The sequence below is a fragment of the Commensalibacter intestini A911 genome (genome assembly GCF_000231445.1).
GTDB classification, from domain to species: domain Bacteria; phylum Pseudomonadota; class Alphaproteobacteria; order Acetobacterales; family Acetobacteraceae; genus Commensalibacter; species Commensalibacter intestini.
Map to the genome: position 1 here is coordinate 749,730 of NZ_AGFR01000003.1, position 57,671 is coordinate 807,400.

General features: G+C 37.0%; 52 protein-coding genes and 1 tRNA gene (2 of these 53 cut by a window edge). 18 read left to right on the forward strand and 35 right to left on the reverse strand.

The window, feature by feature from the left end; translation table 11 throughout:
* From CIN_RS03780 to CIN_RS03800, 5 genes are all read left to right on the forward strand, one after another.
* Nucleotides 1–52: the final stretch of a hemin-degrading factor gene (locus CIN_RS03780; protein ID WP_008853733.1), read on the forward strand. 980 nt of this gene lie to the left of the window's left edge; only the last 52 of its 1,032 coding nucleotides appear in the window; its start codon lies off the left edge, out of view; its stop codon occupies nt 50–52.
* Entirely contained in the window at nt 49–885 is an 837-nt protein-coding gene (locus tag CIN_RS03785; protein WP_008853734.1) for a heme/hemin ABC transporter substrate-binding protein, read from the forward strand. Before CIN_RS03780 ends, CIN_RS03785 begins: the two co-directional genes overlap by 4 nt.
* Complete coding sequence (locus CIN_RS03790; RefSeq protein ID WP_040363758.1) at nt 878–1,876, forward strand: FecCD family ABC transporter permease; 999 nt, start codon at nt 878–880, stop codon at nt 1,874–1,876. Before CIN_RS03785 ends, CIN_RS03790 begins: the two co-directional genes overlap by 8 nt.
* Nucleotides 1,873–2,664 (forward strand): heme ABC transporter ATP-binding protein, encoded by a 792-nt coding sequence (locus CIN_RS03795; RefSeq protein ID WP_008853736.1) that lies wholly within the window; start codon nt 1,873–1,875, stop codon nt 2,662–2,664. The genes CIN_RS03790 and CIN_RS03795 overlap by 4 nt, the downstream gene beginning before the upstream one ends.
* A gap of 149 nt (nt 2,665–2,813) precedes the next feature.
* Nucleotides 2,814–4,091, forward strand: a complete 1,278-nt coding sequence (locus tag CIN_RS03800) for an aromatic amino acid transport family protein (protein WP_139016924.1) — start codon at nt 2,814–2,816, stop codon at nt 4,089–4,091.
* A gap of 79 nt (nt 4,092–4,170) precedes the next feature.
* On the opposite strand, the gene CIN_RS03805 is transcribed toward CIN_RS03800, so the two are convergent.
* A complete protein-coding gene (locus tag CIN_RS03805) occupies nt 4,171–5,568 on the reverse strand; it encodes a sugar porter family MFS transporter (protein WP_040363759.1) in 1,398 nt (465 codons plus the stop codon).
* 148 nt (nt 5,569–5,716) lie between these two features.
* Nucleotides 5,717–6,559, reverse strand: a complete 843-nt coding sequence (locus CIN_RS03810) for an undecaprenyl-diphosphate phosphatase (protein ID WP_008853739.1) — start codon at nt 6,557–6,559, stop codon at nt 5,717–5,719.
* Between the two features lie 157 nt (nt 6,560–6,716).
* On the opposite strand from CIN_RS03810, the gene CIN_RS03815 reads away from it, so the two are divergent.
* Nucleotides 6,717–7,175, forward strand: coding sequence for an MlaD family protein (locus tag CIN_RS03815; RefSeq protein WP_040363760.1), 459 nt, complete (start codon nt 6,717–6,719; stop codon nt 7,173–7,175).
* Between the two features lie 46 nt (nt 7,176–7,221).
* On the opposite strand, the gene surE is transcribed toward CIN_RS03815, so the two are convergent.
* The 10 genes from surE to mutM all read right to left on the reverse strand — a co-directional run bounded on the left by surE (nt 7,222) and on the right by mutM (nt 18,140).
* Nucleotides 7,222–7,983, reverse strand: a complete 762-nt coding sequence (gene surE, locus CIN_RS03820; RefSeq protein ID WP_008853741.1) for a 5'/3'-nucleotidase SurE — start codon at nt 7,981–7,983, stop codon at nt 7,222–7,224.
* A gap of 164 nt (nt 7,984–8,147) precedes the next feature.
* Nucleotides 8,148–9,107 (reverse strand): thiamine-phosphate kinase, encoded by a 960-nt coding sequence (gene thiL / locus CIN_RS03825; RefSeq protein WP_008853742.1) that lies wholly within the window; start codon nt 9,105–9,107, stop codon nt 8,148–8,150.
* A gap of 8 nt (nt 9,108–9,115) precedes the next feature.
* Nucleotides 9,116–9,634, reverse strand: a complete 519-nt coding sequence (gene nusB / locus CIN_RS03830) for a transcription antitermination factor NusB (protein WP_008853743.1) — start codon at nt 9,632–9,634, stop codon at nt 9,116–9,118.
* A 41-nt stretch (nt 9,635–9,675) separates the two neighbouring features.
* Nucleotides 9,676–10,134 (reverse strand): transcriptional regulator NrdR, encoded by a 459-nt coding sequence (gene nrdR / locus CIN_RS03835; RefSeq protein ID WP_040363761.1) that lies wholly within the window; start codon nt 10,132–10,134, stop codon nt 9,676–9,678.
* A gap of 113 nt (nt 10,135–10,247) precedes the next feature.
* A complete protein-coding gene (gene gyrB / locus CIN_RS03840) occupies nt 10,248–12,701 on the reverse strand; it encodes a DNA topoisomerase (ATP-hydrolyzing) subunit B (RefSeq protein WP_008853745.1) in 2,454 nt (817 codons plus the stop codon).
* 107 nt (nt 12,702–12,808) lie between these two features.
* Nucleotides 12,809–13,915, reverse strand: coding sequence for a DNA replication/repair protein RecF (gene recF / locus CIN_RS03845; RefSeq protein WP_008853746.1), 1,107 nt, complete (start codon nt 13,913–13,915; stop codon nt 12,809–12,811).
* Nucleotides 13,916–13,946: 31 nt separating this feature from the next.
* Nucleotides 13,947–15,074: a DNA polymerase III subunit beta gene (dnaN, locus tag CIN_RS03850; RefSeq protein ID WP_008853747.1), complete on the reverse strand. Its 1,128-nt coding sequence runs from the start codon at nt 15,072–15,074 to the stop codon at nt 13,947–13,949.
* A gap of 95 nt (nt 15,075–15,169) precedes the next feature.
* On the reverse strand, nt 15,170–16,678 hold the full coding sequence (gene dnaA, locus CIN_RS03855) for a chromosomal replication initiator protein DnaA (RefSeq protein WP_008853748.1): 1,509 nt from the start codon (nt 16,676–16,678) through the stop codon (nt 15,170–15,172).
* A gap of 228 nt (nt 16,679–16,906) precedes the next feature.
* A complete protein-coding gene (gene rpsT / locus CIN_RS03860; RefSeq protein ID WP_008853749.1) occupies nt 16,907–17,176 on the reverse strand; it encodes a 30S ribosomal protein S20 in 270 nt (89 codons plus the stop codon).
* A gap of 115 nt (nt 17,177–17,291) precedes the next feature.
* A complete protein-coding gene (mutM, locus tag CIN_RS03865) occupies nt 17,292–18,140 on the reverse strand; it encodes a bifunctional DNA-formamidopyrimidine glycosylase/DNA-(apurinic or apyrimidinic site) lyase (RefSeq protein ID WP_008853750.1) in 849 nt (282 codons plus the stop codon).
* A 29-nt stretch (nt 18,141–18,169) separates the two neighbouring features.
* Here mutM and CIN_RS03870 point away from each other — a divergent pair, with 29 nt between their 5' ends.
* The 5 genes from CIN_RS03870 to CIN_RS03890 all read left to right on the forward strand — a co-directional run bounded on the left by CIN_RS03870 (nt 18,170) and on the right by CIN_RS03890 (nt 23,835).
* Nucleotides 18,170–18,940, forward strand: a complete 771-nt coding sequence (locus CIN_RS03870) for a class I SAM-dependent methyltransferase (protein WP_008853751.1) — start codon at nt 18,170–18,172, stop codon at nt 18,938–18,940.
* Nucleotides 18,941–18,972: 32 nt separating this feature from the next.
* Entirely contained in the window at nt 18,973–20,175 is a 1,203-nt protein-coding gene (gene coaBC, locus CIN_RS03875; RefSeq protein ID WP_008853752.1) for a bifunctional phosphopantothenoylcysteine decarboxylase/phosphopantothenate--cysteine ligase CoaBC, read from the forward strand.
* Nucleotides 20,176–20,193: 18 nt separating this feature from the next.
* Entirely contained in the window at nt 20,194–20,652 is a 459-nt protein-coding gene (gene dut / locus CIN_RS03880) for a dUTP diphosphatase (RefSeq protein ID WP_040363762.1), read from the forward strand.
* 105 nt (nt 20,653–20,757) lie between these two features.
* A complete protein-coding gene (locus tag CIN_RS03885; RefSeq protein ID WP_008853754.1) occupies nt 20,758–22,488 on the forward strand; it encodes an ABC transporter permease in 1,731 nt (576 codons plus the stop codon).
* Between the two features lie 12 nt (nt 22,489–22,500).
* The gene (locus CIN_RS03890) at nt 22,501–23,835 is read left to right on the forward strand and encodes an ABC transporter ATP-binding protein (protein WP_008853755.1); all 1,335 of its coding nucleotides are present in this window, start codon (nt 22,501–22,503) and stop codon (nt 23,833–23,835) included.
* A 2-nt stretch (nt 23,836–23,837) separates the two neighbouring features.
* Here CIN_RS03890 and msrA read toward each other — a convergent pair whose 3' ends face one another.
* The 4 genes from msrA to CIN_RS03910 form a co-directional block, all read right to left on the reverse strand.
* Complete coding sequence (msrA, locus tag CIN_RS03895) at nt 23,838–24,392, reverse strand: peptide-methionine (S)-S-oxide reductase MsrA (RefSeq protein ID WP_008853756.1); 555 nt, start codon at nt 24,390–24,392, stop codon at nt 23,838–23,840.
* Nucleotides 24,393–24,490: 98 nt separating this feature from the next.
* Entirely contained in the window at nt 24,491–27,169 is a 2,679-nt protein-coding gene (locus CIN_RS03900) for a valine--tRNA ligase (RefSeq protein WP_008853757.1), read from the reverse strand.
* 48 nt (nt 27,170–27,217) lie between these two features.
* Nucleotides 27,218–28,660, reverse strand: a complete 1,443-nt coding sequence (locus CIN_RS03905) for a TolC family outer membrane protein (protein WP_040363763.1) — start codon at nt 28,658–28,660, stop codon at nt 27,218–27,220.
* Nucleotides 28,661–28,691: 31 nt separating this feature from the next.
* Nucleotides 28,692–29,339 carry a protein-L-isoaspartate O-methyltransferase family protein gene (locus CIN_RS03910; RefSeq protein WP_040363764.1) on the reverse strand — a complete coding sequence of 216 codons (648 nt, stop codon included), beginning with the start codon at nt 29,337–29,339 and terminating at the stop codon, nt 28,692–28,694.
* Nucleotides 29,340–29,477: 138 nt separating this feature from the next.
* On the opposite strand from CIN_RS03910, the gene CIN_RS03915 reads away from it, so the two are divergent.
* Nucleotides 29,478–29,552, forward strand: a tRNA-Cys gene (locus CIN_RS03915).
* Nucleotides 29,553–29,559: 7 nt separating this feature from the next.
* Here CIN_RS03915 and CIN_RS03920 read toward each other — a convergent pair.
* A complete protein-coding gene (locus CIN_RS03920; RefSeq protein WP_008853760.1) occupies nt 29,560–30,342 on the reverse strand; it encodes an SDR family NAD(P)-dependent oxidoreductase in 783 nt (260 codons plus the stop codon).
* 165 nt (nt 30,343–30,507) lie between these two features.
* Between CIN_RS03920 and CIN_RS03925 the strand changes: the two genes are divergently transcribed.
* The gene (locus CIN_RS03925) at nt 30,508–31,686 is read left to right on the forward strand and encodes a hypothetical protein (RefSeq protein ID WP_008853761.1); all 1,179 of its coding nucleotides are present in this window, start codon (nt 30,508–30,510) and stop codon (nt 31,684–31,686) included.
* On the opposite strand, the gene hflX is transcribed toward CIN_RS03925, so the two are convergent.
* From hflX to dusB, 7 genes are read right to left on the reverse strand one after another with little or no spacing between them, the layout of a single operon-like run.
* Nucleotides 31,683–32,975 (reverse strand): GTPase HflX, encoded by a 1,293-nt coding sequence (hflX, locus tag CIN_RS03930; RefSeq protein ID WP_008853762.1) that lies wholly within the window; start codon nt 32,973–32,975, stop codon nt 31,683–31,685. The genes CIN_RS03925 and hflX overlap by 4 nt on opposite strands.
* 15 nt (nt 32,976–32,990) lie before the next feature.
* A complete protein-coding gene (gene hfq / locus CIN_RS03935; RefSeq protein WP_008853763.1) occupies nt 32,991–33,236 on the reverse strand; it encodes an RNA chaperone Hfq in 246 nt (81 codons plus the stop codon).
* 9 nt (nt 33,237–33,245) lie between these two features.
* Nucleotides 33,246–34,673 (reverse strand): nitrogen assimilation response regulator NtrX, encoded by a 1,428-nt coding sequence (gene ntrX / locus CIN_RS03940; protein ID WP_008853764.1) that lies wholly within the window; start codon nt 34,671–34,673, stop codon nt 33,246–33,248.
* 7 nt (nt 34,674–34,680) lie between these two features.
* Nucleotides 34,681–36,861: a sensor histidine kinase NtrY-like gene (locus CIN_RS03945; protein ID WP_008853765.1), complete on the reverse strand. Its 2,181-nt coding sequence runs from the start codon at nt 36,859–36,861 to the stop codon at nt 34,681–34,683.
* A gap of 45 nt (nt 36,862–36,906) precedes the next feature.
* Entirely contained in the window at nt 36,907–38,283 is a 1,377-nt protein-coding gene (locus CIN_RS03950; RefSeq protein ID WP_008853766.1) for a sigma-54-dependent Fis family transcriptional regulator, read from the reverse strand.
* A 20-nt stretch (nt 38,284–38,303) separates the two neighbouring features.
* Entirely contained in the window at nt 38,304–39,383 is a 1,080-nt protein-coding gene (locus tag CIN_RS03955; protein ID WP_008853767.1) for a two-component system sensor histidine kinase NtrB, read from the reverse strand.
* Nucleotides 39,384–39,395: 12 nt separating this feature from the next.
* The gene (gene dusB / locus CIN_RS03960) at nt 39,396–40,427 is read right to left on the reverse strand and encodes a tRNA dihydrouridine synthase DusB (RefSeq protein WP_008853768.1); all 1,032 of its coding nucleotides are present in this window, start codon (nt 40,425–40,427) and stop codon (nt 39,396–39,398) included.
* A gap of 130 nt (nt 40,428–40,557) precedes the next feature.
* Here dusB and CIN_RS03965 point away from each other — a divergent pair, with 130 nt between their 5' ends.
* Nucleotides 40,558–41,718 (forward strand): bifunctional 2-C-methyl-D-erythritol 4-phosphate cytidylyltransferase/2-C-methyl-D-erythritol 2,4-cyclodiphosphate synthase, encoded by a 1,161-nt coding sequence (locus tag CIN_RS03965; RefSeq protein ID WP_008853769.1) that lies wholly within the window; start codon nt 40,558–40,560, stop codon nt 41,716–41,718.
* Nucleotides 41,719–41,785: 67 nt separating this feature from the next.
* Here CIN_RS03965 and CIN_RS03970 read toward each other — a convergent pair whose 3' ends face one another.
* The 5 genes from CIN_RS03970 to CIN_RS03990 form a co-directional block, all read right to left on the reverse strand.
* A complete protein-coding gene (locus tag CIN_RS03970; RefSeq protein ID WP_008853770.1) occupies nt 41,786–42,514 on the reverse strand; it encodes an ATP12 family chaperone protein in 729 nt (242 codons plus the stop codon).
* 51 nt (nt 42,515–42,565) lie between these two features.
* Nucleotides 42,566–44,719 (reverse strand): AsmA family protein, encoded by a 2,154-nt coding sequence (locus CIN_RS03975; RefSeq protein WP_040363766.1) that lies wholly within the window; start codon nt 44,717–44,719, stop codon nt 42,566–42,568.
* Nucleotides 44,716–45,693, reverse strand: coding sequence for an RluA family pseudouridine synthase (locus CIN_RS03980; protein ID WP_008853772.1), 978 nt, complete (start codon nt 45,691–45,693; stop codon nt 44,716–44,718). The genes CIN_RS03975 and CIN_RS03980 overlap by 4 nt, the downstream gene beginning before the upstream one ends.
* Nucleotides 45,690–46,973 carry a replication-associated recombination protein A gene (locus tag CIN_RS03985; RefSeq protein ID WP_245527820.1) on the reverse strand — a complete coding sequence of 428 codons (1,284 nt, stop codon included), beginning with the start codon at nt 46,971–46,973 and terminating at the stop codon, nt 45,690–45,692. Before CIN_RS03985 ends, CIN_RS03980 begins: the two co-directional genes overlap by 4 nt.
* Nucleotides 46,974–47,082: 109 nt before the next feature.
* Nucleotides 47,083–47,337 carry a hypothetical protein gene (locus tag CIN_RS03990; protein WP_040363767.1) on the reverse strand — a complete coding sequence of 85 codons (255 nt, stop codon included), beginning with the start codon at nt 47,335–47,337 and terminating at the stop codon, nt 47,083–47,085.
* A gap of 337 nt (nt 47,338–47,674) precedes the next feature.
* Between CIN_RS03990 and CIN_RS03995 the strand changes: the two genes are divergently transcribed.
* A complete protein-coding gene (locus CIN_RS03995) occupies nt 47,675–48,052 on the forward strand; it encodes a BTB/POZ domain-containing protein (protein WP_040363768.1) in 378 nt (125 codons plus the stop codon).
* 49 nt (nt 48,053–48,101) lie between these two features.
* Here the strand turns inward: CIN_RS03995 and CIN_RS04000 are convergent, their stop codons facing one another.
* The 6 genes from CIN_RS04000 to CIN_RS04025 form a co-directional block, all read right to left on the reverse strand.
* Complete coding sequence (locus CIN_RS04000; RefSeq protein WP_008853776.1) at nt 48,102–50,456, reverse strand: phosphoketolase family protein; 2,355 nt, start codon at nt 50,454–50,456, stop codon at nt 48,102–48,104.
* Nucleotides 50,457–50,543: 87 nt separating this feature from the next.
* Complete coding sequence (locus CIN_RS04005) at nt 50,544–51,755, reverse strand: acetate/propionate family kinase (RefSeq protein WP_008853777.1); 1,212 nt, start codon at nt 51,753–51,755, stop codon at nt 50,544–50,546.
* A 194-nt stretch (nt 51,756–51,949) separates the two neighbouring features.
* Nucleotides 51,950–52,432, reverse strand: a complete 483-nt coding sequence (gene smpB / locus CIN_RS04010) for an SsrA-binding protein SmpB (RefSeq protein WP_008853778.1) — start codon at nt 52,430–52,432, stop codon at nt 51,950–51,952.
* A gap of 4 nt (nt 52,433–52,436) precedes the next feature.
* Nucleotides 52,437–53,327 carry a 4-hydroxy-tetrahydrodipicolinate synthase gene (gene dapA, locus CIN_RS04015; protein ID WP_008853779.1) on the reverse strand — a complete coding sequence of 297 codons (891 nt, stop codon included), beginning with the start codon at nt 53,325–53,327 and terminating at the stop codon, nt 52,437–52,439.
* A gap of 49 nt (nt 53,328–53,376) precedes the next feature.
* The gene (locus CIN_RS04020; RefSeq protein ID WP_008853780.1) at nt 53,377–54,228 is read right to left on the reverse strand and encodes a prephenate dehydratase; all 852 of its coding nucleotides are present in this window, start codon (nt 54,226–54,228) and stop codon (nt 53,377–53,379) included.
* 7 nt (nt 54,229–54,235) lie between these two features.
* Complete coding sequence (locus tag CIN_RS04025) at nt 54,236–54,967, reverse strand: 3-deoxy-manno-octulosonate cytidylyltransferase (RefSeq protein ID WP_008853781.1); 732 nt, start codon at nt 54,965–54,967, stop codon at nt 54,236–54,238.
* A 134-nt stretch (nt 54,968–55,101) separates the two neighbouring features.
* Here CIN_RS04025 and CIN_RS11330 point away from each other — a divergent pair, with 134 nt between their 5' ends.
* The 3 genes in view from CIN_RS11330 to serA are tightly spaced (at most 36 nt apart) and all read left to right on the forward strand, a layout consistent with a single transcriptional unit that may run on beyond the window.
* Nucleotides 55,102–55,971, forward strand: coding sequence for a c-type cytochrome (locus CIN_RS11330; RefSeq protein ID WP_050798327.1), 870 nt, complete (start codon nt 55,102–55,104; stop codon nt 55,969–55,971).
* A 4-nt stretch (nt 55,972–55,975) separates the two neighbouring features.
* On the forward strand, nt 55,976–56,770 hold the full coding sequence (locus tag CIN_RS04035; protein WP_008853783.1) for an inositol monophosphatase family protein: 795 nt from the start codon (nt 55,976–55,978) through the stop codon (nt 56,768–56,770).
* 36 nt (nt 56,771–56,806) lie between these two features.
* Nucleotides 56,807–57,671, forward strand: the 5' portion of a protein-coding gene (serA, locus tag CIN_RS04040; RefSeq protein WP_008853784.1) for a phosphoglycerate dehydrogenase. It continues 395 nt past the right edge of the window; the window shows 865 of its 1,260 coding nt (coding positions 1–865); it begins with the start codon at nt 56,807–56,809; its stop codon lies beyond the right edge, outside the window.

Consider the following 57,671-nt stretch of genomic DNA (forward strand, 5'->3'; position numbering starts at 1 on the left):
AACATGGCGTAATCAAATTAATGCTATTTCAATGAAAGAAAAAGTAGCATGAAATTAGCGCATCTTTGTTTTGCTATGCTCTCTTTGTTGGTGACAACGGTATCTGCTCAAGCCAAAGAAAGAATTATTTCTATTGGTGGGGATGTAACTGAAATTATCTATGCTTTAGGTGCTCAAGACGAGTTGGTTGGTCGTGATACGACCAGCAACCAACCTGCTGCGGTGAATAACGTTAAAGATATTGGTTATATGCGCCAATTAAATACAGAAGGTATTTTATCATTAAAGCCAACAATGGTGATTACTAGTGATCTTGCGCAGCCTTCTGCGGTGCTAGAGCAAATTAAGAATGTTGGTATTCCAGTTGTTTATGTTTCTGGCAAACATTCTTTGCAAGCGATCCCTCAGAAGGTTGAGACCGTTGCCAAGGCATTGCATCGTGAAAAAGAAGCAAAGCCTTTGCAAGAAAATATAGATAAGACCATTGCATCTTTACCTTCGAAGCAACAGCCTATCAAAGTAATTTATATTATGGCGCATAGTGGGATTAGTAATCTTGTTGCAGGAAAGGATACGGCTGCGGATGCTGCTATTCATGATGCGGGTTTACAAAATGGAATGGGAAATACGTTGCATTATCAACCGATGTCACAAGAGGGCATCATTGCTGCGGCACCAGATGTGATTATGACTGATAGCGATGCAATTAAAACTATAGGTGGTGCGGATAATTTATGGAAATTACCTGGTGTTGCAATGACTCCAGCAGGGAAAAACCATAATTTGATTATTATTGATCAAATGGCATTGCTTGGGTTTGGTATACGAACACCTGAAGCAATTAAAGCATTACGTTCAAAGGCTGAAGCATTATCTCATGGATAAACGGTATTTTGTTTATCTTTTTATCCTATTATTGATTTTAATTGGATCAATAATAGGATCTGCAATGATTGGCCCAGTGCATTTATCATGGTCTTCTTTGTTTAATGCAGATCCACAGGATATGGATTGGCAAATTTGGATCAATATAAGGCTGCCACGTATTTTGTTAGCCGTGATTATCGGAATTGCTTTGTCGGTATCTGGAACAGTGATGCAAGGTTTGTTTCGTAACCCGCTTGCCGATCCTGGTTTGTTAGGGATCAGTAGTGGTGCAGGACTAGCTGTTGCGATTGCCTTGGTTATTCCTTTGGGGCTACCTGCTTTTTTATCCTTGTGGGTGCCTGTGATTGCGGCTTTTATGGGTAGCTTTTTGGTAACATTTCTTATTTTTCAACTAAGTAATTTAACAAAAGGTAATCTTTCCAGTTTATTGTTAATTGGAATAGCAATTAATGCTCTGGGAGGTTCTGCTGTTGGTATTTTGTCATGGATCAGTAATGATCAGCAACTTCGTCAGCTTTCTTTGTGGGGGATGGGAAGTTTAGGGCAAACACAATGGTCATTAATTATCATTACGTTATGCCTGATTATTCCAACGGTGATTTTAATCCAATGTCATGCCAAGCAACTGAATTTACTTCAATTAGGTGAGGAAGACGCGCATTACCTTGGGATTAATGTGCATAAAACTCAAAAACAATTATTGATTTTAAGTGCTATATTGGTTGGAACTGCAGTTTCAGTCAGTGGAATTATTGGTTTTTTAGGATTGGTTATTCCCAATGCGATGCGGTTAATTTTTGGAAATAATCATAAGATTTTATTGCCATCCTCAGCATTAAGTGGTGCAATTTTATTATTAGTTGCGGATACTTTGGCGCGCACCATGGTGCAGCCTGCGGAAATGCCCGTTGGATTATTAACCAGTCTTTTGGGTGGACCTTGGTTTTTCTGGTTGATTTTAAAAGAACAATGGAAGCGTAGATTATGAGTAATCAATTGAGCTATCGTTTAGAAGGTCAAAATATTTATTTGATTAAAAATAATCATCCTATTTTATCAGATGTTTCTATTACGCTTTCTCAAGGACAGTTAGTGACGTTAATTGGCCCCAATGGTGCTGGAAAGTCTTCGTTGTTTAAAGTGCTTACAGGATATTATGCTCCAACAAAAGGAGCGTGTTATTTAAAAGGAAAAAAAATACAGGATTGGCATAAAAAGGAGTTGGCAAAAGAACGTGCCGTGATGAAGCAACAGAGTCATATGCCATTTTCTATGTCGGCGATTGATATTATTAAGCTTGGTCGTTCACCTTGGGCAGAGCCTATGAATAAAACAATGATCGATGAAGTGATAGACATGACCCAATGTCAGGGGTTAGTTCACAAAGATTATGCTTTTCTATCTGGTGGAGAGCAACAACGAATACAGTTGGCTCGTGTTTTGGTGCAACTTTGGAGAGAAAAGGGGCCATCCGGGTGGTTATTTTTGGATGAGCCAACTTCTGCGCTTGATTTATATCATCAACAGCAGATGCTGCGTTTATTAAGAGAGTTAGTGCAGCAATTTCCTCTTTGTGTATGTATGGTTCTACATGATTTAAATCTTGCTTCTTTGTGGTCGGATCAAGTTTATTTACTTAATAAAGGATCAATTGTTGCCAAAGGAGATGTGTCAGAAGTCATTACAGAGCAAGTTTTAACTACTTGGTATGGTGCAGATTTAAAGATTATGCAGCATCATGAACATCAAAAGCCTTATGTGATGCTGTCCCCATAGTGAAATAATATCTGTAATAAATATATTTCATTAATAGTTTTTTTACGATTGCATCACATAAATAGTTTTCTTTCTCGTTTTTTTGAAATAATATTAGCACGCATTTAAATAAAGCATAATTTTATTACAACGAACAAAGTGATTATTTCATGATGGAAAAAGATAGTTCTGATGCCATGCCCAAATGGGGATCGACTGATACAATTTGGATGTTAAGCCTCTACGGAACTGCTATTGGTGCAGGGGTTTTATTTTTACCGATTAATGCGGCATCGGGTGGACTGATTCCTTTGTTAGTCATGGCTGTATTAGCTTTTCCAATGACTTTTTTAGCCCACAGAGCTTTATGTCGATTTGTTTTAAGTGGGAATGCAGATGATATTACAGTTGTTGTAGAACAACAATTTGGAAAACAATTAGGGTATATCATCACTGTTTTATATTGTTTTTCTATTTATCCTATTTTGTTGATGTATAGCGTGAGTTTAACCAATACGATTGAAAGTTTTATTCAATATCAATTACATTTTCCGCCACCTTCCAGAGCTGTTATTTCATTTATACTGATTGCAGGATTAATGTTGATCGTGCAGTTTGGGGAAATGTTAATTGTTAACGTAATGTCAGCTTTAGTTTATCCGTTTATTGCGATCTTAATGATTATTGCATTATGTTTAATTCCGCAATGGACTGGTGAAATCTTTAGGAATATCAGTCTATCAGGTGCTGTTCATCAAGGTGGGAATGGATTAATTTTGACTTTGTGGCTTTTAATTCCTGTGACTGTGTTTTCATTTAATCACTCACCGATTATTTCACCATTAGCTGTAGCTAAGACTAAAGAATATGGGAAATTCGCAGAACAAAAATGTTCTCAAATTATTAAATATAGTAATATTTTGATGGTGGTTACTGTTCTGTTTTTTGTATTTAGTTGTGCGTTATGTTTAACACCAGAAAACTTACAAGAAGCAAAAGTTCAAAATATTTCAATCCTATCTTATTTAGCCAATCATTTTCATACACCATTTCTTACGTGGGTTGCCCCATTAGTGGCTTTTATCGCAATGTGTAAATCTTTCCTTGGGCATTATTTAGGTGCAAAAGAGGGGATTTATGGCGTTGTGATTAAAACATTTAAATTTGCTGATGTGAAAGTGCATGAAACAAGTAAGGCACTACATGTATGTACGATTGTTTTTATTTTTATTACCGCTTGGATTGTTTCAATTTATAACCCGAATGTTCTAAATTTAATTGAATCAATTAGTGGACCATTATTTGCATTACTTTTATTTTTAATGCCAATGTATGCAATTCATACAGTGCCAGCATTATCTAAATATAAAGGTAAGAAAAGTAATATTTTTGTCACGATTATTGGTGCGATTGCTGTTTCAGCAGCAGTTTATCAGTTCTTTATTTAAGTTTGGATTAAAATACAGAATTAAAAAAGCCAACCTAAAAAATCTAGGTTGGCTTTTTTTGTAACTAACGTTTTATAAATTAACGTCCAATTTTACGAAGTGGTTTGCCACTCATAAGATTTTCTTCGATTTTTTCTAGGCTTACATTAGAGGTTTCTGGTATGAGCCAGAAGGTTACACCAATAAAGATTACATTCAAGATCGTATAAAGAAGGAATGTATGAGAAGAACCTAAATTATTAATTAATGTTAAGAAGGTGAAACCAACAACGAAGTTAGCAAGCCAGTTGGTAACTGTAGAAGCTGCAACGCCGAAATCTCTGCCTTGTAGAGGTTGAATTTCAGAGCATAAAGTCCAAACCAAAGGTCCAGCAGACATTGCAAAACCAACGATAAAGATAAGCAACATTGCAACACAGAAAAGCTGCATGGTAGGATCAGCAATATTTCCATTTCTCATTAAGAAGCTAATAACACCAAGACCGATAGCCATGACAGCAAAACCAGCATATAATGTAGGTTTACGTCCATATTTATCACAAGTTGCAATTGCGATAAAAGTTGCACCCACGTTTACAAGTCCAACGAGTGCGGTGAACCACAATGTTGCGCTTCCATGATATCCCATATCGCTGAAAATACGAGGTGCATAATACATCACAACATTCATCCCTGTGAATTGTTGCACAACCTGTAAGGTAACACCTAATCCTACGGAACGTCTAAAATTTTTGTTAGATAAAAATAAGCTAAATCCCTTTTTAGGACTTGTTACTTGGTGTTCAATATCTGAGATTTCTTGTTGAACAACGTCTTCATTTCCGCCGCGCAAGCTAAGCAAAATATCATATGCTTCCTGTTTGCGATTGCGCATTACCAACCATCTTGGGCTGTCAGGTAAAGAGAAAAGGCCTAATAAGAAAAGAATGGCAGGGAAGGCAATAATTCCTAACATCCATCTCCAAGCATCGTAATATCCTAAAATAGTATCTGAAATAAAAGCTAATAAAATACCGACAGTTACCATTAATTGATATGTAGAAATCATTGAGCCGCGTTTTTCTTCTGGGGCAATTTCAGCAATGTAGAGGGGAGCTGTTGTACTTGCAATACCGATAGCAAGCCCAAGAATAAAGCGCCAAATGGCTAAATCAACAATGCCGCCAGCTAGAGCACAGCCAACAGCAGAAATAATAAAGATCAATGCACTGAGGATTAAACAGCGATTACGTCCAAATTTAGCGGATGCCCATCCGCAAGATAGTGCACCTAAAGCAGCACCAAACATCATGCTACTAACGATTGTTTCAATATCGTGGTCTGTAGCTAAAAATTCTTTTTTAATTAGATCGTTTGCTCCTGACATTACACCAATATCAAGACCAAACATCAATCCAGCCAAAGAGGCTAAGAAACCGACCATGATAATGTTGTAAGAGGAAATATTCTTTGTATTCGTAGTAGAATTATTTTTCATAATATACGTACCTAAATATGTTATGAGGTATAGTATATTGCGAAAGAAATACTTAAAGGAATATCAAAAAATCGTGACTTATGATTTTAATTCAAAGCGTTGCTAAAGAGCTTCTCTATTAACTTAAAAGAAGCTCTGTTTAAAAGAGTTAAAATAAGAAAACAAGAAAGCTAATGCACCCCAATGCAATACAATAGAAACTAAAAGGGGTCAGTGCCATATTGTCATGATTTCGAAAATATCTCATTAGAATTGCTGTACTAATTAATGCTGTGATGCCGCCGATAATTGTGGCAATAAAGATGGTGCCTGTATTTTCGATAGGAATTTGATGACTATAGATCTTCCAAGTTTGATGAATGGTTGCAGCAAAAATTACAGGTAAAGCAAGTAAAAAAGAAAAACGAGCAGAGTTTTCATAAGATAGTTTACGCATAACGCCACCAACCATTGTTGCGCCAGAGCGAGATAAACCAGGGAAGAAGGCCAAACATTGGAAGCATCCGATAATAAGAGCATCTTTTGGAGTAAGCTCAGCAATAGAAATAGTTGAAGCTTGTATCGTATTCTTTCTAAGTTTTTCGGTGACAAATAACATGATGCCGTTAAGAATCAAAAAGATTGAAACCATGTCAGGTGTGGAAAAGAGCTGACGAATAAAACTTTCTAAAACAGCACCGATTACAATGGCAGGCAAGGTTGCAATGATGAGAAGCAAAAGAATGTAAATACTTTGTTCTCTAATGGCATTTCCGTCTTTTCCTAAGACTCCGCGAACTAAAGCATGCCAGTCTTTCCAAAAGAAAATTAGTAAGGCAAACATTGTGCCAAAATGTAGCATGACGATAAATGGTAAGAAAGTAGGGTCTTGAGGGCTAATTACCCATCCCAATAAAGCGGGAATGATAACTGCATGTCCAAGGCTACTGACTGGGAATAACTCGGTTGCACCTTGTAAAATTGCAATAAAAATGGCCTGAAGGAATGACATAGATACCGATCCGTGCTGTACGTATTTGTATTTTTGATATAAATATTCTAAAAGATAAAATAATCGAATATAAAATCTTATAATGACTATATCGTATTTTATCTTATATGAATATAATCATAACTATAAAATTTATGACAATATGAGGACTCTTAGAGTGAAAAGCAATAAAGTAAGCGCATATATAGCCAGCGGATTCGTACTCGTGGTTGCAATTGGCTTTTACTCTTATTCAAAAATGACAATGTTTGGGGTTAAAGGAGATAAATATCCCATCAAAGCTCAGTTTTACTCTGCTAATACATTAGAGCCTGGTGGCAGTGTAATTTTATCAGGAGTTCCAATTGGTGTCGTTCGTTCTATCGATTTAAATACAAAGACTTTTATGGCAGATGTCAGTCTAGAAGTGAATAAATCGATTAAACTTCCCAAAGATAGTAGCTTTAGTATTGGTTCGGTAGGAATGACCGACAGTGGATCTATTATGGTTCACCCAGGAACATCGAAAGAATATTTAAAACCAGATAGTTTTGTAACGAATACCCAACCTTATGCGAGTATCGAACAGCAAATTAGTAATTATATTTTCAATAGTGGTAATTTATCATCTAAATAACCATTGTTTCTTTTAGGGAAAGGGTTAGCTTTCCCTAAATATTAAATTATGATTTGAGTGATTTTAAAAGCGCGTGATCTGTACGGTCAAAGGTGAGGGGAGTGATAGAAATAGAGTTGTTATTAACAACTTGAGTTTCTGTATTTGCCAAATCATCTTTGATAGGACGATCAAAAGTTAACCAATAATATGGAACTTCGCGCGTATCTGTTTTAGAAAGCACATTAATATCTTCAATATATCCAACACCTTGTGTTGTAAATTCAATTGATTTTACTTCATCAGAAGGGCAATCAGGGAAGTTGACATTTAGACAAGTTCTTGGTTGTTGCCAAGGTAATGTCGCAAGCTTACGGAGAACTTCTGGTCCGTGATGATAAGCAGTTTCCCAATAAAGATCATGCCCATCTCTAAAATTCTGGCTAAATGCGATTGATGGAATACCTAATAAACATCCTGTCATGGCTGCACCAACAGTACCAGAAAAGATGGTTTCTAAACCTAGATTGCTACCACGATTAACACCAGATAAAATGAGATCGGGTTTATGAGGCATTAAATTTCTTAATCCCATGACGATACAGTCTGCAGGAGTGCCAGAGACAGCAAAATGACGTTCATCTTTTTTGATTGCGCGTAGGGGATTATGAATACTGACCGATTGAGAGGTGCCACTTTGATCTTTGTCAGGGGCGACAATCCATACTTCTTTGGCGATTTTAGAGGCTATATTCTCTAAGATTTTTATTCCAGGTGCATCAAAGCCATCATCATTCGTTAATAATACACGATCATAGAGATAAGACATAAAATTTCCTTTTAATATAAAATAAAATATATAAGGCAGATTTTAACATAGATTTATTGATTATGTCATGAATATGCAGCGAATATTTTGATTGTGATAAAAAACGTATAATATATATTATGCCAACTGATATAATAGAAGAAAGCAAATAAATGGTTATGGCATTAAATATGGCTCCATCCTGTATGTTGAAATTGCATGATCCGTTTTTGATGATCTATAAACTGAATTGAATCTTTATGCTCTGTGCAATAGCCAATTTTAGTTAAAGGAATATTTGCTTTTTTACTTTGTTGTATTGCCAGTGTTTCGTTATGCGCGGGTATGGTTAATAACAACTCATAATCATCACCGCCGGTTAAACAAGTTTCTAAATGTTGATGTCCTAGTTTCTGTGCAGGTTTGGATAATGGAATTAAGTCTGTATAAATGATAGCCCCTACTTTGCTTTCCCGTGCTAAATGCCCAAGATCTTGCACTAAACCATCAGAAATATCCATTCCTGCTGAGGCTATGTCTGTTAGGTTTAGTTCTAAACGTGGTTGTGGTAAATGGTAACGATGTGTTAAGAAGCCATCATTATCTTCAATTTCGTTTTTTAAAGCTAATAAACCAAGAGCACTATCACCAATGGTGCCACTAACCCAAATACCATCCCCTGCTTGAGCATTATTTCTACGAAGCGCTTTGTTTTTTAAAACTTTTCCAATAGCTGTTAGTGAAAAAAACATATGACTAGGATTGCTTGTCGTGTCTCCGCCTAATAAAGAAATATGAAATTGTTCTTGATCTTTTTGTAAACCATTGGTGAATTGTTCAAACCACGTTCGATTGAAACAGTGTTTAGGTAAAGAAACCGTTAAAAGATATCCAATAGGCTTTGCGCCCATACCAGCTAAATCTGATAAATTACAACGGAGTAATTTTTGAGCAATTAAATCGACAGGATCATTGGCAAAGAAATGAACGTTCTCTACCATAGCATCTGCGGTCAATACTAATTCATACTCCGGTTCAACTGATAATAATGCTGCATCATCAGTTAATCCTAAAGCTCCTTTTCCTGCCAATTTTTTTATATATTGGTGAATAAATTGGAATTCTGGAGCTAAAGAATTATCCATGATGAAATCTATGTATTGTCAGATACACTATCTGGTGCAGATGGTATTGTTGGACGTAGTTGACGTCCAATAGTATCTAATATTCCGTTAATTAATGAGGATTCATCGCCGTCACAAAAAGCATGGGTGACATCAATATATTCATTGATGATTACTTTTGTTGGTGGTTCACTGGCGTCACTTAATAGTTCTGTAATTGCTGCTCTTAAGATCGCTCTGATAATTGGATCAAGACGATGTAAAGGCCAATCTTTAGGTAAAGCTTTGGTTAAAATGATGTCAATTTCAGAGTGTTGATGGACAAAGTTCCGAATGATATCTCTAAATAAATTAGTGTTCGGAATATATGCTTTTCCATCATTGTAAATTTCTTCATTACATTGGGGATCAATTCGATACAGTAAAAATTGTTCAATAATTAAATTAGCAGCTTTTTCAGTCCCTTGCTCCCATTGGAATAACGCTTGAATTACGGCTATTCTGGTTAAAGTTCTGGGGCGTTTGACTGTTTGTGAATTCGTATTCATTTTTAACCTAAAGTGAAGTTCTTTACTGTTTAGTAAAATTATTATTTATCGTGATGTTCCATTGTTTGCAGAATTTCTGCGAAATCTTTAACGTCTTTAAAATCAGAATATACGCTGGCAAAGCGAACATAGGCTACTTTGTCGATATCTTTTAAAATCTCCATCGTTGTTCTGCCAATTGATTCTGATGAAATAACATTTTCACCAGAATCAACAAATTGTTTTTCCAATTTATTAGCAATTTGATCAATAACTTCTGCTGATATTGGGCGTTTTCGTGTTGCCAGTTCAATTGAACGAATGAGTTTTTCTTTATCAAAAGGTACCCGTTGCCCACTACGTTTTAAGACCATTAACTCTCTTGTTTGAACCCGTTCAAGAGTGGTAAATCGCTCATTACATTTAGTACAAACACGCCTGCGACGAATAGCGGTTCCATCTTCTGTGGAACGGCTATCTTTTACCATGGTATCTTCGTTTCCACAAAAGGGACAGAACATATTTACTATAAACCTTTATGATTTAATTTTGTATTATATATAAATTATTATGATTTAAAATATTATATAAAATGAATGATCTATCAAAACAATCATTCATTTTATATTTAAACTTAAATATCTAAATTTGCTACTTTAAGTGCATTATTTACAATAAATTCTTTTCTTGGTTCAACCACATCTCCCATTAAGGTCGTAAAGACTTGATCTGCATCTTCACTCTCTCCAACTTTGACCTGTAATAAGGTTCTTGTTGATGGGTCTAAGGTTGTGCTCCAGAGTTGATCGTCATTCATCTCCCCCAACCCTTTAAAGCGGTTGATCGCAAGACCTTTTTTTCCGTAATTTAGTAGTTTTTCGTATACACCACTTGGCCCGCTTATTTTTTCTTCTTTATTATCAATGGTTAAAGTTGCACTTTCGTGGAAGTCACGAGCCATTGAATCTTGATGTGTATTGATCCATTGAATGTTTCTGCCTTTGAGGACAGATGCTGGAATGAAATAGTTTTCTCCAACGCCACGAACTGTTCGACCAATACCAATACCAGTATCATCACTGGTAACTTTCCAGCTTTGCTCATTTGGCAAAGATAAAGCATTTAATCTATTTTGGAAATCTTCAAGATATTGTTGTGATTCTGCAGGATCAGCATGTAAGAACTTACTAATAACGGCTTGTTCTAAGATCCATAAAGGTGCGTGCTTTTCCAAAGATTGTAGTTTTTGAGTGATTTTTGCGTATTCCAGAACTCCAGCTGTTAGCGCATCGCCTGCAACGCTATTTCCATTAGAAAAAGCTAAAGATGCATTTTGCATGGCTTTGCCAAGTAAATATTCTTCCAATGCATCATCATTCTTTAGGTAACGTTCATCATTTCCACGTTTTGCACGATATAAAGGTGGTTGTGCAATATAGATGTAACCTTTTTCAATAAGTTCTGGCATTTGGCGGAAAAAGAATGTGAGTAATAAGGTGCGAATATGAGATCCATCAACGTCAGCATCTGTCATGATGACGATTTTATGATAGCGTAGTTTTTCAATAGAAAACCCGCCTTGATCGACTTCACCACGTCCAATACCAGTGCCCAGAGCTGTAATTAATGTGCCAATTTCAGCAGAATTTAACATTCTATCAAAACGTGCGCGTTCGACGTTTAGGATTTTACCTTTTAATGGTAAAATTGCTTGGAAACGACGGTCTCTTCCCTGCTTTGCAGTTCCACCAGCAGAATCTCCCTCAACAATAAAGATTTCAGATTTTGAAGGATCTCTTTCTTGGCAGTCAGCTAGTTTTCCAGGCAGAGAAGAAATATCCAAAACGCCTTTACGACGGGTTAGTTCCCTAGCCTTACGTGCCGCTTCACGAGCAGATGCAGCATCAAGAGATTTAGAGATAATGATCTTGGCTTCTTTGGGATGGGTTTCAAACCAATGCCCCAAAGCATCAGCAATACAACCTTGCACGACAGGTTGAACTTCGGAAGAAACAAGTTTGTCTTTAGTTTGTGAGGAAAATTTGGGATCTGGAACTTTAACAGAAAGAATAGCGGTCAGCCCTTCTCTCATATCATCTCCAGTTAACGCCACTGTTTCTTTTTTACTCATTATGCCTTCAGCATATTTTGTAACAACGCGTGTCAATGCTTGTCTAAAACCAGCTAGATGAGTTCCACCATCTTTTTGTGGAATATTATTTGTAAAACAAACAACTTGTTCGTTGTAACTGTCATTCCAGACCAAAGAACATTCTACTTTAATGTTGCTTTTTTCGTGGTAAACATCGCCATTGATAGGTTCAATAAGGTTATTCTTTGCTCTTGTCATCCATTTAACGAACTCTTCTAAACCACCTTCATAATGAAAATGATCAGTAATTGTTTCGTCTTCACGCTCATCGGTAACACTAATTTTAAGGCCAGAATTTAGAAAAGCGAGTTCACGAAGGCGGCGGGTTAAAATGCCTAACTCAAAAGTAACATGGGTAAAAACTTCATGACTTGCTTTAAACGTAACTTCGGTGCCTGTGGGTTCATCACTAGGGCCAATTTCTTTTAACGGGCATGTTGTATCACCATTTTCAAAACGAATAAAATGCTCTTTGCCATTTCGCCAAATTCTGACTTCCATCCACTCGGATAGAGCATTCACAACCGCAGCACCAACCCCGTGTAATCCCCCTGAAACTTTATAAGAGTTTTGGTTGAATTTTCCACCAGCATGGAGTTTTGTTAAAACGACCTCGGCAGCACTGATTCCCTCTTCTGGATGAATATCTGTTGGAATACCGCGTCCATTATCCCTAACAGTAATGCTGCCATCAGCATTTAAAGTTAAGGTACACGCATCTGCATATCCTGCTTGAGCTTCATCAACGGCGTTATCAATAATTTCAAAAACCATATGGTGTAATCCAGATCCATCATCTGTATCACCAATATACATACCAGGTCTTTTTCTGACGGCTTCTAGTCCTTTTAATACTGAAATAGAAGATGCGCCATATTCATCATTATCGGCTGTATTTTGAGATGAATCTTGTGAAGGATTTTGTGGGGTGACCATAATCGATAAGGCTCCGAGGATAACAAAGTCGTTATCTTTATTAAATAAAATAGATAGATTTAAAAGTTAGAAAAACCATAGCAGATTTTAAAGAAAAAAGGAAATATTCACATGATTTTTCCATGATTTATTTGCAAAAATTCTGCTTCTCCAGCACATTGTTCAAAAGAGGAGCGATCTGTGCCCGTTAAGATGGTGAAACTTTCAAGATTTAATAAGGTTGAAAGTAGAATTTTTCGGTGATTTTCATCTAAATGAACCAAAGGTTCATCCAGCAATAAGATAGGTAAATTAATGTTTTGGCTTTTGATTAATTCGGTTAATTTTAAGATAATTCCGATTAATAAAGCTTTTTGTTGGCCAGTACTTGCTAAGTTAGCGGGCGTTCGAGTTCTTTTTTCGATAAATAATACGTCTGCACGATGTATCCCAAAACGCGTTGAGCGGTTCTCAGCATCTGAGAAGCGGTCTTTTTGCCATTGTTGGCGTAAGAAATCTTCCACAACCAAAGAAGGTTCTTTTAATAAACGATCCGCAATTGGACATTGTAATTTTAAAGTGGCCTCAGGAAAAGCGCCTTCAATAATTGTGAGTTGGTTCATTTGTTGGATAAAGGTATTGCGTGTTGCGGTGATAGCAACAGCATGTCTAGCCATAGATTCTTCAATTGCGTTAAGCCAGTGAGGATCAAAATTTTTCAGAGCTAGGAGCTTATTGCGCTGACTCATAGATTTTTCATAAGCAAAGACTTCTTTGGTATGAAAATTTTCCATTGTAATAATTAAACGATCCAGAAAACGTCTGCGTCCGCCTGCGCTTTCTGAAAATAATTGATCCATTTGTGGGGTTAACCAGACAGCTGATAAATATTGAGAAATTTCATGCTGGCTACGGACTGGTGTATCATTTAATCGAAATTGTTTTTTATTCGAGTTGGATATACATCCTGTGGCGATTTCAATATCACTCATCATGGGATGGGAAAATTGTCCAATAATCCCCCAGCCCTGGTGTTGACGACCTATTTGAGCAAGATCTTCAACACGGCTTTTTCTTAACCCTCTGCCAGGAACCAATAAAGATAAAGCTTCGAGTAGATTGGTTTTGCCACTTCCATTTGCTCCATAAACAACAGTTTTTTGAGCGTTGGGTGACCAAACCAATCGGTCATAATTACGAAAGTTGGTTAAGGTAAGACGAAGAAGTGATGTCATCCTTAACTTTACACAGTAACAACGTTAAACATTAAACTCGCATTGGCATAAGAACATATAATGCAGACATATCATCAACATCACGAACAATGGTTGGTGCGGAGTTATCTGCTAATACAAATTCAACTTGGCTATCAATTTGATCGGTAATATCATTTAAATAGCGTGCTTGAAATCCAATTTCCAATGGGCCACCATCATATTGAACTTGCGTATCGTCAAGTTCTTCTTTGGCATTCCCTTGATCTACACTGCTTGCAGATAAAATTAATGAATTATTATCCAAAGATAATTTTACAGGTTTAGAACGCTCCATGCTAATTGCGGCTACACGAGCGACTGCAGTTGCAAAATCTTTCTTACTAACACGTAAAATCTTTGTATTATTTTTAGGAATAACGCGCTCATATTCAGGGAATGTGCCATCAATTAGTTTTGATGTTAGGGTAATATCACCGAATTTAATTTGAATACGGGTTTCAGAAACAGATAATTCAATTGTATCATTTGCTTCTTCAAGAAGTTTGTAAGCTTCATAAACGGTTTTACGAGGAATGATAATGCCAGGAATGTTTTCAGAACCTTCTGGCATGATACTCTCTACTCTAGCCAAACGATGCCCATCAGTTGCGACGGCACAAAGTTTTTTCTCCCCTTCACTCGTTTCCATAATATGTAAGTAAATACCATTGAGATAATAACGAGTTTCTTCGGTTGAAATTGCAAAACGTGTTTGTTCAATGAGTTTTTTTAGCGTTTCTGTAGGAATATTAAACTGATGAGGAAACTCACCAGAGGTCATTGACGGAAATTCGTTAACACTTAATACGTTTAAACTGGTTGCATATTTTCCTGCACGTAAAGAAAGCGGCATATCATCACTGGTATGTGTCAGCTCGATTTGTGCAGTATCGGGAAGTTTACGAACAATTTCATATAAAACAGATGCTGGTGCAGTAACAGAACCATTTTCTAAAGATTCAGCAGGAATGCTTTCAACGATTGCAATTTCCATATCTGTTGCGGTTAATGTCATCAGCCCATTTTGAACTTCGATTAAAACATTGGCAAGAATGGGGATCGTATTGCGTTTTTCTGCAACACTTTGAATATGTGCCAGGGCTTTAAGTAAAATAGTACGATCAACCTTCAGCTTCATTGACTATGACCTATCTGTAATATGTAAACATTTAAATATGCTATGAATCTTTATCTTTTATCAGGAATTTTGGCTAATTTCCATTAAAAAATGAATTAGCTTTCCAACATTCTGCGTAATAGTTCGACATCTTCAGCAAAAGCACTGTCTTTTTCAATTAATTCTGAAATTCGACTGATGGCATGCATCACAGTCGTATGATCTCTATTGCCAAATTTACGGCCAATTTCAGGTAAAGAACGACTGGTTAGTTGTTTTGCTAGGAACATCGCAATTTGTCTTGGTCTAGCCACAGCTCTGGCTCTGCGTGCAGAAGTCATGTCCGTTTGACGAATATTGCAGTGTTCAGCGACCTTTCTTTGGATTTCTTCAATGGTTACACGACGTTCATGGGACTTTAAGATATCGTGTAGAACCTCTTGAGTGGCCTCTAAGGTGATGGGACGGCCAAAAAGATTAGCATGTGCAATCAAACGGTTTAACGCACCCTCAAGCTCACGAACGTTTGTTGTGATTTTATGGGCTAAGAATTCCATTACTTTAGGGGAGATCGTGACATTTGCAGAAGCAGCTTTTGCTTCTAGGATAGAAATTCGTAATTCATATGTTGTTGCATGAATATCGGCAACCATCCCACATCCGAGACGTGTGCGAAGACGATCTTCTAATCCGGAAAGATCAGACGGAGATTTATCAGCAGAGACAATGATTTGTCTGCCTGCATCAATTAGAGCGTTAAATGTATGAAAGAATTCTTCTTGTGTATTATCTTTACCAATCAAGAATTGCAAATCATCGATCATTAACACATCAACAGAACGAAGCTCTTCTTTGAATTCAATCGTAGATTGTGAGCGAATAGAAGCAATGAAGCGATACATAAATTTTTCTGCAGACATATAAGAGACAGAAATATTTCCTGCTTTTGCTAGTTCAAAACCAATCGCGTGCATTAAGTGAGTTTTACCTAACCCTACACCACCATACAAGAATAATGGATTAAATCCAGGGCTTGAAGGGCGTTCTGCAACACGTCTGGAGCACGCATATGCAAATTCATTTGGTTTGCCGACAATGAAATTATCGAATGTAAAGCGTGGATCGAGTTGTGTTTGTGTCGGAAGTTTACTTTCTTCTTCTTTTGAATCCGTAGCTGTTACAACTTGAGGAGTATTTTTTATTTGGGCTGCTTGTTGAGGTATAGTAATATCTTCAGATATTGTTTGTGTAGCTGCTATTTCTTCGTTTGCAATGGTTGTTTCTGAAGGAATACTTGTTGTTTCGGCTGGTGCTGATAGTGCGAGCTCAACACGACGGATTTGTGAGAGTTCACTATTCCAAAGTTGATTTAACTTGCTATTATATTGAGAGCGTACCCAATCTCTTAAAAAACGAGTAGGTAAATAAAGGGTGAGTTCATCCTCTTCTATTCCACCTAAAGTGATTTGCTGTAACCATGTGCGATATTCAACTTCACCGACTTCTATTTTTAAACGGCTACAAATTCTCTCCCAATGAATTTCTAAGATAGATTTCAAGGTTGCAGGATCTGCATCTTTTAAAGATAAAGTAAACTCGTTAGATTCTTCGGTAAAATCAGACATTGGCTAAGGTGGCTCAGTTCTTGGGTTTGAAGTCAGATAATGAGTAGAGTGCTTAAGATACACCTCTTCATTTTTTTTATAAAGTCTCAAATAATTTTATTATGTCATTAGACAAAAAAAATCCGATGAATGAGAACATTCGTCGGCTTCTTTTCTGAGCTTCATAAACAGAGTAAGCAAAAGGTTGATATAGCCTTTTGCTTATCTATTATTTTACTTTACACAGGATTAAGCAGAGACAAGGCTTTTAATTCTGTGAGATAGACGAGAAATTTTACGTGCAACAGTGTTTCTGTGTGCAACGCCTTTCCCACATGCTCTTTGCATTTCTGGTTGAGCATCACGAAGAGCTGCAACAGCTTCTTCTTTGTTACCAGCAGAAATTGCTTCTTCTACTTTTTTGACAAATGTACGTACTCGTGATCTGCGAGCCTTGTTTCTTTCGGTACGTTTTAACGTTTGACGTATACGCTTACGCGCAGATGCGATATTCGCCATGGATTTCCTGTTTAACTTTTTTCTATTAATACAAACATAATATCAATCAAATTGATATACTAATTAATGTCAGATTTTTAATCTCTTATTCGCGTCCCGTCAAGAAAAAACTCTTTTATTTTTGACATATATCACAATAAAAGCTCGACCTTCCTGCCTGAACCACTCGTTTTATTACGCTTTTCTTTTGTTTTGTCAAACAATTTAAACAAAACTCCCCTTCTTTTCCGTATACTTTCCATTGCATTTGGAAATATCCCTTTTTACCATTGGCATGAACATAATCGCGCATACTCGATCCGCCAGCTGCGATGGCTTGGGTTAAAATTGTTTGAATACCTTGAATTATTCTTTGGATTTCTATTTTAGTGAGTGTCTTTGATTCTCTGAGTGGGGAAATACCAGCAAGCAATAAAGCTTCGCAGACATAAATATTACCAAGTCCTGTAATAATATGTTGGTCTAACAAAGTAACTTTAATGGATTGTTTTTTGTTCTTTAATTTTTCTAGTAGATGCAGGAATAATTTATGTTGATGCGTATCATCTCCCAAAGGCTCTGGCCCCATATGTATTAATAAAGTGTGATTTTCTTCACTTGGAAATAAATCAATCATCCCGAAACGTCTTGGGTCAATATAGCTGAGTCTTTGTTCTTCTTTAGTGATCAGTGTAAAATGTTCATGTTTTACAATGGGTTCGTCTTTGATATTTGGACGGACAATCATTTTTCCAGACATTCCCAAATGAAATAAAATAGTTTGTTGGTTATTTAGCTCGATTAAGATATATTTACCACGTCTGGTAAAATGAATCATTTTGGCATGCGTAATAACAGACTCTAGTTCTTTTGGGATTGGTTGACGCAATGTATCACGGTGACGTTGAACAGATATAATTGTCTGATTGGTTAGATTGTTTTCTAATCCGCGTTTAATTGTTTCGACTTCGGGTAATTCTGGCATAGGTTTTTCTAAAAAATAGTTTTATGAACATGAATAATAATAACAATCATTCTTCTGGTGAAGAAGATCAAGTCACAGATTTTGGATTTCGTAAAGTTAATGAGAACGAAAAATCCTCAATGGTTAAGGCTGTATTTGATAGTGTGGCCTCTAAATATGATGTGATGAATGATTTGATGTCTTTGGGAATTCATCGTGTTTGGAAACAAATTTTCATTCAAGAACTTGCCCCAAGACCGAATCTTAAATTGCTAGATTTAGCAGGCGGTACAGGTGACATTACATTTGGCTGGTTAAAACGTGGTGGTGGCCCTGCTTATTTGACAGATGTGAATTATAGTATGTTAAGTGTTGGGCAAAGTCGTGCTTTTGATAAAGGTTATGTTAAAAACATTAATCTTTTTTGTGTGAATGGCGAACAAATCTGTTTACCTGATCGTTCTGTGGATCGAGTAACCATTTCTTTTGGATTGCGTAATTGTACGCATAAAGACAAAGTGTTAGCAGAAGCTCGCCGTGTTTTAAAACCAGGTGGACGTTTTTTATGTCTAGAATTCTCTAAATTGATTATTCCTATTTTGCGTCCATTATATGATGCATGGTCTTTTCAAGCGCTTCCTCGCCTTGGTGAAATCATCGCCAAAGATGGTGATAGTTATCAATATTTAGCTGAAAGTATTCGGATGTTTCCTGATCAAGAAACATTAAAAGGAATGATGGAAGAAGCTGGATTGGAACGCGTTACTTATCAGAATCTTTCTGGAGGTATTGCTGCAATCCATTCAGGATGGCGGATTTAATTTTAGTGATGTTGTTTTAAGGGGCTTAAAGCGTGAAAAGAAATATTCTTTTAATTATTAGTGGTGGTATCGCCGCTTATAAAGCCCTTGAATTGATACGATTATTTCGCTCTAAAGAAATGAATGTAAAATGCATTCTTACTAAAGGTGGAGAACAATTCATAACACCCCTTTCAGTGCAAACATTGAGCGGACAAGAGGTCTATCAAGATTTATTTGAATTAACAAAAACGAATGAAATTGAACATATTAGCTTAACGCGACAGGCGGATATGGTGGTGATTTATCCTGCGAGTGCAGATTTAATGGCAAAAATGCGTGTTGGATTGGCGGATGATTTGGCAAGCGCATTATTGCTTGCAACCCCACCCTCTACGCCTATTTTTGTAGCACCTGCAATGAATGTTCAAATGTGGGAGAATGCAGCAACGCAAGAAAATATAGAGACATTAAAAGCTCGAAGCATTCATTTTGTCGGCCCTGATCAAGGGGATATGGCTTGTGGAGAGTATGGTTATGGTCGTTTGGTTGCTCCTGAAACCTTGTTGCATCATATTCAAAACTTTTTTAATACGTCCAAAGCATTATCAGGAAAAAAAGCTTTAGTAACAGCAGGCCCTACCTATGAACCCATTGATCCAGTCCGTTTTCTAGGAAACTATTCTTCTGGTCGACAAGGTTATGCCATTGCTGAAAGTCTACGTGATGCTGGGGCAGATGTGACATTAGTGTCTGGGCCGGTTGCTTTGCCTCTACCGGATAATATTCGTCTTGTGTCAGTTCAAACAGCTCAAGAAATGTTGCATGCTTGTTTACAAGTTCTTCCTGTTGATATTGCCGTTATGACCGCAGCAGTGGCTGATTGGCGAGCAAAAACAGTTGCTACCAAAAAAATTAAAAAAACAGGTGGCGCAGAAACGCCTTCTTTTGAATTAACAATTAATCCAGATATTCTAGCAACAATTTCCCAGAAGGACTCTCGTCGACCTAAGTTAGTTGTTGGGTTTGCTGCGGAAACTAATGATTTGTTAGAGAATGCGGAAAGCAAAAGAAAACGGAAAAACTGTGATTGGATTGTGATGAATGATGTTAGCCCAGCTACAAAAATCATGGGAGGAGTCGAAAATGAGGTGACAATCTTGTCATCCTCTGGTAAGCAACATTTTAAACGCGCCGATAAAAAAGAGATTGGTCGTTTATTAACTAAAGAAATCATTGAGTTTTTTAATCATTAAACCATAAGGGGTAACGTTATGACATTACCACCCTACCCTACTATTTTGGTAAAACGGTTGGCACATGCCAAAGATTTACCATTACCCTCTTATGCGACTGCTGGTGCAGCAGGTATGGATTTATTGGCAGCTGTTGATGAGCCCATTACGCTTTTATCTAATGAAAGAATATTAATTCCAACGGGTTTGCAAATTGCTTTGCCTGTGGGGTATGAATTGCAAATTCGCCCACGCTCAGGCTTGGCGTTAAAGCATGGCATTATTGTTCCGAATTCTCCAGGTACGATTGATGAAGATTATCGCGGGGAAATTAAAGTTATTATTTTAAATACGGGTAAAGACGCTTTTTTTATAGAGCGTGGAATGCGTATTGCACAAGCTGTACTAGCCCCCGTTGTGCGTGGCGTATGGCAAGAAACTGATATATTAGATGACACCGAACGATCGGGTGGTGGTTTCGGCAGCACAGGCCATTAGTTTTCATTAATATTATGAAAACTTAGGTGCTGCTGTCTTGTTTTGATAACATACCATCACTACTTTTCTTCAATCTATCATTATATAAGGATAAAGGCGGGTTTCATGGCAAGAGAAAATATCCCCGCCAGCGTTGCTGCTCGGGCAAAACCGAATCTATTTGATGTTATTACAATCCTGTGTGTGATTGCACTTGGGGTTGCCATTGCATCGGCAACGCGGCATGTAATACAACCAATCAGCGCAGAAAATGCGCAGGTTATTAGTCTGGATCCAATTAATTTACCAGAATATGCCTTGCGCACAACATTACGTATGTTTGCAGCGCTTTTTGCATCTTTAATTTTTACGTTTACTTATGCGGTTGTCGCAGCGAAAAGTAGACGTGCAGAAATGATTTTGGTGCCGATTTTAGATATCTTACAATCAGTACCAATTTTAGGTTTCTTGACCTTTACTGTTGTCTTTTTTATGGGGTTATTCCCTGGACAAATTATCGGGGTTGAGTTGGCTGCTGTCTTTACTATATTTACCAGCCAAGCTTGGAATATGGCCTTTAGTATGTATCAATCTTTAAAGACCATTCCAGAAGATATGAATGAAGCAGCTCGATGTTTTGGGTTAACCAGTTGGCAACGTTTTTGGAAGTTGGAAGTTCCAGCCGCAATGCCAGGATTGATCTGGAATATGATGATGTCCATGTCTGGTGGATGGTTTATGATTGTTTACTCAGAAACTATTACCGTTGGTGATACAAATATTACCTTGCCTGGAATAGGTTCTTACGTTGGCACTGCCATTGCACATAAAGATTTAGCAGCTATTTTTTATGCAATCGGGGCTATGTTATGTGTGATTTTGGCATATGACCAATTATTATTCCGTCCATTAGTTGCATGGTCTGCAAAGTTCCGCTTTGAAACAACAAATAGTGATACAGATACAACGCCTTGGATGTTGCGTTTAATGCATCGAACCAGCTTTTTGCGTTGGGGAACGGATTATATTGAGAAGTTCTCTCATATGATTGCAACGTTACCGATTGGCAAAAGACCTTTCAGTATCTCTAAATCACACCAGATTATGTCAACTAAAACAGTTGATGTAATTTATGTTGCTTTTTTATGTTTGCTTGGGCTTTTTTCGGCATATTATATTTATTTATCTATTCATGATCAGCTAACGTTTGGTGAAGTTATTCATGTTATTTGGTTAGGATGTTTGACGCTATTTCGTGTTGTCGCCATGATTGCGGTTGCGACGATTATTTGGGTGCCGGCTGGAATTTGGTTGGGATTAAGACCACAATGGGCAAAAAGAACACAAGTTGTTGCCCAATTTATGGCAGCTTTCCCTGCCAACTTATTCTTTCCATTCTTTGTGGTTGGAATTGTTCATTTTGGATTAAGTAGCAATATTTGGCTAACCCCCTTAATGATTTTGGGAACCCAATGGTATATTCTTTTTAATGTGGTTGGTGGAGCGTCTACTTTCCCTGGTGATTTGCGTGAAGCAACGAAGACTTTCCATATTAAAGGATGGTTGTGGTGGTCAAAAGTGATGTTGCCTGCAATCTTCCCTTATTATATCACAGGGGCTTTGACAGCATGTGGTGGGGCATGGAATGCTTCGATTGCGGCAGAGCTTGCCAGTTGGGGTGATAAAACTTTGGTTGCGGAAGGTCTAGGATCTTATATTGCTGAAGCAACAATCGCTGGAAACACGTTCCAAGTTGGTTTGGGCATGGTGATCATGTCTGCCTTTGTTATTTTATTTAATCGTATAGTTTGGCATCCTCTTTATGAATTTGCTCGACGTCGCTTATCTTTCTCTTAAGAGGAAAAAATTATGAATACTCTTAATCATCAAGAAATTTTAATTCAAGTCAAAGATTGTAAGCAAGCATATCCCAAAGAAAACCATTCAGAATTAGTGGTGTTGGATGATGTTAATGTTACGTTAAAAAGTGGTGAGATCGTAGGGCTTTTGGGTCGTTCTGGTTCAGGTAAATCGACATTACTTAGAATTATCTCTGGCTTATTGACGCCAACCCAAGGTGAAGTGCGCTGGAAAGATAAATTGCTTTCTGGACCAGCTGAAGGGATTGCAATGGTTTTTCAATCATTTGCGTTGTTTCCTTGGCTTACGGTACAGGATAACGTGCAATTAGGGCTAGAAGCTAAAGGCGTTCATAAAAAAGAACGTGAAGAGCTTGCAGAAGATGCAATTGATTTGATTGGGCTTGGTGGGTATGAAAAAGCATATCCAAAAGAATTATCAGGTGGCATGCGTCAACGTGTCGGTTTGGCCAGAGCTTTGGTTGTACATCCAGACTTACTTTTAATGGATGAGCCTTTTTCTGCATTGGATGTTTTGACTGCGGAAAACTTAAGAACCGATTTAATCGAGTTATGGGTTGAAAAGAAACTTCCTGTAAAATCTATTTTAATGGTTACGCATAGTATTGAAGAAGCTGTATTAATGTGTGATCGCATTTTGATTTTTTCTTCTAATCCTGGGCGTGTGGCACATGAAATTAATGTGACCTTCCCTCACCCACGGAATAGAGAGTCTGTTGCTTTTCGTCAGTTAGTTGATCGTATTTATACATTGATGACACACCGTGAAGTTGAAACAGTAGATCCTAATAATTTAGGTAAACAACAAACAGAAAATAATCAATTTGTTGCAATTCCAGCTTTATCTATGAACTTAATGATTGGGATGATTGAAGCTGTGTTAGCTGAACCTTACTTAGGCAGAGCTGATTTGCCTAAGCTTGCACAGAGCTTACAAATGGAACTAGATGACTTATTACCTATTGGTGAAACGCTGCAAATGCTTGAATTAGCAGAGTTGGCTGAAGGTGATATGATTATTACTGACTTAGGTAAGCAATTAGTGAATGCTGAGTTGGAAGAACGCAAAGATATCTTCAGGCATAATATTGTTCAAAATATTGCATTAGTTCGTGTGATTCGTAGCGTACTTGATGAACGCTCCAATCATAAAGCTAGTGCCGAACGATTTAGAGATGAACTAAAAGATACAATGTCACCAGAATATGCTCGACACACGCTTTCTACTGTTATTGGTTGGGCGCGTTATGCCGAGATATTTGACTTTGATGAAGAATCAGATCAGTTCTTCTTGGATGAAGATGATAAAAACGTAAAAGAATAAAATTACCGATCCAGGTAATCGACGAATTCCTTACGAACTTTGAGCACCTTGGGGGCAATAACCGCTTGGCAATAAGCAACTTCGGGGTGCAGTTCAAAGTAGTTTTTATGTTCTACTTCTGCTGGATAGAAATGCTCTAACATTTTTATTTCTGTTGTAATAGAGGTATCCCAAATACCAGCTTTATTCATTTCATTTTTGATGGATAAAGCTGCTTCTTTTTGATCTTCATTGGCGGGTAAAATAATAGAGCGATATCGTGTTCCAATATCATCGCCTTGCGCATTTAATGTGGTTGGGTCATGAATTAAAAAGAATAGACGAATAACATCTTCAATGGATAATCTACTATTATCAAAAGTTACTTTTACAACTTCAGCATGGCCAGTTGTATCTGTATAAACTTCTTTATAAGTTGGATTGTTAGTATGACCTCCAGCATAACCAGGTTGAATCTCATGAATAGCTTTAAATTTATTTAACATAGCTTCAACACACCAGAAGCATCCTGCACCGAAGACTATTGTTTCTAAAGAATCTTTATTTATTTTATTCATATTTTCCCCCAATATTTAATAAGGCTATCATTACTAAAAAAACAGCTGTTGAAAAGACTTTTTCAACAGCTGTCATAATAAATTCATTTTATTACTATTTATTCAAAATGCTTCAATGCCGTTTGAATGCGTTCTTGGTCACTTGAAAGCTGCTTCATACGCTCACGACTTTCCTCGATTACTTCAGGTCGTGCTTTTTGTAAAAAGCTTTCGTTAGATAGTTTTGTATTTAGCTTTTGTAATTCATCAGCAATTTTAGTTAGCTCTTTCGCAAGACGCTTTTTTTCAGCTTCGATATCAATAATACCATCGAGTGGTAAAATAATTGTTGCTTCATTAATAACAGTTTGAGCAGAATCTTTTGGAATATCGCCTTGTAGTGCTTGAATACTCTCAACGCGAGCCATACGCTTGACGGCATCACCCCATAGATTTGCATAGTTTAATGTCTCTGCATTTGCATCTTTTAAAAGTGCTGAGATGAATTTAGCTGGAGGTACATTCATTTCTGCTCTTAGGGTTCTGATTTCGGTAATAAAACGTACTACCCAATCGATCTCATTAGAAGATTCTTTTGTTTTAACCGTAGCAAAAGGTTCTGTATTTGGCCATTCAGAAACCATTAAGGTTCCTCGTTTACCAAAATTAAACTCATCCCATAAAGTCTCTGTTACAAATGGAATAACTGGATGTAAAATTTGTAAGAGTGTTTTTAAAACAATGGCAGCAACAGCTCTTGTTTCTTGAACAATAGCTTTATCTTCGTTTTGGAAAGCAGCTTTTGCAAATTCTAAGAACCAATCACAGAATTTATCCCATGTAAAATGATAACAAACAGAAGCATATTCATCATAACGGAAGGATTCGAGCGCTGAAGTTGCATCAGTAATTGCTTGAGAAAGTTCTCCTAAGATCCAACGATTTAAGGAAAGTTTTACATCATTGATTGAGAAGTTAGGATCATATTTTACTTCATTCATTTCACAGAAGCGTGCTGCATTCCAGATTTTAGTAATGAATGAACGATATTCTTCAATTCGTTTTTTACCGAGCTTAATATCACGTCCAGGCCCTGTTAATGCACATACCGTAAAGCGCATTGCATCAGCACCGAATTCGTCAATAACTTCCAAAGGATCAATACCATTCCCTTTGGTTTTGGACATTTTTTGTCCTTTTTCATCTCGAACAAGACCATGAAGATAAACCGTCTCAAATGGAATATCTTTCATAAAATGCATGCCCATCATCATCATTCTGGCAACCCAGAAGAAGATAATATCAAATCCAGTAATCAAGACATTACCAGGATAGTAACGATTGACTTCAGCGGTATCATTTGGCCAACCTAATGTAGAAAATGGCCATAAAGCAGAAGAGAACCAAGTATCTAAAACATCTTCATCACGTCTTAGAGGTTGTTCGCTACCATAGTGTTTTAAAGCTTGTTCTTTGGCTTCATTTTCGTCATAGGCAACAAACACATGGTTATCAGGGCCGTACCAAGCTGGAATTTGATGTCCCCACCATAATTGACGGCTGATACACCAAGGTTGCAAATCGCGCATCCAAGAGAAATAAGTATTTTCCCATTGTTTAGGAACAAACTTAATTTTATCTGTTTGTACTGCTTCAATCGCAGGTTTTGCTAATGTTGGTGCATCACAATACCATTGCGTTGTTAGGCGTGGCTCAATAACAGCGCCACCTCTTTCAGCATGAGGAACTTGATTTCTATGAGGTTCAGCTTTTTCAAGCAGTTCTAATCTTTCAAGTTCTGCAATGATTTGTTTTCTTGCTTTATCTCTAGGTTGCCCATCGAGTGAAAGAACAAATTCTGTTTTTTCATTGTCTGATAATTCACTGAGATCGATGGCTGCACTTTCGTCTAAAATAGTAATTAATTTTAGATCATGTCTGCGTCCGACTTCAAAATCGTTAAAGTCATGTGCAGGTGTAATTTTAACAGCCCCAGTCCCTTTTTCAGGATCAGAATATTCATCAGCGATAATAGGAATTAGACGCCCTGTTAATGGTAGAATAATATTCTTACCAACAAGATGCTTATATTTTTCATTTTCAGGATGAACGGCGACAGCAACGTCACCTAACATGGTTTCGGGACGTGTCGTGGCTATGGTGATGATTTCATCAGTATCTTTAATTGGATAATGAATATACCAAAGATGCCCGTTAACTTCTTTGCTTTCTACTTCCAGATCGGAAACAGCAGAACGGAATACAGGATCCCAGTTCACAAGACGTTTATCTTGGTAAATTAGCCCTTCCCGATATAAGGTAACGAATACTTTTTTAACCGCTTCAGATAAGCCTTCATCCATTGTGAAGCGTTCTCTTTTCCAGTCCAGAGAAGCTCCTAAGCGACGTAATTGTTTGGTAATCTCACCACCAGATTCAGCTTTCCATTCCCAAACGTGCTTGATAAATTCATCGCGACCAATGGATTTTCGATCAATGCCTTTTTCGGTGAGTTTACGATCCACGACAAGTTGTGTAGAAATTCCTGCATGATCAGTGCCTGGTTGCCACAATACATCATATCCTTGCATACGACGCCAACGAATCAACGTGTCTTGCAAAGTCATTGTTAATGCATGCCCTATATGCAATGTTCCCGTTACGTTCGGAGGGGGAATCATAATGGCAAACGGTTTTTTGTCCTGTCGTTCAGGATTAGCTGAGAAAAAACCAGACTCCTCCCAAAGGTGATAAAGATCATTTTCAACAGCGGAAGGAATAAATTTTTTCTCTAGCATACGATTTATATTTTTATACGAAGTTAAAGGTTAAAGATATTAGGAAGATTAACGGCCTGGTTGGTCTTGAGCATAATCGCTGATACCCCACCATCTATTTTTAACAGCATTATAATATGCCGTATAATCATAGTGAGGAACATTGAGTTTTAAATCTTGTGCGGTTAAACGCCCCATTGCCATTGCAACATTATATGATGAAGTGACCATCGTTGATAAATTCTGAATCAGTGTTGTTTGAGAGTTTAACAAGGTTTGTTGTTGTTGTAACATTTCCAAAGTTGTACTTGTTCCAACAACAGCTTGTTTTTCAACACCTGCCAAAGCAACAATGTTGGAGGCAATAGCAGACCTGTTACTGGTTAGGGCAGCTTTAGCAGCTAAATATTGTTGCCAGTTACTTGATGCCAGTTGCATTGCAGTTCTGCGCTGTGTGCTGACTTGGCGATGAGCGACTTGTACTTGTTGTCTTGCTTGACGAATAGCTGAATATTCAGCACCACTTTGATAAATAGGCATCGTCATTTGAAGAGTGCCTTGTTTATTATCCATTAAACTTTCACCAACAGACGAATCTTTTGATCTTTGATAAGATAAATTGGCATTGACTTTGGGCATAATTTCGGAAATAGCGACATTTACAGCGGCTTTTTGTGCTGCTTCCGCGAAAAGTGCTGAGATTACATCTGGATTGTTTGATGCAGCAACAGCAATAGCTTCCTGTTCTGTTTTAACAGGTAGAATTAAGGGTTGTGGGGGCTTTAAGTTTGGTGGAGGGGCAATACCAACAACTTGAGTATAGGTTGCTTCAGCATCTCTGAGGGTTCCATCTGCAACCTGACGTTTGGCACGTGCATCAGCAAGGGCAGCTTCAGCTTGAGCTGTATCTGTTCTGGTAATCTCACCCAAATTAAAACGTTGTTGTGTTGCCCTAACCTGTTCACCAAGAATTTTTTCGTTGTTAATATTAATTTGTAGCAGTTGTTGGGCTTGAATAACACCAACGTAAGCTTTAACGACTTTCTGAAAAACAGTTTGTTCTGTTGATAAAAGTTTTGCACGTTCAGCCATGATTTGATTGCGTGCTTGATGCGTTTTTGCTGTGGTTTTACCACCTTGATAGATCGGCTGAGAGATTGTGACTTGGGCTGTATAACCTAACTGACCATTTGCATTTGTTGTGCTTGCACTGGGGACGCCTTGGTAGTAAGAGGTTGAACTTGAATTCCCTTTAGTAATTATTCCACCTAAAGATGTAGATATAGTTGGTCTCCACCCTGCATTAGCAGTTGATAGATTTTCATCAGTTGCTCTTAAGGTTGCTCTTTCTTGTTGCAGCTCAGGGTTGGTCAAGTAAGCTGTGGATAATGCTTCTTCTAAGGTATGGGGAACGAAGTTTGGGGATCCAGTTCCATCATAATTTTGAGCCCAAGCAGTAGTGCTTACTAAAAAAGTAAGTAAACTGATACCAAGATATCGACATTTAATCATCACAGCAACTTTCTATCAATTCTATATAAAGCTAGTCTTTGAATTCTTGTAATAAAGGCAGATTTGCATAAAAACAAGTGATTGTTGAAAGACCATTCGTTGTTTTTTCGATTTTAACGGCATTACTTGCCTGACCCTCTTGTTTTAATACCGTGATCATTCGGCCATTTTCAGCAAGTTGATCTGTTAAATTACTTGGAATCTTAGTGATTGCACCATCGATAAAAATTACATCATAAGGCTTTGATGATGCATAACCTTCTGATAATTTTCCTGTATGCCAAGAAACTGTATCAGCATATTTTTCACAAAATTTTTGACCTTGTGAAGAAAGTAATTCATTTTCTTCAACAGCAAAAACGTTTGCTTCTAATAGATTAATAATTGCAGCTAGGTATCCTGTTGAAGCCCCTACAATTAATACAGTCTCTTTTGGATTAATATTAGCCAATTGAACCAACCTTGCCACTACTCTAGGTTCGCTTAGAAAGCGTTCTTTCGATAACGGTAGATTAATATCTGCATAGGCCATTTCCCGTTGAGACGGTTGAACACATTCTTCACGAGGTAATGCGCGCATAATTTCGATAAGTTGGGTATGGTTTACTTCAGCAGGACGAAGTTGATTTTCAACCATGTTCTGTCGTGCTTCGGCAAAATCAAAGTGAGAGTGATTCATTGTTTCCTAAAAATCTTTAATAGAAGAGGTCTGTTTAAATACCATGAAACGCTTATAGATGAAAAGTAAAGATTTTATACATTTTTTTCTTGACCTTTTCGTCAGAGTAGATGATATATGCAGATATCAAGAGCACATGGTCCGGTGGCAGAGTGGCTCATGCAGCGGATTGCAAATCCGTTTACGGGGGTTCAATTCCCTCCCGGACCTCCATTCTCTTTTATTTCGTATCTTGTTTGACTTTGATGCGAGACAAAATTAAATCCCGAATACAATTTGGTGCTATTAAATCAACCCATTTTAAAAGATTGAAAATTCTAGGTAAAATAAGCTCTCTTTTCCCTTCTGCAATGGCATTAGTGATTTGAGTAGTAGCTTTGTTTATGGGAATTAAAAAGGGTTTATCACATTCTAGGCGTTGGCTCATTGGGGTGTCAATAAAGCCTGGAATAATTAATGTGACTTGGATTTTCCATTTTTTAACAGCTAACCTTAACGAATCGCTAAAGCGAGTAAGACCGGCTTTTGAACTGCTATAAGCTGTTGCAAACGGTAAAGAATGAAACCCTGCGACAGAGCTAATCAAGATTATTTTTCCTTGAATATGTTTTTCGATCATTTGCCGAGCAATTAAATTCGCCATTAAGCTTGGGGTGACATAATTAAGTTGAGCTAAATTATAGAGCGTGTCTTGAGACTCTAAAAGGTCATGTTCAGCTTTGATATCACCAGAACCAGCAGCAAGGATCGTCATATCAATTCGATGTTCATTTAAGATTTCATTGAGTAATGTTGTCGCTGCCATAGGATTCGTCAAATCGATGGGGTATGTATAAACGGTTGCCCCTTTATCTTTACATGCTTGAGCTGTTTGTTGGAGTTTTTGCTCAGAGCGTCCCCATAAAAATAATATTTTTCCTGGTTGGGCATAAAATATTGCGAGAGACTGCCCAATACCACTTGAGGCGCCTGTAATCAAAATAGAGTTGGGTAAATTACGCAAAAAATATTCCTTAATTTGGTTGTTTTATAATTTTTTTTGATAAAGTTATATCTATCGAGAAAAAAAACCTTTATATAAAAATGTAATTAAGTAATTTTATACTTCTTCTTTACCAATTTCAAAAATATAAAAATTATTTTGAACTTATTTAATAATGGTTTCCATATGACTATCAATTCTGCACCATCAAATGATTTAACTGTTTTACCTGTGCGTAATGCAAAACAATTATCTCTTTTTATAAAATTACCGCGTGTATTGTATAGTCATTTTCCGAATTATATCCCTCCTTTGGATTTTGAAGAAGTCAGTTTGTTGCATCCTAAAAAATCTGCATTTTTTAGATATGGGACTGCACAATATTTTTTAGCCTATAAAGGTGATAAAGTTGTAGGGCGTATTTCTGCACAAATTGATCCAAATGCGTTACGTGAATGGAAAGAGCCTATTGGGTTGTTTGGTGCGTTGGATGCTATTGATGATGCAGAAGTTGTAAAACAATTGATTAATGCCGCAAGTAACTGGTTAAAAAAGCAAGGCATGCAAAAAATTAGAGGCCCTTATACGCTGAATGCAAATTCAGAAGCTGGAACAATGGTTAAAGGACAATCTGAGCCTCCTATGATTGCGATGCCATGGCACCCAGAATATTTAGAGAAACATATTGCAGCCGCTGGTCTATCTAAAGCAATGGATCTGGTTTCTTATCAAATGATTATGGGTGAAGAAGCTCGTAAAGCACATAAAATTCCATCTGGGTTAAAAGTAGGTTCTGATCGCCTCGGAAATATTACAACCAGAAAATTAAATATGAAAGAAATCTCTAGAGATGGCGAAATCCTGCGTCAACTTTATAATGATGCATGGGATAACACTTGGGGATTTGTGCCTTTAACGCCTACGGAAATGTCTGTATTAATTAGAGATCTAAAGTCAATGTTAAAGCCAGAAAATTATGTTTTGGTTGAACAAAATAAAATGCCCGTTGCGGTTGCTCTAGTTATTCCAAATATTTATGATATTTCGGCAGGTATTGCCCCAACCCCTTCTTTATTTGGTTGGGGTAAGCTAGCTTATCGTGCGATGCGTCATCGTTTCAAATCTGCACGTGTTATTTTATTAGGAATTAGTCATTCAATTCGTGACACTGCGATGGGTGCTCTGATGCCATCCCTTGTTATTGACGAATTATTTAACCGTGGCGAAGCATTACCTTACACGATGATTGAGTTGGGATGGATCTTAGAGGATAATATGGGGATGCGTAATTTAATTGAACGCATTACCCCAGAACCTTGTAAAGTCCATCGTATTTATGAAGCAGAGTTAGATTATAAACATTAATAAGAATAGAGTTGTTCAAAGCGGGCTTTATTGGCTGGAGATAATCTAACCAATATTGTCATATGATTCTCATCGTCATTGCGTTGAAGAATTTCACCATGATTATAGAGCCAAGATAAAGCAGCTCCATCGCTGACAGGAATTACAAATGTAATTTCTTCCATCATTTTGGCAAGACGATCATCAATCATTTGGATAAGAGATGGTAGATTTTCGCTGGTTAATGCTGAAATGCCAATGAAATCTTTTGGTTTATCAATTAACGCAATATTTTCAATTAGGTCTATTTTGTTTAAGACTTCAATTGTGTTTTTACGCCAATCGGCTTCCAAAATTTGATCTTTGACCATTGTGTCTAATACAGAAAAGACATCCTGACGTTGTTCTGTTGTTTCAGGATGAGAAATATCCCGAACATGTAGAATAATATCAGCTTCAGCAGTTTCTTCTAATGTGGCTCTAAAGGCGGCAATAAGTTCCGTTGGTAAGTCACTAATAAACCCCACAGTATCAGATAAGATAATGGTCTTTCCTGAAGGGAGTTGTAGTTTTCTCATCGTTGGATCAAGTGTTGCAAATAATTGATCCTGAGCATGAACATCTGCTCCAGTTAAGTTGTTGAACAAAGTTGATTTTCCAGCATTGGTATAACCAATCAGTGCAACAATAGGAAACGGAACTTTTTGTCTAGCTTTACGATGTAGCCCTCTAGTACGACGAACTTGTTCTAAATCTTTCTTTAAACGAATAATTCGTTCATCAATAAGACGCCTATCAGCTTCGATCTGGGTTTCTCCTGGTCCTCCCATAAATCCAAAACCACCACGCTGGCGTTCCAAATGGGTCCAAGAACGGACTAACCGACTGCGCTGATATTGAAGATGTGCAAGTTCGACTTGCAATGTACCTTCTTTTGTTTGAGCACGTTCACCAAAAATATCTAGAATTAAGGCTGTTCGGTCAATAACCTTACATTCTAAAGCTTTTTCTAAATTTCTTTGTTGAATTGGGCTTAATCTTGTATCGAATATAGCAATATCAATTTCGTTAGATTGTATAGAGTCTTTTAAAGATTCTATATGTCCCTGCCCTATTAACGTCGCGGAACGATATGAACGTAAATTGATAATCTCTGTATGTGAGATCTCTAAACGAATAGAAGAAGCTAAACCAATAGCTTCTTCTAATCTTGATTGCGAATTACGATTATTTGACTGACGATTGGAAATGTCCCAAGGAACAATGACTGCGGCACGAGTGGTTTGATGAGCCGAATCAAAATCTGTCATTAATAATTTTTCTTTCTAGTTTTCTTCAGGTGTATTGAATGGGAGTTGCACTGGCGTTGCAGGCATAATTGTACTAACAGCATGCTTATAAACCAGTTGTGCATGGCTATCTCTTCTTAACAGGATTGAAAAATTATCAAATCCTGAAACAATTCCTTGCAATTTAACGCCGTTAACTAAAAAAACTGTTACAGATACTTTAGATTTTCTTAGTTGATTTAAGAAAACGTCTTGAATATTTTGGTATGAATCTTTTGACACAATGAAACCTTATTCGTTGTTATTGTTATTGTTATTGTTATTGTTATTGTTTTTTTCGTCTGAAGAAGTTACCCCTAATTGTTTTAATTTACGATGAAGAGCACTTCGTTCCATACCCACAAAACCAGCTGTTCGACTGATATTTCCACCAAATCGCATCAGTTGTGCTTGTAAATATTGTGTTTCAAATAGATCTCTAGCTTCTCTTAAAGGAAGGCTGATAATGTCAGTTTGTGTATCAACTTTTAATAAGCTTGGAGCATTTTGACCAATATTATTTGGCAACATGTCAGTGCGAATAGCTTCATTAACATTGCTTGGCATCATAATGAGTAAACGTTCCATGAGATTTCGTAACTCACGAACATTTCCAGGCCAGTCATAAGTTTGAAGCGTTGTTAATGCATCAGCTGATAAGTCAATCAAAGGAAGGCCTGTTAGCTCAGAACAATTTTGTAAGAACAATTGCGCAAGCTCGGGTATATCTTCTCGTCTTTCTTTTAAACTCGGAATTTTTAAAGGTACAACAGCAAGGCGATAATAAAGATCTTCTCTAAAGTTACCAGCACCGATTTCAACGTTTAAGTCGCGGTTTGTTGTCGCGATAACTCGAACATCAACTTTGACTCTGGTTGAGCCGCCCAAGCGTTGAAAAGTTTGATCCTGTAAAGCTCTAACAATTTTCCCTTGAGTTTCAAGAGGCATATCTGCCACTTCATCGAGAACTAACGTTCCACCATGGGCTCTTTCTAGAACTCCTGTTCTTCTTTGTTGTGTGCCATCTGCAGTGCCTTCAATTCCAAATAGTTCTTCTTCAAAACGGTTTGGAGATAAGGTGGCACAATTCAAAACAAGAAATGGGCCATTAGCACGCTTTGATAGATGATGAATAGAACGTGCAGTAATTTCTTTACCTGTACCAGGAGCTCCGGAGATTAATACTCTGGACCCTGTTGGTGCGACTTTATCAATTTGACTTTTTAATGCACTGATAGCCTGACTTTGACCATCCAGTTGTGTGGTTACACCGCTACGGATACGTAACTCTGCATTTTCTTGTGTTAATCTTGCACTTTCTAGTGCTCGACGAACGACAACTAATAAATGATCAGAAGTAAAGGGCTTTTCAATGAAATCATAAGCACCAAGCTGCAAAGCAGCAACAGCGGTTTCAATAGTACCATGACCAGAAATCATAATGGTTGGTATTGCTGGTTTCTCATTTTGAATGAGCTTAAGAATTTCCAAACCGTCAAGTCTGGACCCCTGCAACCAAATATCTAAGATAACTAAAGAAGGTCTTCGTGCATGAAAAGCATTAATCGCAGAATCTGCATCTCCTGCGAGACGAGTTGAGTATCCTTCATCTTGTAAAATTCCTTCGATAAGAAGCCGAATATCTGGTTCATCATCGATGATTAGAATTTCATGCGCCATATTGTCCTCATTTTTGAAAAGTCAAAATTGATGTCGTCCCTTTTCCTTCGGTACGGTCTTTTAATTGTAAGGTTCCTTTATGATCTTCCATAATTTTCTTTACAATAGCAAGACCTAATCCTGTTCCCTTAGGTTTATGGGTTACATAAGGTTCTGTCAAACGTAATCTGTCCTCTTGTGGTAAACCAATACCATCATCTGTGACAAATATACATATTTCTTTTTCATTTTCTTTTACTTTTACCCAAATATTACCTATAACCTCTGTGTCTATATTATCACTTTGAAGCATGTTAATAGCATCTGCAGCATTTTGGAACAAGTTTGTTAACGCTTGTCTGACTAATCTTTGGTCACAATCAAGATACGGACCTTGATCGGGAAGCTCAATATGATAGTTAATTTCTGAATGAGCATTTTGTTGTAAGATAAGAGTTTCTCTAACAATTCCAGACATATTATTTTTGTTCATAACAGGTTGAGGCATACGTGCAAAAGAAGAGAATTCATCAACCATACGACCGATGTCTCCAACATGACGAACGATTGTATCGATACATTGGCTAAATATCTGGCTATCAGATTGAATTTCCTTGAGAAAACGACGCTTTAATCGTTCTGCAGAGAGTTGTATTGGTGTTAAAGGGTTTTTAATTTCATGTGCAATACGTCGCGCAATATCTGCCCATGCAGCTTTTCTTTGTGCAGATTGTAGTTCGGTAATATCATCAAAGGTGATAACGAACCCTTCCACTTCTGACCCTTGGATTTCTGGGCCAATTTGTACTAATAAAACACGGCTTCCTGACTGAGTCTGTATTTGTATTTCTTCTTGTTTAGATTGTTGGATATTATCTGTGTTTCTGATCAAAAAATCTGTAAATTCTGGAACAATATCTGTAATTTTTTGTCCAACATGATCGAATAAATCTGTGTCTAATAACTGATTAGCTGAACGATTCGGCAATTCTATAATCATTTGCTTGTCTAGTCCAATAACACCACTAGACACACCAAAAAGAACAGCTTCTGTAAAACGTCTACGATCATCGATTTGCTTGTTGGCTTCAACGAGCTCTGTACGTTGAACGGAAAGCTGATTCGTCATTTGATTAAAAGTACGGGATAAATCTGTAAGCTCATCATCTTTATCTCGTTCAGGAACACTGACATTGAGATCCCCCTCACTAACCTTTTTAGCTGCAAGAGTTAGTAAGCCGACTGGACGAGCTATTTGATTAGCTAAGTATAGTCCTAGTAACACAGCGGCAGCTAGAACAAGTAAGGCAACTAATCCAAAAATGATGACAAACATAATCTGTATTTTGGATTGATTAGCACTAAGTATATTGTATTGGTTAACCACTTTCTCTGTTTTATACATATGATTCAAAATATTTGGATCAACTGGACGGATAATGATTAATATCATTGGAGGGGTATCATTTAGTGAGATTGCAGCTCGAACTGTTTCTTCGTCTGAAGAGTCGAGGATAGCGACATCATTATGAGACATAATGCTGGTGGTTGCGCGAGGTAAATTTTTAACATATGAAACGTTATTTAACAGTCCGCCAGAAGCAATGATTTTTTGTGTTGAAGGATTGTATATAATGGCAGCATTTAATCCTCTTAATGTGGCTTGAGAATCAAGAATTTGATCCAACATACTTGGATCGTCATATATATCTTGTCCTGCTTGGGCAAGATTGTTTTGCATGCTTTGAATATAGTTTGCTAAAGAAAAAGCTTCCGTACGGATGTTTGCATTATGTTCTTGTAAATACCCTCTGGATGCTTGTAAAGCCTCATTTAAAGCAGTACTAACGCGATTATTAAACCAAATTTGTATCCCATAATGAAATAAAATGGTTGCAAAAACACCGACTAGAATTGTTGGAATTGTTGAAATGATTCCAAATAAAACAACAAGTTTTACGTGAATTTTAGAGCCAGCTAATCCTCGACGACGTTCCCCTATTAAGCGTAAAATACGAATAAATAATGTGGTGACGAGAAGCAATAATACGAATAAATTTAATAAAGAAATAATAAGCTGGACATGGTGCTTATGAGACGTAACAATACCACCAGAAAGAATAATAAAAGTTACTACTCCGAAAAAAAGAGCCAGCGCTACCAACGTAATGGTTGCTCTTCTACCAGAAAGTTTTTCAATTAAACGCATAATGGTATGAGACTTATTTTTTTTAGACACGTGCAGCCTTCATTTTTATTTATAAGTAATATTGAAATCTTTAATTTTTTTTCGCAGAGTGTTTCTGTTTATTCCTAAGATCATTGCTGCTTTGATTTGATTACCTTCTGTTTCAATCAAAGTTTGCTCGATAAGAGGTTTTTCGACTTCAGCAATCATTTGAGCATATAATTTATTAATTGGTAAGCCCTTATTTTCAGAGAAATAGCGACAAATATGCTCTTCGATTAATGTTGATAAAGATATGCAATCTGTTTGTTTATGGGTAATGGTCGTTTTTTGTAAACTTTGAATTAATAAATCTTCTTGTATTCTTTGATTAGGATATAAAGCGACCAAACGAATAATTAGGTTTTGTAGTTCTTGAACATTCCCAGGCCAATGGTATTTTTTTAAGAGATCAATGGATTTTTCTGAAAAGTTTGTGGTGCTTGAATTTTCTTTGAGAAAATATTCAATCAATAAAGGAATATCCTCTGATCGTTCTTTTAAAGGAGGCATATGCACAGGAATAATATTTAAACGATAATATAAATCTTCTTTAAATTGTTTCTCTTGAACCAGTTGAAATAAATTTTGGCGGGTTGCAGCAATAATACGTAGGGATAATTGGGGTTCTGAGGAAGCGTTATTATTTTCCTCTAATATTCGTAATAAACGAGTTTGAATATTCAAGGGCATTTCGCCAATTTCATCAAGAAAAAGCGTTCCGTTGACAGCTTGTTCTAAACATCCTGCTTGCCACTTTCCTTTGTCATCATATCCAAATAATTTATTTTCAATTTCAGTAGCAGTCATTGCTGCTATATTTAAAGAAATAAAAGGATATTGGCGTCTATTTCCGTAATGATGCAATGTTTTGGCAACGGTTTTTTTTCCTGTTCCGTTTTCTCCAGAAATAATGACACTCAGATCTGAATTGATCAGTCGAGCGATCATTTTATAAATATTCTGCATTGGAGCAGAGATGCCAACTAATGGAAGTTTTTCTTCTAATTCTTGATTGTTATTTCTATTACTTGCAAGTACTAAGGCATTGTTTACAGTGTTGAGTAATTTATCTAAATCAAAAGGCTTTGGTAAATACTCAAAAACATCTTCTTTTTCAGCTTGTAATGCGGTTGATAAGGTTGATAAAGCACTGATCACAATAATAGGAAGATCAGGATTTACTTCTTTAATTTTTGGAATAATGTCAAAAACATTCATGTCAGGCATGGAAACATCGGTAATAATGACATCACCTTTTCCAGCACGAGTCCACTCCCATAATTGGGTTGCATTATCAGTTAATTCGACATTGTATTTTTCACGTAATAATGCTTGTTTTAAGACCGTACGAATGGAGCGGTCATCGTCAGCAACAAGAATTGTCGGAACATTGTTAAGCATTATTTAAGATTATCCAGGAGTTAAAAACCAGAGAGAGGTAAGTATATTTTTATATCAGTTTTACCTTTTTGGCTATGAATATCGATGATTCCACCATGATCATTAATGATTTTACCACACAAAGCCAATCCTAGACCTGTCCCATTAGGTCTGCTACTGATAAATGGTTCAAATAGACGTTGCTTGACTTTATCAGGGATTCCTGGTCCATTATCACGTACAATAATCATGAGAGGTGATGTAACTCTTTTCTTAGTTTTAGAAATATTCATCACTAAGTTCGGCTCATAGCCAATGATTAAGGTGATCACGCCATCTTTACGCTGAGAACCAATGGCTTCTGCAGCATTTTTAATGAGATTAATAAAAACTTGTATTAAAAGATCTTTGTCAGCTCTAATTAATGGTAAAGAAGGATCATAAATTGTTTTGATTTTAACGAAAGAAGCAAAACCATTTTCTGCAATTTTTTTAACGTGTGCCAGTAAAGAGTAAATATTGACATCACTAATTTGTAAGGCCTGATTGTAAAAAATAGCAGTACGGTCAACAAGGTTTTTAATTCGTTCGACTTCATCTGAAATCAGAGTGGTTAATTCTTGATCTGGTGCCTCTAAAGATTTCTCGAGGAGTTGTGCTGCTCCTTTAATTCCAGATAATGGGTTTTTAATTTCATGAGCCAATAAAGCAGCCATATTTGCAACGCTTCTGGAAATTTTATGAAAGCTAGCCTTTTCCTCAATCGTTTTGACAATAGAGTAATCGTGAATCGTTAAAGTAATGAATTTTTCATTCTTGATAAAAGGAGCAATATATAAAGTGACTTCTTTAATGGCTTGATTATAGGTAAAGATTTCAATCTCATATTCCACAATGCCCCTTTTTTTAGCTTTCACTTTGTTAATGAGCTCAAAAACAGAATGTGCTTTTGGAAAAAAAGAATATAACGAGCATTGTTGAATATTCTTTTTAGAAACCATTAAGAAGTCTTCAGCTGCCCCATTGATATAGGTAATATTAAATTGATCATCCGCCACAATTAAAGGTGTGGGCAAAGATTCAATAATATCATAACCGTCTAATTCTTTGGGTTGTTCCATGGTTGAGAGCAGTTACTGTATATTTTCTTCTTGATGATGAATATTTTGATCATAGAAATACTGGATCGCAGCAATGACATCAGCAGGATTATCCATTTGATTAATAGACGCCCGAAATGCAGCAGAGCCATGAAGACCAGCAGAATACCAAGAAATATGTTTACGAGATAAGCGAACGCCAGAGCGTTCGCCATAGTATGATAACATACTGTTATAATGTCTTAATAGAATATCTTTTTGTTCTGGTAACGCGGGTGCTTCTAAAATAGTATGGTGTTGAAAATAATGCCTTAATTGAGCTAGAAACCAAGGCTTTCCATAACAGCCCCTGCCCACCATTAACCCATCAGCGCCTGATTGTTGTAAAGCTATTGTTGCGGTTTCAATATCAACAATATCTCCATTAACAATAACAGGAATGGATACAGCCTCTTTAACATGACGAATAAATGCCCAATCGGCTGATCCACGATAGAGCTGTTGACGTGTGCGGCCATGAATGGTGACCATTTTAATTCCACAGTTTTCGGCAGTTTTTGCAAGGTCAGGCGCATTTAAGGAATACTGATCCCACCCCATACGCATTTTTAAGGTGACAGGAACCTCAACGGCTTTTACAACGGCTTCTAGGATAATCGCAGCTTTTTCTTCATCTTGCATTAATGCAGAACCGGCTTGTTGACCGACTGCTACCTTTTTAACAGGACAGCCAAAGTTAATATCAATGACATTGGCACCGTGTGCTACGGCTATTTTAGCGGCTTCAGCCATAGCTACAGGATCAGATCCAGCAAGTTGAGTTGAATTTAATCCATCTGTTATGGGTTCGGCCATTTGTAAAGTCGTTTTATTTTCGCGAATCATTGCCCAAGATGCGATCATTTCAGAAACAACCAGCCCTGCCCCAAATTCTTTGACAAGTTTTCGGAAAGGATAATCCGTGACACCAGCCATTGGAGCAAGGATAATGGGCACATCAATGACTTTATCTTTATCAAGATAAATAGGCTTTAATGTTGGGATAGTTTCGGATAAAATAGTCACGTTCTTTTGCTTTCTATACAATCTTTTGGCAAGATATCATAATAGCTTTATTATTCAATCTTGAATAAAAGCTTATTTTTAAATAATAACACTTAATGAAACCCTCAATAAGTTGGATCACTGAATAATTATGCGCATTGCCCTTATTATCCTTGCTGCTGGTGTAGGAAAACGTTTTAATAAAGATGGAAATATTCCCAAGCAATATGTTCATTTGCAAGGACAACCTGTTATTTATCATGCTGTTAAAGCATTTTTACCCCATGTAGATTCTATTCAGCCTGTTGGTGATCCTGAAACGTTAACTTCTATTTTATCCCCTTTAGAAAATAAGAAGATTTTATCCCCTATATTGGGTGGGAAAGAACGCCAAGATAGTGTGAGAGCAGGATTGGAAGCTTTATCAGCATTACCTGAAGCTCAACAACCTGATCTTGTGTTGGTTCATGATGGTGCCAGACCGAATATTTCTGCTGAAATTATTCAACGTGTTATTGATGCTTTAAAAGAATACCCTGCGGCTATTCCTGCTATTCCAGTTGCTGAAACATTAAAGCGTAATAAAAATAATGTTATTGACGAAACTGTTTGTAGAGAAGGTTTATTTAGAGCACAAACCCCTCAGGGATTTCAATTTAAACCATTTTTAGACATTCATAGAGAAGCAGCGGGTTCAAGTGCAACTGATGATGCAGCGCTTTTTGAAAATGTTGGTTTAGAAGTTGCTTTGGTTCAAGGGGATGAGGATAATATAAAGCTAACCTATCCTGAAGATTTAAAAAGATTGGAATGTTTGATGAGCAATATGATGCTACCAAGAATAGGTGCAGGATTTGATGTGCATGCTTTTGAAAAAGGTCGCCCGCTTTTTTTATGTGGGATTGAAGTGCCTCATGAGTTGGGATTGGCTGGCCACTCAGATGCTGATGTTGCTTTGCATGCATTATGTGATGCGATTTATGGTGCCTTGGCAGAGGGAGATATCGGAGCACATTTCCCACCTTCTGATAATCAATGGAAAAATGCTGATAGTAAAAGATTTTTAATTCATGCAGCTGAACGTGTTCGCCAGCGTGGAGGAAAGATTATTAATATTGATCTGACCTTGATTTGTGAACGCCCTAAAATGCGTCCTCACATTGAGAAAATGCGTGAAAAAATTGCTGAACTTTTACAAATAGATTTTTCACGCGTTTCTGTGAAAGCGACCACGACTGAAAAACTTGGGTTTACAGGACGTGAGGAAGGGATTGCTTGTCAAGCAATGACAAGTGTTTTGTTGCCAGAATAAAAAGGTTGGTTAGTGAGAATTTGATTCTTACTAACCTTTTAAACATTAAGATTATTAATAGTCTTGATTATTTATTTTGAGATATGGAATAAAACTCAAAAGCATCTTGGATATCGATCTTTACTTGAGCTAGTTTTTCTTGCTGTTCGGTATCTTGTCCCCATAGTTCAGCTTGTACGATTTCATCAAGATGAGCAGCTTCAAAAGCTTGCTCGACAGAAAGTCTTCCTTCTTTTAACGCAATTGTTAAAAATATACTGCCTAATAGAGGAACGGTGACTGCAAAATAGGTAAGTTCTGTATCATTTAAATTAGAAAGATAATCTTTAAAAAATGCTATGACTTCCTCTGTCTGCGTAATCGGCATAATCCCATGTTGGATTTTTAGCTTGATGTTGAATCGTTCTTCAGTCCATTGAACTAAAGGCATCCATTGTTCTTGCTGTCTGGTGGCTAATGTTTTTGGAGTATCTGTGTGATAACAAAGCAAATCTCCATTTACATAAGGTAACAAAGCATGAATATATGTTTCACGAGCAGGAGCAATTTTTTCAATCATCGTGCCTACAATTCGTGTGATAGGTAAGAGATCAAAAGAGAAAGGATCTCCTTTTTTCTCTCCTGCTTTTTCCCATTCTGCAGCAATTTTTTTAGCTAATGATTCACTTTGGACATAAAGCGTTGTTTTTTTAGGCAGCTTTACAGGGCGTTCATCCAGCAATATTTGATAGCCTTGATCATCATGAGTAATACGCACAGAGTCCCAAAAACGACGTGATTTAATGATTCCATTCATAATGATCTTTTATCCTTTATAATAACCATCTCGTTATTTTTGAGAAATCGCTTAAGGATTTCTGGCTTTATTTAATGCCCCGTCACAATAATTCGTTGGTGCAATATTTTTACTAAGCGTGTTAATGTTTAATGAGAATACTTTATTTTTATTTCTCTCAAACGTTGTATAGGGCTTGGAAAGTGTCCCCCCAACACGTAATGGTGCAGATGCGCTAATTACCCCGAGCCTTACATCTGGGATAAAATGAAAGTCCAGTGTTTGTCCTGGAATATTAAACGTCCCTTGCCCATTTAATGCAAACTGATCGGTTTGTAATGTTAACGTATCAAAATATAAACGATTTTGATTAATTTGAGTGCGAAGTGCTAAACATTCTGTAGATAGTGATTTTTTTAATGGCAATGTTGCTGCGGCTTGACCAATATAGTGTTTCAGCCCTTCTGCTTCCAATTTTCCATCAACGCCTGATAATCCGAGTTTCCCTGTAAGATTATGTTGCCATTCTTGCCAAGAATTGCCTTTGGTATAGAACGTGCCGATAGCAGTCATTTGTCCAGAATAGACATTCGCAATATCAAAATAATCTTCTAACCATTTCATAGGGAAAGAGGCATTATTAATTTTTACAACAAGTGTAGATGGATCTTCTTTGATGGAATAGAAAACATCCCCTTTAATTACGCTCTGTTTATTTGATAATAGGAGTTGCGTTAATGAAAGCGCTTTATTTTTCCATTCTATATTTGAAGAGAAATTATCAAAATTAAGCTGATTAATTTTAACGCGATTACTTTTTAATTTTCCAACAGTTCCAACTTTGAATAAATCTTCTTTATTTAGATTTTTAAAAAATGAAAATGTTAAAGGAAATGGTGTGAAAATTTTTCCTGTATAAATAATATTTTGCGCATTAAGGTTTCCTACTCCTTGGTAAAGCTGATTATAATTTAATAGATTTAATTTTATGGCTAAAGAAGGATCTTTTCCGCCAACCGTACCATCAAGTTGTAAATTATAAGTTTCAGAAGATAGATTACCTGCAATCGGAAGTGATTTATCTGTTTGAGACAAGAGTGTATCTTGTAATGTTTTTAATTGTCCAAGATGCCCTGACCAACGAAACATCCCGCCAGAAAATTGCCCTACAATTTGGGTATTTACATCAGAATTTAAATCATTTGCGATAATTTCTGTGCTGGTTAATTGTAAGTCAGCAGGCAAGAAGTCTGCATTAATCTTTCCAGTATGAAGCTGTAAAAGATCAATTTGCGGTTTGCCTTGTGGATCACTCTCTTTGGATACATCTTTAATTGATGCACTAAGCGTTATATTCTCTACTGCAGGTAAATTTGCATGTGGAAAAAGTTGATTTAAATCATTGAGATTTAAAATTGTTCCGCGAGCAATAATATCATATCCTCTTGCATTAACGAGGCTTTTTAAAGTCCCACTAACCCTGATATTACCTATATTTTGATCGCGTACATATTCGGTTAAATTAACTTGGAACTTAGCCGGATTTGATATTGGACTATCACTATCTAATAATTCATCAAGATGACTTAGTCTGCCTGAAATAGAAAAGTCTGCCTGATGATGAGAGCCAGTAATATTAAATCTTACTTTATTGGTTTCAAGTTGGCTCAGCTCTGCTTGTTTAAATAAAAGATGCGTGTTTTTATGAGTATATGCATCATCATACCAACAATTAACATCGTCTAATTGGAAGTTATTAAACTGCCATTTCCATTTGTGATGTGTGAACTTTGATGAATCTGCCTGAAGAGTATCACTCTTCGGGGTTTCAATGGGTTGTAAATCCCAATTTTTTTGTCCTTGCTCGTTTCGTTCTAAATGAATTTGGACATGTGAGAGTTGAATAGATCTAAAATGAATTTTTCTTTGCCATAATGACCATAAATTCAAGTCAGCTTTTAAATGTCCAGCTGTAATAAAATTAGGATTCTTTCCTCCTGGCATATTAGACAAAGTAATTTTCGAGGCTTGAATTTCTGGCCAAGGAAAAAAATGGATATCTAGGTTTTGTAGCGCAAGCTTACGCCCTGTTTGTTTTTCGATATTACTATATAATTGATCTAAAATCATTTTACGATCAACCAAGTGATCCACAGCGAATAGACTGCCTCCTACAAGGCAGATTAAAATACCACAACTTCCTAAGATAACCTTTTTTTTACTCATTTTTTAGTCCGAATAGCTGATTTGTCATTTGGAACAGAAAATCCCAAATGTTCAAAAGTTTCCTTCATATGTGGAGGTAAAGCTGCTTCTACGAGTAATCTCCCTCCTGATGGATGGGGCATATCCAATTGACGCGCATGTAAATGTAACCTTTGAGAGAAGCCGTCCATAAAAGGCATTTCTTTATTGTATTTTTTATCGCCTAAAATAGGCGCTTTCATTTCTGCACAATGAACACGAAGTTGATGCATCCTTCCTGTTAGCGGGTATAACTCAACCAGAGCCAATTTTCTTGCTGCAAAATCTTTAACTTCATATTCTGTGATAGCACGTTGTGCTTCTTTGTTTTTTGCATCCGCAGCTTCTATATGAGAGCCATTTTGATATTCGACTTTTAACAAAGGCAAATCAATACGACCACTCAGAGGAGACGGACGGCGTGTGGTAATTGCCCAATAAGTCTTCTTCATATCACGACTTCTGAATGCAGCGGCTAATTTTGCAGCAGCAGCAGGATGGCGTGCAATTAATAAAAGACCAGAGGTATCTTTATCAAGGCGGTGCACCAAAGATGGGCGATATTTACTATCAAATTGTAAGGCTTCTAATATTCCATCAATATGGTTGGTAACGTTACTCCCTCCTTGAACGGCAATGCCAGAGGGTTTGTTAATGACAAATAAATCATCATCTTGATAAATGATCCATTCTTTTAACTGTTTTGCCATTTTTGGATCAATTTGTTGAGGTTGTTTTGCTTTGACAGGATCTACTTCAACCATTGGGAAACGTACGGTTTCCCCTTCTTTTAAATGTGTGGATGCTTGGGCTCTCTTACCATTGACGCGGATTTGTCCTGTACGACATAATTTTTGAATCATGCCTTGGGTTATATTAGGATTTTGTCGCTTGATCCAACGATCTAACCTAACATCGCCATCTTCTTTTTGAATTGAAATATGTAAAATTTTCATACAGAACGCTTTTTTCTTATTTGATTCCAGTGGGATAATCGTTGAGCGATCGTTTCCTCTACGCCACGATTAGTCGGTGTGTAAAATTGTTGACGTTGCATTTCATCAGGAAAGTAGTTCTGACCAGAGAAGCCTTCTTCTGTATTATGGTCATATTCATATCCTTTCCCGTATCCTAGGTCTTTCATCATTGTCGTTGGCGCATTTAAGATATGTGCAGGAGGCATAAAACTTCCTGTTTTTTTGGCAACTGCTCTGACTTCGTTATAGGCTTTATAAACAGAATTCGATTTTGGAGCCGTGGCTAAGTAAACAACAAGCTCAGCCAAAGCGACTTCCCCTTCTGGTGATCCAAGACGTTCATAAGTTTCCCATGCAGCAATTGCTAGTGTTAATGCATTTGGCGATGCAAGTCCAACATCTTCTGCAGCAAAGCGTGTTAATCGACGTGCAATATATCTGGGATCCTCACCACCTTCTAGCATTCGTGCAAACCAATAGAGTGCAGCATCAGGATCAGAACCTCTTAAGGATTTATGAAGGGCAGAGATTAAATTATAATGTCCATCTCGATTGCGGTCATATAGACTGGCTCTACGACTTAAAATACGAGTTAGGTCTTTACTATCTAAAATGGCATTTTTAGCATGTAAAATAATTTGCTCGACCATATTGAGTAAGTAACGTCCGTCCCCATCTGCCATAGATATTAAGTCTGTACGTGCACTGTTGGATAAAGGAAGTTGCCGATTTAACTGTTGTTCTGCTCGTGTTAAAAGGAGCTCTAGAGCGGTTTCATCTAATCTTCGTAAGACTACAACCTGACATCTTGATAAAAGCGCACTATTGAGCGTAAAAGATGGATTTTCAGTGGTTGCACCAATAAGGATAATGGTGCCATCTTCTACAACGGGTAAAAAGCCATCCTGTTGAGCTCTGTTAAAGCGATGTATTTCATCTACAAATAATAAAGTGCTTTTACCAGAATGATTTCGAAAACGGGTAGCTTCATCAAATGCTTTTTTAAGGTCACTTACCCCTGAAAAAATAGCTGAGATTTGAATGAAATGTAAATTAATTTCTTGGGCTAAAATTCGGGCAATGGTTGTTTTTCCTGTGCCAGGATTTCCCCAAAGGATCAAACTAGATAACGAATGATGCTCTAACATATTCGTTAAGATACCATCTTCACCTAGTAAGTGATCTTGTCCGATAACCTCTTTTAGGGTCTTAGGACGTAAAACATCAGCCAAAGGTGCATGCTCTTTGGCTGATGTCATAGTAGATGAAGACTTTTTATCAAAGTCATTATCAGAACCAAACAGATCCATTAAAGACTTATCCAGTTTTGATTTTTAAAAGCACAAAAATATTCATAGATAAACTAGATTATTGTGCGTGAACATTACCATAAGATGCAGCACCAAGGCCTGGGCAGCTACAAGGAGATCCCAATGGAACAGGATAAGGAGTGCTGCATGAATACATGCCCGCTTTACATGCTGTACCATATCCAGCTTTTGACTCTGTTCCTGGTGCTACTGGGGTGCCAGCAGTTCCAGTACATGCTGCCAACAATAAGAGTGTTCCTAATAATGAGGATTTAATCCCAAAGAGGATTGTTTTTTTATTATTCATGGACATTTTATACTCCGTTTTAAATAAAATTTTGGACTATTAATAATTAAGATACCATATAAATTCATCTATAAATAAAAGATTTTTCATTTTTCTGTGTCTTTTTTATGAATAAATTCTATACTTCAAAGTTATCCACATTTTCGGGGATAAGCCTGAGGACTAGCCTGTGTATGACAAAAGAATAAGCATAGAATAAATTGTATAAAAAATAAAAAAAAGATGCAAGTTTCTAAAAAATAACATTTTTTTGTATATATTAAAAAATGAATAATAAAATTTTTATAATTTTATAGTGTAACTTTAATAATATTTGAATGAGCTATTATAAAAGGATATTTAAGTGAAAAAGATACTATTTACGAGCTTGTTGTTAGGATCATGCTTCATAATAAGCCCAGCTTTTTGTCAACAAAATGATGCAAAGGCAATTGAGTTCTTGGAGCCTCATTTGCAAACGATGTTTCAAGTATTGAATACGAAACCTGATACTATTAGTACAACTTGTATGGATAGCTTAAAAAAATTACGTTCTTTTAAAGAGAAATTGGCAAAAGAAATGAATAGCTCAGATGTTCAGAGTGAAATTAATGCCACGATTTTAAGAACGTTATATACAAACTCGATACAATTTTGCGATACAGATGTGCAAGATATTTGTAGTCATCGAGTAGAGCCACCTATTCGTAAGGTATGTAAAGAATTATCTTCACAAAACTAAAAAAGGGAAGATTTTATCTTCCCTTCCTTAATTAGTATACTAAAGCTAACTAGTTCCAAGTCCAGTTACGGATTTCAGGCATATCGTGACCATATTCACGAATATAGCGTTTATGTTCAACAAGTTTATCACGAACCATTTGGTTAATATAAGCAACTTTTGAGCTATTTTTAGCTGTTCGGTTAACAATATTAGAAACCAAGTTGAAACGATCTACATTGTTCAAGACAACCATATCGAATGGGGTTGTTGTTGTTCCCTCTTCTCTAAAGCCGTGAACATGGAAGTTTTTAGCATTCGTTCTTTTGTAAACCAAAGAATGAATAAGTTGTGGATATCCATGATAAGCAAAAATCACAGGTTTATCTTTAGTGAATAATGAGTCAAAGATACCATCCGATAATCCATGAGGATGTTGTGAAGGTGCAGATAAAGTCATTAAATCCACAACGTTTACAAAACGTACTTTTAATTCTGGCATATGTTCATGCAAGATTTTAACAGCAGCTAGAGCTTCCATTGTTGGAACGTCACCTGCACAAGCAAGAACCACATCAGGTTCATGCCCTTTATCATTACTTGCCCATTCCCAAATACCAACACCTTCAGTACAATGTTTGATTGCAGCATCCATGCTGAGCCATTGTGGTTGAGGTTGTTTACCAGCCACGATAACGTTAACACGGTTTGTTGTACGTAAGCAGTGATCAGTTACATATAGTAATGTGTTTGCATCGGGTGGAAGGTAAATGCGGCTAATATCTGGTTGTTTTCTAACCACGTGATCGATAAATCCAGGATCTTGATGGCTGAAACCATTATGATCTTGTCTCCAGACGTGGGAAGTTAACAAGAAGTTTAATGAAGCAATCGGTCTACGCCATTCAACTTCTCTTGCACCATCAATCCATTTAGCATGTTGATTTACCATAGAATCTACAATATGGATGAAGGCTTCGTAACAAGAGAAGAAACCATGACGTCCTGTTAATAGATACCCTTCTAACCAACCTTCGATGGTATGTTCGCTGAGGATTTCCATAACTTGACCTTCATGAGCTAAATGGTCATCGAAGTCAAAGATTTCAGCGTTCCACGCACGGTTTGTGACTTCTAATACGTCATTTAGACGGTTAGAGTTATTTTCATCAGGAGATAATACTAAGAAGTTATTTCTATTTTCTTTAACAACATCGCGAAGATAACTACCTAAAGTACGGGTTGATTCTGCTTCATCTTTACCAGGTGCGCTAACATTTAATGCATATTCAGTAAAGTCAGGTAAAATGAGTGCCTTTTTAATAGCACCACCATTACTTTGAGGAATAGCACTCATCCGTTTGTTACCAACTGGATTTAATGCAGCAATTTCAGGGCGTAATTTACCAGCTTCATCGAAAAGTTTTTCTGGATGATAGCTTTTCATCCATTCTTCTAGCAATGGTAAATGACCAGGTTTGGTTAAATCACCAAATGGGACTTGGTGAGCACGCCAGAAATCTTCAACTTTTTTACCTTCAATGGTTTTTGGACATGTCCAGCCTTTTGGACTGCGCAAGACAATCATTGGCCACATTGGGCGATCGGTTTTATTATGCTCTCTGGCATCTTTTTGGATTTTTTTGATTTTATCAAAAGCTTCGTCAAATGCCACAGCCATTTTTTGATGCATTTCGTTTGGATCATGACCTTCAACAAAGATAGGTTCATGACCATAACCACGCATTAAATTAGCAAGTTCATCATGAGAGATACGAGCAAGAACAGTTGGATTTGCAATTTTATATCCGTTTAGATGTAAAATTGGTAAAACTGCTCCATCTGTTTTTGGATTAACAAATTTATTACTGTGCCATGATGCTGCCAAAGGACCTGTTTCAGCTTCACCATCGCCGATGATACAAGCAACGATTAAATCAGGGTCATGGAATATTGCACCATAAGAGTGAGATAAAGAGTAACCAAGCTCACCACCTTCGTGGATAGAACCAGGAGTGGTTGGTGCTGCATGACTTGGGATACCACCTGGGAAAGAGAACTGTTTAAACAGTTTTTGCATTCCGGCTTCATCTTCAGTTACATCAGGGAAGAGTTCGCTGTAGGTTCCTTCCATATATGTTGCTGCAACAACACCAGGAGCTCCATGGCCAGGACCTGCGACATATAAAACGTTTACGTCACGATTTTTAATGATACGATTTAAATGTAAATAAATGAAGTTTAATCCTGGAGTAGTTCCCCAATGCCCTAATAAACGAGGCTTTGTATGTTCCAGTTTTAAAGGTTCGCGAAGTAGAGGATTCTTCATTAAATAGATTTGCCCAACAGACAAATAATTGGCAGCGTGCCACCATTTATTAAATAGTTCTACTTCTTTTTCAGATAAAGGCGTCTTACTCGTCATTTTATTTACGTCCTATTAATTATAAATTACAAATGATTAAACAATTAACGTCAAAATGTATCAAAGTCGCATCCTGGCTCTAAAAGGTTACTTTTTAGCGAATTTTAAGACCTCCTGAAGCATAATAAGTTCTTCATTTGTAGGAATTGTTTGAACTAAAATTTTACTCTCTGGCGTACTGAATAATTGTTTGCCAGCTTTGTTAGCCTCTTCATTAAAGCGCACTCCTAACCATTCTAAAGCTTTACAGACTTCAGATCTTAATTCAGGAGAGTGCTCACCTATACCAGCTGTGAAAACCAACCCATCAATGCCTTGTAATGAAGCACTTAAACGGCCAATTTCACCAACTAGTCTATAAATAAACAAATCAAGCGCTTGTTTCGCGTTTTCGCGTTTTGCACCATTTGTATTTATTTCGCTCATAATATCGCGCATATCGCTTGAAATATCAGAAATGCCTAATAAACCTGATTTTTTCCAAATAACATTTTCAATTTCATCAGGTGATAGTTTTTCTTCTTGCAGCATATATAAAATAATCGCTGCATCGATATGCCCGGTACGTGTCCCCATGACTAAGCCATCTAATGGGGTAAAACTCATTGAAGTATCAACACATTTACCATTTTCAATTGCGGTAACGCTTGCACCGTTTCCTAAATGGGCAACAACAAGTTTTCCTGTTGCTAATGGTGATTTTTCTTCTTGTAAATGTTGTACGATATATTGATAAGATAAACCATGGAACCCATAGCGTCTTACACCTTTATCAAAATATTTTCTGGGTAATGCAAAGCGTTTTGCATAATCAGGCATAGTTGAATGAAAGGCGGTATCAAAACAAGCAACTTGTGCGATATCTGGGCTTTTATCCAACATAACCCGCATTGCAGATAGGCTTGCAGGTTGGTGTAAAGGAACAAATGGGGTTAATGCTTTTAAGTCTTCATATACTTTTTCATTAACTAAAGCTGGGGCAGAATATTCTGAACCACCGTGAACGACACGATGGCCGATACCAACAATTTTATCATCGCCTAGATGGCCGAATAACCATTCAATTGTTTCATCGAAAAGCGCGTCTCTAGCTGAAGCTTTGAAGAGTTCTGGGTCTGTCCAATTTTTTTCGAAAAGAACCTCTTTTTTATTATTTTTAATTATAAGATGAGGTTTTTTAGTTCCTATTCCTTCTAGCAACCCATTGGCGCTAGTGATAAATTCATTTGCAGTTTCACGATAAAGAGAAAATTTAAGACTAGAAGAACCTGCATTAATAATTAGTATTGAATCAGCCATTCACGAAAACCTTACTAGAAAAGTGTATTATATCTAGAGTATATTCAATAACAGTGAAGAGCTATTAAGAGTTCGAAAATTTACTTTATTTATAACAAAATAATTGTAGTCCAAACTCCTAATCTCTATTCTGTTATTATCTTGTGATCATGATGGAACTTTATTTCATTTTTGTCAAAAGTTTCTTGGCAAAATTATATTTTATTTCTTAATAATCTTGCTTTGTCCCGTTTCCAGTCGCGATCAGCAATTGCTTGACGCTTGTCAGTTTTCTTTTTCCCTAGTCCTAAACCTAAAGACACTTTTGCTATCCCTCTGGAATTAAAGAAAATATCCAAAGGTACCAAAGTCATTCCTTCACGGCTAATCGCTCCTAAGAGTTTATTGATCTGTTTATGGTGCAACAATAACTTTCTAGGAGCTCTTGGATCGAATTGAGAAAAAACACCGCCTTGGTATTCGGGGATATAGCTATTAAAGAGCCATATATCCCCATCCCTTTCTCCAGCAAAGGATTCGTTAATCGTAGCCCGGCCATGTCGTAAGCTTTTGACTTCGGGTCCTTTTAACATGATTCCAGCTTCAACTTTTTCTATGATAGAATAGTTAAAGGTTGCTTTGCGGTTTTTAGCGACATTTCCAAAAGAAATTAAGCTATTTGTTTTCTTTTCAGCCATTAATTTAACCTAATAATCCTGCGATCTCTAGGGCATGTTTAACGCGTTGACGTGAAGAGTCTGATATTGGTGCCAATGGGAGTCGACATGTTTCATTGGCTAATCCTAAAACAGAAGCTGCAAATTTAACAGGTGCTGGATTACTTTCACAGAACATTGCGTCATGAACAACGGATAGGCGATCTTGTAACGCGATTGCATTTGCAATATGACCGTCTTTCCAAGCTTGTTGCATTTCCGCACAAAGTTTTGGAGCAATATTTGCGGTTACACTGATACAACCATCCCCACCGGCAGCTAAATAAGAAACCGCAGTTCCATCTTCACCAGAAAGCAAGTTAAAACGTTTTTTAATGGCTCTGCGTTCTTGAATGGGACGCAATAAGTTAGCGGTTGCGTCTTTAACCCCAACAATATAAGGATTTTCAGCTAAACGAGCCATGGTTTCAACAGACATATCAATCACAGAACGTCCTGGAATATTATAAATATAAATAGGAAATTCTGTAGCATTTGCAATGGCAGAGTAGTGTAAGAACAAGCCTTCTTGTGTTGGTTTATTATAATAAGGGGTAACGACAAGAGCAGCATTGGCACCGATTTCTTTTGCAAAAAGCGTTGTTTCAATGGCTTCTTCTGTGCAATTTGAACCAGCACCAGCTAAGACAGGAACCCGTCCACCAGAGACTTTAACAGCAATTTCAACAATTTTTTTATGCTCTTCATGAGACAAAGTTGGGCTTTCCCCTGTTGTACCGACAGGTACGAGCGCAGAGGTGCCTTCTTGAATTTGCCAATCTACAAATTTCTCAAATGCTTTAACATCCAATGAACCATCAAGATTCATCGGAGTAATTAATGCAGTGATTGAGCCCTCTAGCCAAATGTTCGTCATGGAAATGATCCTTTATATATTCACTTTGTAATTGATAGTATAAAATAGATTAATGTTGTTTTAACTGACGATAAGGTGATGCGGGATATACTCCTAAAATAACACATTCTTCGGCATAAAAACGTAATTCGTTTATGGCACGCTTTAAACCAGCTTCTTCTGTATGTCCATCAACATCAACTAAAAATTTCGTGGCACAGAAAGTTCCGTCTGCCATACAGCTCTCTAGGCGTGTCATATTAATATTATTCGTCGCAAAGCCTCCCAATGCTTTATATAAAGCCGCAGGAATATTTTTGGTTTTAAATAATAATGTTGTCATTGTATTTATTTCATCTACGGGAGGGATTTCTCTTTCTTGAGCAACAATATAAAAGCGCGTAGTATTATAAGATTCATCTTCAACATTATGGCGTAAGACTTCTAATCCATTCAGCTCTGCTGCCAGAGAAGAAGCAATTGCGGCATCCTCTTTATTGTTTAACTTAACAATGATTTCCGCAGATCCGGCTGTATCAAATTCGATAACGGGTTCTACATGTAAAGATTGTATTAATCCAGAAACTTGCCCCATTGCAACAGGATGAGTATGTAAACGCTTTACATCAGAAACTTGAGCCCCTTTAATTCCAATTAAACAATGTTCAACACGTTGAAAATGCTCACCAACAATAAATAATCCTGATCGAGGTAATAAAGTATGAATATCAGGCACGCGTCCAACTAAGTTGTTTTCACAAGGCAGCATTGCCTGATCTGCTTTTCCTGTTTGAACGGCTTTAATGGTTGAATAAAAATCTTCACAAGGCAAAGTTGTCCAACCTGGACGTGCGTTACGGCATGCGAGGTCAGAATAAGCACCAGGTCTTCCTTGGAATGCAATAATTTTTGTCTTTGTCATTATATTTTTAACCTTTTATTATTCTTCTGACATTTTCCAAGTCATCAGGTGTATCTACTCCAAATGGAGCTTCATCAATCGTTGCACAACCAATACGCATTCCTGCTTCTAATGCTCTTAATTGTTCTAACTTTTCTCTATTTTCCAAAAAGGATGTTGGTAAGGAAATAAAGTGTTCTAAAGCGGCTTTACGATAAGCATAAATCCCTACATGGTGCCATAAAGGGCCATCGCCATATGGAATAGGACATCTAGAAAAATAGAGTGCTTTTGCAATGTCTGCATCATCACTGAAGCTACAAGCAACTTTTACCACAGAAGGTGCATTACGTTCAAACTCTGTTTTTACGGGCGCGACTAAAGTGGCAATATCAACGGATGGATCTGATAATGGGCGTAAAGATTTACAAATATCTTGAGGATTAATAAGCGGTAAATCCCCTTGTAAATTAATAATTACATCATAATCTTCATGATTTTCCACTTGAAGGAATGCTTGATAAACACGGTCAGAGCCAGAAGGAAGATTAGGATCTGTATCAATCACCCTGCCCCCAGCTTTTTTAATCGTTTCAGTAATTTCTGCATCGCCAGAAGCCACAATAACAGGGCCGACTTCGGCTTTTTGTGCCTGTTCCATTACATGCACAATCATTGGTTTTCCATGAATATCTGCCAAAGGCTTATTGGGTAACCTTGTGGCGGCTAAGCGGGCTGGAATGATAATTAACGCATTCATTTGACTGTGTTCTCAATATAAAATCATTTAGATTGTTTTTTTTCTTTTCTTTTATAGCTGATAATGTATCTTTATTCTATAAACAAATAACGATTGTTGAGTTCATTTTACGTTGTGAAGAAAAATATTCAAAAATGGATAGTTTTGATTGGAATAGATTAGCAGTAGCCGGCTTATTATCTGTCTGTGTTTTAACTGCCTCTTGGGGGGTGGGATCTGTGATTATTCAAAATACAGCGCCACTTAAATCTGCTTTTTTTATTGCTGATGATCAAGACGATACCATAGATTTAAGTTCTGCTAACCCTTTAAAAGGCAAAGAGTTAGCTGCTCAACAATGTAGTTTATGTCATACTTTTGGTAAAAATGAAGCGAATAAAATTGGGCCTAATTTATATGATGTTATGGGGCATCCGATTGCTTCTGTATCCAGTTTTAATTATTCAGAAAGTTTAAAAAAACACCATCAAGAGAATTGGGATGCACAAAAGTTAAATCTATGGTTGGCACATCCTACAAATTTTGCATCTGATACAATCATGGCATATCCAGGTGTGGCCTCTAAGCAAGATCGAGTTGATATTATTGCTTATTTAAAGGAAATATCCCCTTCTACACCGCCTGTTGAGAAAAAAGTGGCTATAGAGGCAAAACAACCAGAATCTCCCAAAACAACGGTTCTTAATCTTGTTCAAGGGAAAGAAGCGTATCAGCAATATTGTGCGGTTTGTCATACGGATACACCTAACGGAAATATTCGTTTAGGCCCTAATTTATACGGAATAGTAAACAAACCAATTGCGTCTCAGCCAAATTATACATATTCTGGAGCCTTAAAAATCAAAAGAACAAATTGGACTGAAAGTAATTTGGATCAATGGATAAAGAATCCTCAACAATGGGCGCCTGGAAATAAAATGGTTTATCAGGGTGTCAGTTCTACAGAAGTAAGAAGAAACATTATTTTATATCTTAATTCTCTTTCGCCACAGGATAAGCATTAATTTTATGACAAAACTTCAATTAGATTCTTATTTACAAATTGCTCAAGAAGCTGTGCAAGCAGCTGGTAAAGTCGTAAGACCTTATTTTAGGCAACTTTTACTTCATGCTGATGTCAAATCAGATGAATCCCCTGTTACACAAGCAGATCGTGAATCTGAACAAGTTATTCGCTCTATTTTACAAAAAGAAACCCCTGACTTTGGGATTATCGGTGAAGAATATGGTGTGAATAATACCAGTTCTAAATTTCAGTGGGTAGTCGATCCGATTGATGGGACACGGGCTTTTATCACAGGTCGTCCTATGTTTGGGATTCTAATTGCTTTGTTATATGAAGGTAAGCCTGTTTTGGGTATTATTGATCAACCTATTACCAATGAACGATGGATTGGTGTGCAAGGGAAACCGTCTCAGTTTATTTCTCAACTCGGTGGAAAAATAGGCACAAGATCTTGCTCGGAGTTGCGTTTTGCTGAGGCGTCTTGTACGGCCCCTGAGATTTTAGAAAGCTCACCTAATCATCATTGGAAACGTGTTTATCATAATGTCAAACGCGTTAGTTGGGGCGGTGATTGTTATGCTTATGGATTATTGGCATTGGGACAATTGGATCTCATTATGGAATGTGGCAATAAAATTTGGGATTGGGCTGCCTTGGTTCCAATAATTGAAGGTGCTGGTGGTTGTATTACAGACTGGCAAGGGAATGATTTAAATTTACATAGTAAAGAAACGGTATTGGCTCTTGGGGATCCAAAGTTAAAACAATATGTCGTTGATTTGCTGAATAAAGATTAAAATTTTATATTATTAATAGATATAGGAAAATAAAAAATGGCTTCTAACCTATCTTTACCTAAAGACAAAATTCGTATTTTGTTACTTGAAGGCGTGCATGAAAGTGCTGTAGAGCTTTTAAAACAAAATGGGTATAATAATATTACGCATTTAAAAACAGCTTTAGATGAAGAAGCTTTAAAAGAAGCCATTAAAGGAGTTCATTTAGTTGGTATTCGCTCCCGTACTCATTTAACAGAAGCAGTATTAGATGCAGCGGATAAGTTGATTGCGATTGGTTGTTTCTGTATTGGCACGAACCAAGTTGATCTAACAGCAGCTAGAAACCGTGGTATTCCAGTATTTAACGCACCTTATAGTAATACTCGTTCTGTGGCTGAATTAGTCATGGGCGAAATCGTGATGTTATTACGTCGCATTGTTACGCGTTCAGAAGAGTGCCACAAAGGCTTGTGGGATAAAAGTAGCACGAATAGTTGGGAAGTTAGAGGGAAAACCCTTGGGATTGTTGGATATGGTTCTATTGGCTCTCAACTTTCTATTCTTGCCGAAGCTTTTGGGTTGCAAGTAATCTATTATGATGTTGTTGATAAACTAATGCACGGGAATGCACGTCCAGTTGAATCTTTGGAAGCATTATTAAAACAAAGTGATATTGTCAGTTTGCATGTCCCTCATTTAGAAAGCACTATGAATTTGATTGGTGAAAAAGAAATTGCCATGATGAAACCTGGTTCTTTCTTAATCAATAATGCTCGTGGTCAAGTTGTTGATATTGATGCTTTGGCAGCAGGTTTGAAAAGTAAGCATTTATTAGGGGCTGCAATTGATGTGTTCCCTAAAGAGCCTAAAGAAAAAGGTGAGAAATTTGCTTCCCCTTTATGTGGTTTAGATAATGTTA

What these genes read in the sequence shown, in the direction of transcription:
- CIN_RS03785 (WP_008853734.1), top strand. Translation starts at nt 49, where the DNA reads ATGAAATTAGCGCATCTTTGTTTTGCTATGCTCTCTTTGTTGGTGACA.
- CIN_RS03790 (WP_040363758.1), top strand. Translation starts at nt 878, where the DNA reads ATGGATAAACGGTATTTTGTTTATCTTTTTATCCTATTATTGATTTTA.
- CIN_RS03795 (WP_008853736.1), top strand. Translation starts at nt 1,873, where the DNA reads ATGAGTAATCAATTGAGCTATCGTTTAGAAGGTCAAAATATTTATTTG.
- CIN_RS03800 (WP_139016924.1), top strand. Translation starts at nt 2,814, where the DNA reads ATGATGGAAAAAGATAGTTCTGATGCCATGCCCAAATGGGGATCGACT.
- CIN_RS03805 (WP_040363759.1), bottom strand. Translation starts at nt 5,568, where the DNA reads ATGAAAAATAATTCTACTACGAATACAAAGAATATTTCCTCTTACAAC.
- CIN_RS03810 (WP_008853739.1), bottom strand. Translation starts at nt 6,559, where the DNA reads ATGTCATTCCTTCAGGCCATTTTTATTGCAATTTTACAAGGTGCAACC.
- surE (WP_008853741.1), bottom strand. Translation starts at nt 7,983, where the DNA reads ATGTCTTATCTCTATGATCGTGTATTATTAACGAATGATGATGGCTTT.
- thiL (WP_008853742.1), bottom strand. Translation starts at nt 9,107, where the DNA reads ATGGATAATTCTTTAGCTCCAGAATTCCAATTTATTCACCAATATATA.
- nusB (WP_008853743.1), bottom strand. Translation starts at nt 9,634, where the DNA reads ATGAATACGAATTCACAAACAGTCAAACGCCCCAGAACTTTAACCAGA.
- nrdR (WP_040363761.1), bottom strand. Translation starts at nt 10,134, where the DNA reads ATGTTCTGTCCCTTTTGTGGAAACGAAGATACCATGGTAAAAGATAGC.
- gyrB (WP_008853745.1), bottom strand. Translation starts at nt 12,701, where the DNA reads ATGGTCACCCCACAAAATCCTTCACAAGATTCATCTCAAAATACAGCC.
- recF (WP_008853746.1), bottom strand. Translation starts at nt 13,915, where the DNA reads ATGACATCACTTCTTCGTCTTACCTTAACCAACTTTCGTAATTATGAC.
- dnaN (WP_008853747.1), bottom strand. Translation starts at nt 15,074, where the DNA reads ATGAAGCTGAAGGTTGATCGTACTATTTTACTTAAAGCCCTGGCACAT.
- dnaA (WP_008853748.1), bottom strand. Translation starts at nt 16,678, where the DNA reads ATGTCTGATTTTACCGAAGAATCTAACGAGTTTACTTTATCTTTAAAA.
- rpsT (WP_008853749.1), bottom strand. Translation starts at nt 17,176, where the DNA reads ATGGCGAATATCGCATCTGCGCGTAAGCGTATACGTCAAACGTTAAAA.
- mutM (WP_008853750.1), bottom strand. Translation starts at nt 18,140, where the DNA reads ATGCCAGAATTACCCGAAGTCGAAACAATTAAACGCGGATTAGAAAAC.
- CIN_RS03870 (WP_008853751.1), top strand. Translation starts at nt 18,170, where the DNA reads ATGAATAATAATAACAATCATTCTTCTGGTGAAGAAGATCAAGTCACA.
- dut (WP_040363762.1), top strand. Translation starts at nt 20,194, where the DNA reads ATGACATTACCACCCTACCCTACTATTTTGGTAAAACGGTTGGCACAT.
- CIN_RS03885 (WP_008853754.1), top strand. Translation starts at nt 20,758, where the DNA reads ATGGCAAGAGAAAATATCCCCGCCAGCGTTGCTGCTCGGGCAAAACCG.
- CIN_RS03890 (WP_008853755.1), top strand. Translation starts at nt 22,501, where the DNA reads ATGAATACTCTTAATCATCAAGAAATTTTAATTCAAGTCAAAGATTGT.
- msrA (WP_008853756.1), bottom strand. Translation starts at nt 24,392, where the DNA reads ATGAATAAAATAAATAAAGATTCTTTAGAAACAATAGTCTTCGGTGCA.
- CIN_RS03900 (WP_008853757.1), bottom strand. Translation starts at nt 27,169, where the DNA reads ATGCTAGAGAAAAAATTTATTCCTTCCGCTGTTGAAAATGATCTTTAT.
- CIN_RS03905 (WP_040363763.1), bottom strand. Translation starts at nt 28,660, where the DNA reads ATGATTAAATGTCGATATCTTGGTATCAGTTTACTTACTTTTTTAGTA.
- CIN_RS03910 (WP_040363764.1), bottom strand. Translation starts at nt 29,339, where the DNA reads ATGAATCACTCTCACTTTGATTTTGCCGAAGCACGACAGAACATGGTT.
- CIN_RS03925 (WP_008853761.1), top strand. Translation starts at nt 30,508, where the DNA reads ATGACTATCAATTCTGCACCATCAAATGATTTAACTGTTTTACCTGTG.
- hflX (WP_008853762.1), bottom strand. Translation starts at nt 32,975, where the DNA reads ATGACAGATTTTGATTCGGCTCATCAAACCACTCGTGCCGCAGTCATT.
- ntrX (WP_008853764.1), bottom strand. Translation starts at nt 34,673, where the DNA reads ATGGCGCATGAAATTCTAATCATCGATGATGAACCAGATATTCGGCTT.
- CIN_RS03945 (WP_008853765.1), bottom strand. Translation starts at nt 36,861, where the DNA reads ATGCGTTTAATTGAAAAACTTTCTGGTAGAAGAGCAACCATTACGTTG.
- CIN_RS03950 (WP_008853766.1), bottom strand. Translation starts at nt 38,283, where the DNA reads ATGCTTAACAATGTTCCGACAATTCTTGTTGCTGACGATGACCGCTCC.
- CIN_RS03955 (WP_008853767.1), bottom strand. Translation starts at nt 39,383, where the DNA reads ATGGAACAACCCAAAGAATTAGACGGTTATGATATTATTGAATCTTTG.
- CIN_RS03965 (WP_008853769.1), top strand. Translation starts at nt 40,558, where the DNA reads ATGCGCATTGCCCTTATTATCCTTGCTGCTGGTGTAGGAAAACGTTTT.
- CIN_RS03970 (WP_008853770.1), bottom strand. Translation starts at nt 42,514, where the DNA reads ATGAATGGAATCATTAAATCACGTCGTTTTTGGGACTCTGTGCGTATT.
- CIN_RS03975 (WP_040363766.1), bottom strand. Translation starts at nt 44,719, where the DNA reads ATGAGTAAAAAAAAGGTTATCTTAGGAAGTTGTGGTATTTTAATCTGC.
- CIN_RS03980 (WP_008853772.1), bottom strand. Translation starts at nt 45,693, where the DNA reads ATGAAAATTTTACATATTTCAATTCAAAAAGAAGATGGCGATGTTAGG.
- CIN_RS03985 (WP_245527820.1), bottom strand. Translation starts at nt 46,973, where the DNA reads ATGACATCAGCCAAAGAGCATGCACCTTTGGCTGATGTTTTACGTCCT.
- CIN_RS03990 (WP_040363767.1), bottom strand. Translation starts at nt 47,337, where the DNA reads ATGTCCATGAATAATAAAAAAACAATCCTCTTTGGGATTAAATCCTCA.
- CIN_RS04000 (WP_008853776.1), bottom strand. Translation starts at nt 50,456, where the DNA reads ATGACGAGTAAGACGCCTTTATCTGAAAAAGAAGTAGAACTATTTAAT.
- CIN_RS04005 (WP_008853777.1), bottom strand. Translation starts at nt 51,755, where the DNA reads ATGGCTGATTCAATACTAATTATTAATGCAGGTTCTTCTAGTCTTAAA.
- smpB (WP_008853778.1), bottom strand. Translation starts at nt 52,432, where the DNA reads ATGGCTGAAAAGAAAACAAATAGCTTAATTTCTTTTGGAAATGTCGCT.
- dapA (WP_008853779.1), bottom strand. Translation starts at nt 53,327, where the DNA reads ATGACGAACATTTGGCTAGAGGGCTCAATCACTGCATTAATTACTCCG.
- CIN_RS04020 (WP_008853780.1), bottom strand. Translation starts at nt 54,228, where the DNA reads ATGACAAAGACAAAAATTATTGCATTCCAAGGAAGACCTGGTGCTTAT.
- CIN_RS04025 (WP_008853781.1), bottom strand. Translation starts at nt 54,967, where the DNA reads ATGAATGCGTTAATTATCATTCCAGCCCGCTTAGCCGCCACAAGGTTA.
- CIN_RS11330 (WP_050798327.1), top strand. Translation starts at nt 55,102, where the DNA reads ATGGATAGTTTTGATTGGAATAGATTAGCAGTAGCCGGCTTATTATCT.
- CIN_RS04035 (WP_008853783.1), top strand. Translation starts at nt 55,976, where the DNA reads ATGACAAAACTTCAATTAGATTCTTATTTACAAATTGCTCAAGAAGCT.